At 64.1% G+C, this 56,894-nt stretch carries 56 protein-coding genes (1 of these 56 running past the window's edge); 18 read left to right on the top strand and 38 right to left on the bottom strand.

The features are described from left to right. Positions 1-202: the 5' portion of a hypothetical protein gene (locus tag AUJ55_11325; protein ID OIO55019.1), read on the bottom strand. 332 nt of this gene lie to the left of the window's left edge; only the first 202 of its 534 coding nucleotides appear in the window; its start codon is at positions 200-202; its stop codon lies off the left edge, out of view. Between the two features lie 151 nt (positions 203-353). Here AUJ55_11325 and AUJ55_11320 point away from each other — a divergent pair, with 151 nt between their 5' ends. Together AUJ55_11320 and AUJ55_11315 are read left to right on the top strand one after the other, a co-directional pair. Next, positions 354-926 (top strand): hypothetical protein, encoded by a 573-nt coding sequence (locus AUJ55_11320; protein ID OIO55018.1) that lies wholly within the window; start codon positions 354-356, stop codon positions 924-926. A gap of 1 nt (position 927) precedes the next feature. Continuing rightward, the gene (locus tag AUJ55_11315; GenBank protein OIO55017.1) at positions 928-1,230 is read left to right on the top strand and encodes a hypothetical protein; all 303 of its coding nucleotides are present in this window, start codon (positions 928-930) and stop codon (positions 1,228-1,230) included. On the opposite strand, the gene AUJ55_11310 is transcribed toward AUJ55_11315, so the two are convergent. From AUJ55_11310 to AUJ55_11300, 3 genes are all read right to left on the bottom strand, one after another. After that, a complete protein-coding gene (locus AUJ55_11310) occupies positions 1,166-2,368 on the bottom strand; it encodes a hypothetical protein (GenBank protein OIO55016.1) in 1,203 nt (400 codons plus the stop codon). The genes AUJ55_11315 and AUJ55_11310 overlap by 65 nt on opposite strands. Then, positions 2,365-2,985 (bottom strand): hypothetical protein, encoded by a 621-nt coding sequence (locus AUJ55_11305; GenBank protein ID OIO55015.1) that lies wholly within the window; start codon positions 2,983-2,985, stop codon positions 2,365-2,367. Before AUJ55_11305 ends, AUJ55_11310 begins: the two co-directional genes overlap by 4 nt. 75 nt (positions 2,986-3,060) lie before the next feature. Beyond that, positions 3,061-3,996, bottom strand: a complete 936-nt coding sequence (locus tag AUJ55_11300) for a hypothetical protein (protein ID OIO55014.1) — start codon at positions 3,994-3,996, stop codon at positions 3,061-3,063. Positions 3,997-4,195: 199 nt separating this feature from the next. On the opposite strand from AUJ55_11300, the gene AUJ55_11295 reads away from it, so the two are divergent. Next, on the top strand, positions 4,196-4,732 hold the full coding sequence (locus tag AUJ55_11295) for an alkylhydroperoxidase (protein OIO55028.1): 537 nt from the start codon (positions 4,196-4,198) through the stop codon (positions 4,730-4,732). 315 nt (positions 4,733-5,047) lie between these two features. Here AUJ55_11295 and AUJ55_11290 read toward each other — a convergent pair whose 3' ends face one another. After that, positions 5,048-6,016, bottom strand: a complete 969-nt coding sequence (locus tag AUJ55_11290; protein OIO55013.1) for a hypothetical protein — start codon at positions 6,014-6,016, stop codon at positions 5,048-5,050. 90 nt (positions 6,017-6,106) lie between these two features. After that, positions 6,107-7,294 (bottom strand): aminotransferase, encoded by a 1,188-nt coding sequence (locus AUJ55_11285; protein ID OIO55012.1) that lies wholly within the window; start codon positions 7,292-7,294, stop codon positions 6,107-6,109. A gap of 97 nt (positions 7,295-7,391) precedes the next feature. Here AUJ55_11285 and AUJ55_11280 point away from each other — a divergent pair, with 97 nt between their 5' ends. Then, a complete protein-coding gene (locus tag AUJ55_11280; GenBank protein OIO55027.1) occupies positions 7,392-8,423 on the top strand; it encodes a ferrochelatase in 1,032 nt (343 codons plus the stop codon). A gap of 20 nt (positions 8,424-8,443) precedes the next feature. Beyond that, positions 8,444-8,887, top strand: coding sequence for a hypothetical protein (locus tag AUJ55_11275; GenBank protein ID OIO55011.1), 444 nt, complete (start codon positions 8,444-8,446; stop codon positions 8,885-8,887). Between the two features lie 112 nt (positions 8,888-8,999). Here the strand turns inward: AUJ55_11275 and AUJ55_11270 are convergent, their stop codons facing one another. Beyond that, positions 9,000-10,199, bottom strand: a complete 1,200-nt coding sequence (locus AUJ55_11270) for a phosphoribosylglycinamide formyltransferase 2 (protein OIO55010.1) — start codon at positions 10,197-10,199, stop codon at positions 9,000-9,002. A 202-nt stretch (positions 10,200-10,401) separates the two neighbouring features. Here AUJ55_11270 and AUJ55_11265 point away from each other — a divergent pair, with 202 nt between their 5' ends. Next, positions 10,402-10,713: a hypothetical protein gene (locus tag AUJ55_11265; protein ID OIO55026.1), complete on the top strand. Its 312-nt coding sequence runs from the start codon at positions 10,402-10,404 to the stop codon at positions 10,711-10,713. Positions 10,714-10,740: 27 nt separating this feature from the next. Here the strand turns inward: AUJ55_11265 and AUJ55_11260 are convergent, their stop codons facing one another. The 5 genes from AUJ55_11260 to AUJ55_11240 all read right to left on the bottom strand — a co-directional run bounded on the left by AUJ55_11260 (position 10,741) and on the right by AUJ55_11240 (position 16,924). Then, a complete protein-coding gene (locus tag AUJ55_11260; protein ID OIO55009.1) occupies positions 10,741-12,159 on the bottom strand; it encodes a pyruvate kinase in 1,419 nt (472 codons plus the stop codon). A 135-nt stretch (positions 12,160-12,294) separates the two neighbouring features. Continuing rightward, a complete protein-coding gene (locus AUJ55_11255) occupies positions 12,295-13,851 on the bottom strand; it encodes a glutamine-hydrolyzing GMP synthase (GenBank protein OIO55008.1) in 1,557 nt (518 codons plus the stop codon). Positions 13,852-13,915: 64 nt separating this feature from the next. Continuing rightward, positions 13,916-14,500 (bottom strand): hypothetical protein, encoded by a 585-nt coding sequence (locus tag AUJ55_11250; protein OIO55007.1) that lies wholly within the window; start codon positions 14,498-14,500, stop codon positions 13,916-13,918. A gap of 87 nt (positions 14,501-14,587) precedes the next feature. Continuing rightward, positions 14,588-16,048, bottom strand: a complete 1,461-nt coding sequence (locus AUJ55_11245) for an IMP dehydrogenase (GenBank protein OIO55006.1) — start codon at positions 16,046-16,048, stop codon at positions 14,588-14,590. Between the two features lie 120 nt (positions 16,049-16,168). Further along, entirely contained in the window at positions 16,169-16,924 is a 756-nt protein-coding gene (locus tag AUJ55_11240) for a hypothetical protein (protein ID OIO55005.1), read from the bottom strand. A 190-nt stretch (positions 16,925-17,114) separates the two neighbouring features. Between AUJ55_11240 and AUJ55_11235 the strand changes: the two genes are divergently transcribed. The 6 genes from AUJ55_11235 (at position 17,115) to AUJ55_11210 (ending at position 22,188) form a co-directional block, all read left to right on the top strand. Continuing rightward, on the top strand, positions 17,115-17,729 hold the full coding sequence (locus AUJ55_11235; protein ID OIO55004.1) for a threonylcarbamoyl-AMP synthase: 615 nt from the start codon (positions 17,115-17,117) through the stop codon (positions 17,727-17,729). An 18-nt stretch (positions 17,730-17,747) separates the two neighbouring features. Further along, on the top strand, positions 17,748-18,512 hold the full coding sequence (locus AUJ55_11230; protein OIO55003.1) for a hypothetical protein: 765 nt from the start codon (positions 17,748-17,750) through the stop codon (positions 18,510-18,512). Positions 18,513-18,662: 150 nt separating this feature from the next. Then, positions 18,663-18,905 (top strand): transcriptional regulator, encoded by a 243-nt coding sequence (locus AUJ55_11225; GenBank protein ID OIO55002.1) that lies wholly within the window; start codon positions 18,663-18,665, stop codon positions 18,903-18,905. Positions 18,906-19,074: 169 nt separating this feature from the next. Then, positions 19,075-19,977 (top strand): 6-phosphogluconate dehydrogenase (decarboxylating), encoded by a 903-nt coding sequence (locus AUJ55_11220; protein ID OIO55001.1) that lies wholly within the window; start codon positions 19,075-19,077, stop codon positions 19,975-19,977. Between the two features lies 1 nt (position 19,978). Beyond that, positions 19,979-21,478: a glucose-6-phosphate dehydrogenase gene (locus AUJ55_11215; protein OIO55000.1), complete on the top strand. Its 1,500-nt coding sequence runs from the start codon at positions 19,979-19,981 to the stop codon at positions 21,476-21,478. Continuing rightward, positions 21,463-22,188 (top strand): 6-phosphogluconolactonase, encoded by a 726-nt coding sequence (locus tag AUJ55_11210; protein OIO54999.1) that lies wholly within the window; start codon positions 21,463-21,465, stop codon positions 22,186-22,188. Before AUJ55_11215 ends, AUJ55_11210 begins: the two co-directional genes overlap by 16 nt. A gap of 22 nt (positions 22,189-22,210) precedes the next feature. On the opposite strand, the gene AUJ55_11205 is transcribed toward AUJ55_11210, so the two are convergent. The 22 genes from AUJ55_11205 to AUJ55_11100 all read right to left on the bottom strand — a co-directional run bounded on the left by AUJ55_11205 (position 22,211) and on the right by AUJ55_11100 (position 46,802). Beyond that, complete coding sequence (locus AUJ55_11205) at positions 22,211-23,017, bottom strand: hypothetical protein (GenBank protein OIO54998.1); 807 nt, start codon at positions 23,015-23,017, stop codon at positions 22,211-22,213. A gap of 455 nt (positions 23,018-23,472) precedes the next feature. Further along, positions 23,473-25,218, bottom strand: a complete 1,746-nt coding sequence (locus AUJ55_11200; GenBank protein ID OIO54997.1) for a hypothetical protein — start codon at positions 25,216-25,218, stop codon at positions 23,473-23,475. A 3-nt stretch (positions 25,219-25,221) separates the two neighbouring features. Continuing rightward, the gene (locus AUJ55_11195) at positions 25,222-27,027 is read right to left on the bottom strand and encodes a hypothetical protein (protein OIO54996.1); all 1,806 of its coding nucleotides are present in this window, start codon (positions 27,025-27,027) and stop codon (positions 25,222-25,224) included. Positions 27,028-27,033: 6 nt separating this feature from the next. Continuing rightward, positions 27,034-28,434: a UDP-N-acetylglucosamine diphosphorylase/glucosamine-1-phosphate N-acetyltransferase gene (locus AUJ55_11190; protein OIO54995.1), complete on the bottom strand. Its 1,401-nt coding sequence runs from the start codon at positions 28,432-28,434 to the stop codon at positions 27,034-27,036. A gap of 68 nt (positions 28,435-28,502) precedes the next feature. Next, entirely contained in the window at positions 28,503-28,916 is a 414-nt protein-coding gene (locus AUJ55_11185; protein OIO54994.1) for a F0F1 ATP synthase subunit epsilon, read from the bottom strand. A 44-nt stretch (positions 28,917-28,960) separates the two neighbouring features. After that, complete coding sequence (locus tag AUJ55_11180) at positions 28,961-30,343, bottom strand: F0F1 ATP synthase subunit beta (protein ID OIO54993.1); 1,383 nt, start codon at positions 30,341-30,343, stop codon at positions 28,961-28,963. Positions 30,344-30,413: 70 nt separating this feature from the next. After that, entirely contained in the window at positions 30,414-31,274 is an 861-nt protein-coding gene (locus tag AUJ55_11175) for a F0F1 ATP synthase subunit gamma (GenBank protein ID OIO54992.1), read from the bottom strand. 34 nt (positions 31,275-31,308) lie between these two features. After that, a complete protein-coding gene (locus tag AUJ55_11170) occupies positions 31,309-32,817 on the bottom strand; it encodes a F0F1 ATP synthase subunit alpha (protein OIO54991.1) in 1,509 nt (502 codons plus the stop codon). A 115-nt stretch (positions 32,818-32,932) separates the two neighbouring features. Next, complete coding sequence (locus AUJ55_11165) at positions 32,933-33,469, bottom strand: ATP synthase F1 subunit delta (protein ID OIO54990.1); 537 nt, start codon at positions 33,467-33,469, stop codon at positions 32,933-32,935. A 3-nt stretch (positions 33,470-33,472) separates the two neighbouring features. Continuing rightward, positions 33,473-33,949 (bottom strand): ATP synthase F0 subunit B, encoded by a 477-nt coding sequence (locus tag AUJ55_11160; GenBank protein OIO54989.1) that lies wholly within the window; start codon positions 33,947-33,949, stop codon positions 33,473-33,475. 115 nt (positions 33,950-34,064) lie between these two features. Further along, entirely contained in the window at positions 34,065-34,313 is a 249-nt protein-coding gene (locus AUJ55_11155; GenBank protein ID OIO54988.1) for a F0F1 ATP synthase subunit C, read from the bottom strand. A gap of 67 nt (positions 34,314-34,380) precedes the next feature. Further along, positions 34,381-35,115: an ATP synthase F0 subunit A gene (locus AUJ55_11150; GenBank protein ID OIO54987.1), complete on the bottom strand. Its 735-nt coding sequence runs from the start codon at positions 35,113-35,115 to the stop codon at positions 34,381-34,383. A 33-nt stretch (positions 35,116-35,148) separates the two neighbouring features. After that, entirely contained in the window at positions 35,149-35,565 is a 417-nt protein-coding gene (locus AUJ55_11145; protein OIO54986.1) for a hypothetical protein, read from the bottom strand. Between the two features lie 82 nt (positions 35,566-35,647). After that, the gene (locus AUJ55_11140) at positions 35,648-36,796 is read right to left on the bottom strand and encodes a hypothetical protein (protein ID OIO54985.1); all 1,149 of its coding nucleotides are present in this window, start codon (positions 36,794-36,796) and stop codon (positions 35,648-35,650) included. After that, entirely contained in the window at positions 36,775-37,788 is a 1,014-nt protein-coding gene (locus AUJ55_11135; protein OIO54984.1) for a hypothetical protein, read from the bottom strand. The genes AUJ55_11140 and AUJ55_11135 overlap by 22 nt, the downstream gene beginning before the upstream one ends. Then, complete coding sequence (locus AUJ55_11130) at positions 37,785-38,756, bottom strand: delta-aminolevulinic acid dehydratase (GenBank protein ID OIO54983.1); 972 nt, start codon at positions 38,754-38,756, stop codon at positions 37,785-37,787. The genes AUJ55_11135 and AUJ55_11130 overlap by 4 nt, the downstream gene beginning before the upstream one ends. A gap of 31 nt (positions 38,757-38,787) precedes the next feature. Next, positions 38,788-39,552 carry a hypothetical protein gene (locus AUJ55_11125; protein ID OIO54982.1) on the bottom strand — a complete coding sequence of 255 codons (765 nt, stop codon included), beginning with the start codon at positions 39,550-39,552 and terminating at the stop codon, positions 38,788-38,790. Between the two features lie 5 nt (positions 39,553-39,557). Next, positions 39,558-40,472: a hydroxymethylbilane synthase gene (locus AUJ55_11120; GenBank protein ID OIO55025.1), complete on the bottom strand. Its 915-nt coding sequence runs from the start codon at positions 40,470-40,472 to the stop codon at positions 39,558-39,560. 202 nt (positions 40,473-40,674) lie between these two features. After that, a complete protein-coding gene (locus AUJ55_11115; GenBank protein OIO54981.1) occupies positions 40,675-41,943 on the bottom strand; it encodes a hypothetical protein in 1,269 nt (422 codons plus the stop codon). Then, positions 41,940-43,697 (bottom strand): hypothetical protein, encoded by a 1,758-nt coding sequence (locus AUJ55_11110; GenBank protein ID OIO54980.1) that lies wholly within the window; start codon positions 43,695-43,697, stop codon positions 41,940-41,942. Before AUJ55_11110 ends, AUJ55_11115 begins: the two co-directional genes overlap by 4 nt. Next, positions 43,681-44,922, bottom strand: a complete 1,242-nt coding sequence (locus AUJ55_11105) for a hypothetical protein (GenBank protein OIO54979.1) — start codon at positions 44,920-44,922, stop codon at positions 43,681-43,683. Before AUJ55_11105 ends, AUJ55_11110 begins: the two co-directional genes overlap by 17 nt. Further along, positions 44,919-46,802, bottom strand: a complete 1,884-nt coding sequence (locus AUJ55_11100; protein OIO54978.1) for a hypothetical protein — start codon at positions 46,800-46,802, stop codon at positions 44,919-44,921. Before AUJ55_11100 ends, AUJ55_11105 begins: the two co-directional genes overlap by 4 nt. A gap of 794 nt (positions 46,803-47,596) precedes the next feature. Here AUJ55_11100 and AUJ55_11095 point away from each other — a divergent pair. The 4 genes from AUJ55_11095 to AUJ55_11080 all read left to right on the top strand — a co-directional run bounded on the left by AUJ55_11095 (position 47,597) and on the right by AUJ55_11080 (position 50,891). Beyond that, positions 47,597-48,520: a hypothetical protein gene (locus AUJ55_11095; protein OIO54977.1), complete on the top strand. Its 924-nt coding sequence runs from the start codon at positions 47,597-47,599 to the stop codon at positions 48,518-48,520. 199 nt (positions 48,521-48,719) lie between these two features. Further along, a complete protein-coding gene (locus AUJ55_11090) occupies positions 48,720-49,637 on the top strand; it encodes a hypothetical protein (GenBank protein ID OIO54976.1) in 918 nt (305 codons plus the stop codon). Further along, a complete protein-coding gene (locus AUJ55_11085) occupies positions 49,634-50,491 on the top strand; it encodes a hypothetical protein (GenBank protein ID OIO54975.1) in 858 nt (285 codons plus the stop codon). The genes AUJ55_11090 and AUJ55_11085 overlap by 4 nt, the downstream gene beginning before the upstream one ends. A gap of 118 nt (positions 50,492-50,609) precedes the next feature. Further along, positions 50,610-50,891, top strand: coding sequence for a hypothetical protein (locus AUJ55_11080; protein OIO54974.1), 282 nt, complete (start codon positions 50,610-50,612; stop codon positions 50,889-50,891). Between the two features lie 20 nt (positions 50,892-50,911). Here the strand turns inward: AUJ55_11080 and AUJ55_11075 are convergent, their stop codons facing one another. Beyond that, positions 50,912-51,418 carry a hypothetical protein gene (locus AUJ55_11075; GenBank protein OIO54973.1) on the bottom strand — a complete coding sequence of 169 codons (507 nt, stop codon included), beginning with the start codon at positions 51,416-51,418 and terminating at the stop codon, positions 50,912-50,914. Positions 51,419-51,438: 20 nt separating this feature from the next. On the opposite strand from AUJ55_11075, the gene AUJ55_11070 reads away from it, so the two are divergent. Then, a complete protein-coding gene (locus AUJ55_11070) occupies positions 51,439-51,912 on the top strand; it encodes a hypothetical protein (GenBank protein OIO54972.1) in 474 nt (157 codons plus the stop codon). 140 nt (positions 51,913-52,052) lie between these two features. After that, on the top strand, positions 52,053-52,601 hold the full coding sequence (locus tag AUJ55_11065; protein ID OIO54971.1) for a hypothetical protein: 549 nt from the start codon (positions 52,053-52,055) through the stop codon (positions 52,599-52,601). Between the two features lie 41 nt (positions 52,602-52,642). Here the strand turns inward: AUJ55_11065 and AUJ55_11060 are convergent, their stop codons facing one another. The 3 genes from AUJ55_11060 to AUJ55_11050 all read right to left on the bottom strand — a co-directional run bounded on the left by AUJ55_11060 (position 52,643) and on the right by AUJ55_11050 (position 56,607). After that, positions 52,643-54,649, bottom strand: coding sequence for a hypothetical protein (locus AUJ55_11060; GenBank protein ID OIO54970.1), 2,007 nt, complete (start codon positions 54,647-54,649; stop codon positions 52,643-52,645). Between the two features lie 28 nt (positions 54,650-54,677). Then, positions 54,678-56,291 carry a hypothetical protein gene (locus AUJ55_11055; GenBank protein OIO54969.1) on the bottom strand — a complete coding sequence of 538 codons (1,614 nt, stop codon included), beginning with the start codon at positions 56,289-56,291 and terminating at the stop codon, positions 54,678-54,680. 133 nt (positions 56,292-56,424) lie between these two features. After that, positions 56,425-56,607 carry a hypothetical protein gene (locus AUJ55_11050; protein OIO54968.1) on the bottom strand — a complete coding sequence of 61 codons (183 nt, stop codon included), beginning with the start codon at positions 56,605-56,607 and terminating at the stop codon, positions 56,425-56,427. Between the last annotated feature and the right edge of the window lie 287 nt (positions 56,608-56,894).

Here is a 56,894-nt window from a genome sequence, read left to right as displayed (position 1 = left end):
CCAGCAGGTGAAGCCCTTGCGCTTGGAGGCGGTCGAGTTGGTCGACCAGGCGATGCACCCGCACGCTGCACAGGGGGCAAGAGGCATAACGGTAGAAGGAGAGCATCACCCGTTTGCCCCGATAGTCGGCAAGACGGACCGTTCGTCCTTCAAGGTCGGTCACGGCAAAATCTGGAGCGGGGGAACCGGCGGTCAGGCGCATGGCGGTCATCCTTTCAAGGGGAAAAGGGATTGGATGACCGCATATCGCTCCAGGGGGGAAATTCTTACACGTGCGCCCTCTTGGGAATCAGGGCGATCAACCCGCGCCGCCGCTACCATCGGAGGAACGAATCTCTCACCAAGGGGGGGGCATGGTCACCCACACCATCGATCCGCAACGCTGGCTCGACGAACACGGCAACAGCCTCTACCGCTACGCCCGTCTGCGGGTGGGGGATGCCGCCGAGGATGTGGTTCAAGAAACCCTGCTGGCGGCATGGCAGGGGCGCTCGCGCTACGACGGCAACGCCAGCGAACGCAGCTGGCTGATGGGCATCCTCAAACACAAGGTGGTGGACCACCTGCGCCGCCAGTACCGCAAAGGGGGGGTTGAAATCGACGTCGGCGAGGAGGGGGTCGAGGCGCTGTTCGACCCAACCGGGCGCTGGATCACCCCCCCCGGAAACTGGGGCGGCGATCCACACAAGCTGGCCGAATCGCAGCAATTTTGGCACTGGCTGGAGGAATGCCTGCGGCGCCTTTCTCCCCGGCAACGGCTGGTGTTCGCCCTGCGCGATCTTGAAGGGGAGGAGGCCGAGGTGGTGTGTAAGGAAATCGACGCGACGGCGAACCACCTGTACGTGTTGTTGCACCGGGCCAGGGTGTCGCTTCGGGGTTGCCTGGAACACCACGGCCTGGGGCGCCGCCCCCCACGGGAGGACTGACATGCTCAACTGCCGTCAAGCCAGCGTTTTGGTGTCCCAACGGTTGGACCGCCCGTTGACCCTGCGGGAGCGGCTGGATTTGCATCTGCATCTGCTGATCTGCGTGGCCTGCCGTCATTTCGACCGGCAGATGGGGTTGATGCACCGGGTGTTCGGCATCGGTCAGCCCCCTGCCCCCCCCAGCCAGCCGCTCGATCCCCAGGTTAAGGCGCGGATTGCTCAGCACCTGGATCAGGCCCTCAACGCCCCGGAATCGCCCGAACCTGCTGCCAAAGCGGGTAATCCCCCTCCTCGGCCCGAGTGATTGCCGCTTCGATCAAACGGCGAGCCGGGTCGGGCAACGCCCCCGCCAGCAACCCCCGGTACACCCCCTTGTAGAAGGCGTCGGGCTCCACGGTGACGGTCCAACGCACCGCCGTCGCCCCTGGCGGCAAGGGGGCCGCCACAAAGGGGCGCGCCTCCCCTGGAGCGATCCGGGTGTCTTCGATCTCCTCCCACCGCCCCGAATCGGCGGAAACCCGGCGTTGAATCGTCCAACGCCACTGCCGCACCACCGTCCCCTCCCCCCCCAGCGCCTCGGCCACCACCTCAACCGCCGGGGTAACGTAAGTAGGAAAGTAATGGCCGATGCCGGTCGAGGTTAGGGTCAGGGTTGCGGCGCGGGGGGCAACGACCAGATTGAAGGCGAGCCCCGAGGTGACGGTGGCCGGGTCGTGAATCCCCTTGAACCCATGGCGGCGCTCCGGCATGTGGCACCCCTGACACGTCACCCCCTGCCGGGCGAAGCGGCTGGCCCGCCATTCGGCCAGGGTGTTTTCCAGCGGTTTACCGTTGATCGCCATGGATTGGGGGAATTGGTGGCAGGCGGCGCAGAACTCGGACGTTTCGAAGGCAGGCAGCGCCGTGAAGCCGCCGTGGGCGCCGCCGTCGATCCAGCCGGTGGCCGTTTCCCCCCGCCGGGGGGGACCAAAACGGGCGTTGCCCCGCACATGGCAGGCGGCGCAAGAGACCCCCGCGTGGGGAAGTTCGGCCCGTTGCCGGTCCTGGCTGCGCCGTTCCAGCAGCCCCAACCAATCGGGTTGGTCCGGCAGACCCTGCTCGGCCAGGGGGGCATGGCAGTTTAAACAGGCGGCGGCCTCCTCCCGGCCCAACCCAGGGAATTGCCCCATCAAACCGGGGGAAGCGGCATGGGCATGGAGCGAGCCTTGCCAGTCCCGGTATTGCGCAACGTGGCAACTGCCGCAATCGCTGGGCCGCAACGACCCCTGGGGATGGGGCCAGTGCTGGGGGGCTTGCCCCTGGGGGGGGATGGGGCGATCCCAATAACCGGCGGGCAGTTCCGGTTCAGCCACCTGTGGCCCCGCCACCTGTGGCCCCGCCGCCATCCCGAGGGAGGGCGACAGGGCCAGGAGCAGTCCGGTGATGAGGGGCCGCAGCCTCATCGGGCAACGCGCCCCTGAAGGTACTGGAGACGGTAGGCCCGATAAAAGGCGGCCATGGCGGTCATCTCGCGGCTGTTGGGATCGAGCGCCTTACCCCCCATCGGGTTGAGCAGGCAGTAGTTGATCATCTGGTCCAGGGTGACCACATCGCCGGTCATGGGGACGAAGTGGGGGAAGTTCTGGTTGGCCTCGAAGTGAAGCTTGTCGAACCCGGAATGGCACGACAGGCAAGAGACCCCGTTTTCCCCCAAGTGCTCGTCGTCGCTCCAGAGCTTCTGCCCCAGGGCGACCGCTTGCTGGAAGGTATCGAAGGCGTGGGGGCGGATCGGGGTGTTGTGGCTCGTCCCTTGGCCGGATGGCATCGCGCACGGGTTGCAGGGATTGGCCGGTTTTTTGGGCGACGGCATCGCGCACGGGTTGGCGGGGGGGTTGGCGGGGGGGGTGGCATGGGGCATCGCACAGGGATTGCAGGGATTGGCCTGCGGCGCCGGGCTGCACGGGTTGGCGTTCGTCGCGGCGGGGCGACAGGGGTTGCAGGGGTTGGCGTGGCTTGCCGCCAGAGCGGGGCTCACGGCCAGGGCGGACAGGCTTAAAACCAGGGTCAGGATGCGAAACATGGCAGATCCTCCTTCAGGGGATGGGGGCTCCTTCGCGGGAGCATTACCCCCCCATTCGCACCAAGAGGGGGAATCTTACGAAGGATCCAACAACCCCTTGCGATACCGCCCCGGTCCCACCCCGAAGTGGCGCTTGAACGCCTTGGCAAAGGCCACCGGCGAGGTATAGCCGCACTGCTCGGCAATGTCGGCCAGCCCTTGGACGGTGGTGGTCAACAGGGTGGCCGCTTTGCCCATACGCCAAGCGGTCAGGTATTGCATGGGGGATTGCCCCACCTGGGACTGAAACCCGGCGGCAAAAGCGGAGCGGGACATCCCCGCAACGTCGGCCAGATCCTCCAGGCGCCAGGGGGTTTCGGGGCGACGGTGCAGGGCCGCCAGCGCCCGTCCAAGCCGGGGATCGGCGATGGCCCCCAGCAACCCACCCGCGTGGGGTTGGCTGGCGATGTAGGCCCGCATGATCTGAATGAACATCACCTCGACGAGCCGGTTGACCACCCCCTCGGTGCCGTGGCGCGGATGGCCGGTTTCGTGGGCGATGAAATGCAGGGTGTGGTTCAACCAGGGAAAATCGGCGGCGATGGCCTGCCCCTGAACGTGCACAAATTGCGGCAAAGCCTCCAGCAGCGCCCGGTTGGTCCCCCGGTCGAACTCGAAATAACCGCAGATGATGTCGGCGCCGACCCCGCCCCCTCCGTACACCACCGGGCCGTAGTTGCTGGGGATCTGGGGAACAATGTCGTGGGCGGGGGCGGGGGTGGTGTCGGTGGCGTCCAACAAAACATGGGCCTGGCCGTGGGGAAACAACACAACATCCCCAGCTTGCAACACCACCGGGTCGGGCCGATCCAACACCTGAATGCAGCACGCCCCCTGGACGACGATGTGGAATTCCGCCACCGAAACCGGGGCGATCCGCATCCCCCAGGGGGCGGTGAAGGCGCAGCGAAAATACACATCGCCGCGCATGTTCATGGTGCTCAGCAGATCGTTAAGAACATCCATACCCACCCCGCACCGAATAAAATGGACGAATTGGCATAAAAATAGGACTAACCGGCATTTAACGTCCAGTCACCATCCCTAACATCGTCTCCGTAGCCCAGACGGGCATTCCATCCACCACGGAGACCACGCCATGAACACCTGCTCTGCCGCAAGTTGCACCGCCACAAGCGCCTGCGCCGCCAACCACCACCCCGCCCTCGACCTGCCCGCCCAGCGGATCGACACCGCCGAGGCACGGACCCGCACGTTGTTGGAAACGGCCCACAGCAAACTGGGCTTCATTCCCAACACCTACGCCTACATGGCCAATGCGCCGCATTTGCTGGAAACCTACCTGCTGGGCTACGACCGTTTCCGTACCGATTCGGGCTTGACCCCCGTGGAGCAGGAGATCGTTCTTTTGACGGTCAGCCGGGAAAACCAATGCGATTACTGCACGGCGGCCCATTGCTTCATGGCCGACAACATGGCCCAAGTCCCCAGAGCGGTGACCCAAGCCATCCTGGACCAGGGGGAAATTCCCGAACCCCGCCTGCGGGCGCTGCACCAATTCACTCGGGTGCTGGTGGATCGACGGGGCAAGGCCAGCCGCGAAGAGGTTGCGGCGTTTTTGGCGGCGGGTTACGAGCAGCGGCATGTGTTGGACATCCTGCTGGCCATCGCGGTGAAAACCATCAGCAACTACGCCAACCACCTGTTCGATACCCCCATCGACGACCTGTTCGGGGCCAAGCAGTAACACCTCGTTGTCGTGTTGGGCCCGAAGGTTGGCACATGCTCGGTAACACCTTTGGAAACCTAAAAACCGCCAGGAAGGCGGTTTTTAGGGGTTCTCTATGGAAACGCCGAATAAGGGTTTTCCTGCCTTTTTCGGCAGAGCTTCTTCGGCGACGGGGTCGCCTCCTACGACAGCATCTACAACCGCTTCGGCGACGGGGTCGCCTCCTACTGACGTTCCCGATTTTGGCAGCCCAGGGATGGAGGCAAGATCAGGGCGCGCACGTTCGCAGCATCGGTCGGGTCCGGACCGTCCGACGCTGCGGAAAAACAACCTTCAAAACTCCCCCGTCACCTTGAACCCAAACCGCGTATTGCGATTGGTCTGGTTGGGTTGGGCCAGCGAGAGGTCGTAGTTGTCGAAATTCCAATCGTAGTAGAGCCCCATCGTCCCCCAATCGCCGGGGCGCCAATACCCCTCTATCAGAAGATCCTTGCGTGCGAAGGTCCCCGACGAGACGGTGCCGGTCTCGTCGTCGAAGCGGGCCGCCACCGCAAAGGGACCGAAGGACTGCCCCCCCGAGACGACGTAGCCGGTCCCCTTGCGTCCGGCGGCGTTGCTGATCCAGAAGTCGAGCCCATAAACCCGCTTGTCGCCCCCCTCCCCCTGTACGCCGCCCCATCCCACGCGATAAACCGCCGGTTCCTCCTCGTTGACCGTCTTGCTCAGGGTGCCGTCGTAGCTGTAGTTGAAGCTGCGCTTGGGTCGCACATAGAGGCCGAGGAAGTGGCTGTCGCCCAACCGTTGGGTGTACTGAATCCAGTAGAGGGTCTCGGTGAAGCTGGTTGTACCGGCTTGGGTGGTTCCCAGGCTGCTGGTTTGCAAATGACGCTGGGTGCGCAGGGCGTCGCCCCCAATCTGCAAGGTGCCGGCGGCAAAGTGGTACGCCCCCTCAAGATTCAGGGTGCGGTATTTAAAATCGTCGCGATTTAGAGGGGCCGAGGTGTCGCCCGCGCCGGTGCCATCCGAGGCGAACAACCCCACCGCCACCCCGAATTGCTCACGATGCAGGTCGGCACCAATCCGCCCCTCCCAAACGCGGTCCAGGTCATACACGTTGTTTTTGCCCTGTTGCTGTCCATAGCCGGCATAAGCGACCACCGACTCCCGACGATCCAACATCGAATTGCCAATGCCGATGTCGAAACGACCCTCGGGGACAATCGGGGGATGGGCGATGTCGGCCCAAGCGGGGGCAGAGGCTGCCACCAGTGAAGCGATCCACAACCAGCGCCATGAAGACATGATCGATCCTCCTCTCAACATGTACGGGGGCACTCTCGCGGCGCCCCACGGCTCAGGTTGAGAGCCATTCTCGGTGGGGTCGTTCCGAACTTAGCGCCCCCCATTAAGGAAGGCGCCGATGCGCCGTACCCCCTCTTCCAAATGATCGAGGCCGGTGGTGTAGGCAAAGCGGATGTGCCGGTCGGCCCGGTATTCCCCAAAATCGCCGCCGGGGGTGACCGCCACATGGGCCCGTTCCAACAACTGGGTCGCCAGTGCCTTGCTGCTGCGGGTCAGACGACTGCAATCGGCGTAGAGGTAAAATGCCCCCTGGGGGGTCACCGGGATGTCGAAACCCAAGCCGCGTAGCGCCGGAAGCAGGAAGTCGCGCCGCTGCTTGAGAATGTCGCGCCGCTCCTCAAGGATCGCTCGGGTTTCAGGTGAAAACGCCGCCAGCGCCGCATATTGAGCCGGGGTGGCTGCGGCGATGAAGAGGCTCTGCACCAGTTTTTCGAGCGGGCGGACCAAATCGGGGGGGACCACCATCCAGCCCAGGCGCCAGCCGGTCATGCCGTAAAACTTTGAAAAGCTGTTGACCACAATCGCCTGGTCGCTCAATGCCAGAGCCGTGGTGGTGGGGGCGTCGAAAAGCAAGCCGTGGTAGATCTCGTCGACGATTACCCGGCCGCCGCGACGATTGGCGATCTCGACAATCCCCGCCAGGTCGTCCTTGGGCACCACCGTCCCGGTGGGGTTGGAGGGGGAGGCGAGTAGGACCGCTTTGGTTTTGTCATCCCAGAAGTACTCGACCAATTCGGGGGTGAGCTGGTAAGCGGTCTCGATGTTGACCGGCACCCGCACCGTCTCCCCCTCGGCCAGCCGCACGAAATTGCGGTTGCAGGGGTAACCGGGATCGGCCATCAGCACCTGGTCGCCGGGGGCGATCAACGCCGCCATCAGGGCGCTGAGCGCCCCCGAGGCGCCGGGGGTGACGATCACCCGCTCCGGATCGACCGTGACCCCGTACTCGGTTTGGTAGTGGCGGGCGATGGCAGCCCGCAGTTCGGGCAACCCCAGCGCCGGGGTGTAGTGGGTCAGACCGTTCTGCAACGCAGCGATCCCCGCCGCCACAATCGGTGCGGGGGTATTGAAGTCGGGTTCGCCGATCTCCATGTGGACCACGTCGATCCCTTGCTCTTCAAGGGCCTTGGCCCGACTGAGCAGATCCATGACCTGGAAGGAGGAGATCTCCCCCATACGGGGGGCGAGCTTGAGGGCTGCTGGGGTGGAATCGGGCATGACCTTCCTCGTGGTTTGCGACATGATGAACCTTGAAGGTCCGATTAAAGCGGCCCCTATGGCCTCGAAGCAACGTGAAAGAGACGCGGCGACCACCATGTCCGACTTCCGCTCCCCCGCCCCGCCCCCTGCCGACGCCCCCCCCTGCGGGGTGCTGCTGGTCAACCTCGGCACCCCCGAGGCGCCAACCGCCGCCGCCCTTAAACCCTATCTGGCCCAATTTCTGAGCGACCCCAGGGTGGTGGAGCTGCCGCGCTGGAGGTGGTGGCCGATCCTGCACGGCATCATCCTCAACACCCGCCCGGCCAAATCGGCGGCCCTCTACCAGGCGGTGTGGGGTGAGGATGGCTCCCCGTTGCTGGCGATCTCTCGCCGTCAGAGCCAGGCGCTGGCCCAGGCGCTCGGTCGCCAAACCGGGGCGACAATCCCGGTGGTGCTAGGGATGCGCTACGGCGCCCCCTCCATCGCCCAGGGGCTGCAAGCCCTGGATGCCATGGGGTGTGAGCGCATCCTCATTGTGCCGATGTTCCCCCAATACAGCGCAGCCACCACCGGGTCGGCCTTCGACGCGGTGATGGCCGAGCTCACCACCTGGCGGCGGATGCCCGAACTGCGCTGGATCCGCGATTACCACGACGATCCTCATCATGTGGCCACCCTTGCTGCCCATATTCAGGCACGCTGGGCCAACGCAGACAAACCCGACCACCTGCTGCTGTCGTTCCACGGTATGCCGCAGCGCTACGCCGACGCGGGCGACCCTTACCCGGAACAATGCCAATCCACAGCCCGATTGTTGGCCCAAACCCTGGGACTAGAGACGGGGCGGTGGTCGCTGGCCTACCAATCGCGCTTCGGCAAAGAGCCCTGGCTGACCCCCTACACCGACGAGGCCTTGAGCACTCTGGCCCAGCAAGGGGTGAAACGGGTCGATGTGGTCTGCCCCGGTTTTGCCGCCGATTGCTTAGAAACCTTGGAGGAGGTCGCGGTCGGCTACCACGAACACTTCAAGGCCGCCGGGGGGGAGATGCTGCGTTACATTGACGCCCTCAACGACACCCCCGAGCATATCGAGGCCTTAACCCGATTGAGCCTGAACCACCTAGGCGGCTGGATCAAAATCCCCTGAACACCTTGAAGGAGCCCATCATGCTTCAGGAACACCTGACCGCCCCGAGTACCTGGATCCGGGGCCTGTACATTCTGCTGTTTGTCGTCTTGTTTTGGCTCGCCCGCATTGTGGTGGGGGCGGTGACCGTGGTGCAGTTTCTTTTCGTGCTCTTCAGCGGAGAGCGGGAGGTGCGGCTGAGCCGCCTCGGGGCACAACTGGCCGCCTACACCAACGAGATCTTCCGCTACCAGACCTTCGCCAGCGACGTGCGCCCCTTCCCGTTTAAGGATTGGCCCCAGGCCGAGCCCGACGATGAGGAGGAGGTTCAAGCCGAAGTGGTTGAGCCTGAATCTGAAAGCGCCGAGGAGGTTGTGGGGGAGATCATCGACCCCGAGGATGCAGCCGCCGGGGTCGATGCCGACACCCCCCCGAAACAGCGCACCCGCCGCAAACCGGCCACACCCCCCACTGAGGAGGGTTGAAAAAAAAGCCCCGGCAGGTGACTGCCGGGGCTTTTTTTGCCGAATTGATCGGCGCTTTTTCAAGGGGGACGCTGCATCGATCAGCGCGTCCCTTGGGGTTGAAACCCCAGGTCTACCCCTTGACCACCTTCACCTTCCCCGCTGCCTCTAAGGCTCGCGCCCGCGCCGTCTCGACATCGTCGGCACCGGCCAGCGCCACCCCCATACGACGGCGTTGCCAGGACTCGGGCTTGCCGAACAGCCGCACCTCGCTCTCGGGAACGGTGAGTGCCCGCTCCACCCCCTCGAAACGGACCCCTTCCCCCTCGATGCCGCCGTAGATCACGGCGCTGGCACCAGGGCGGCGCAGGGTGGTATCGACCGGCAAACCGAGGATGGCGCGGGCATGCAGCTCGAATTCGTTCAAACGCATGGTCGCCATGGTCACCATGCCGGTGTCATGGGGGCGGGGGCTGACCTCGGAAAACCAGACCTTCTCCCCCTGCACGAAGAGCTCGACCCCGAAGAGACCACGTCCCCCCAGGCTGCTGGTGACGGTGGCAGCGATCTCCTGAGCTTGATTCAACGCGGCATCGCTCATCGCCTGGGGCTGCCAACTCTCGACGTAATCGCCGTGGACCTGCTTGTGGCCGATGGGGTCGCAAAAGAAGGTCTCGACCGCGCCCGAGTGCCCTATGGCCCGCACCGTAAGCAGGGTGATCTCGAAATCGAAGTCGATGAACCCCTCGACGATGACCCGGCCCGAATCGACTCGTCCCGAACTGCCGGCGTCATTCCAGGCGGCCGCAACCTCCTCGGCCCCTTTTACCACCGACTGCCCCTTACCCGAGGAGGACATCACCGGCTTGACGACGCAGGGGTAGCCGATGCCGCTGTCGATGGCCGCTTGCAGTTCCTCCAAGGAAGAGGCAAACGCGTAAGGAGAGGTGGGCAGCCCCAGTTCTTCGGCGGCCAAACGGCGGATCCCCTCCCGGTTCATGGTCAAGCGGGTCGCCCGCGCCGTCGGGATCACCTCGGCCACCCCCTCGTGCTCGATCTCCAACAGCATGTCGGTGGCGATCGCTTCGATCTCGGGGACGATCAGGTGGGGCCGCTCCAGCAAGATGAGCCTCTTCAGGGCGACGGGATCGGTCATGGGGAGCACAAAGCTGCGGTGGGCGACCTGCATGGCGGGGGCATTGGGATAACGATCGACCGCGATGGTCTCCACCCCCAGCCGTTGCAGGGCAATGACAACCTCTTTGCCCAGTTCGCCGCTGCCCAAAAGCATGACGCGGGTCGCCGAGGGGGAAAGGGGGGTGCCGATGTGCATGGGAACTCCTGAGTTCGATGGGTATTGAAGCTGATTCGACGGGGCGACGGGGTTACCCTTCCCCCCCTTTTCGTTCACCTGCCGGGGAAACGCCGTGTCCAGCGAAGTCTTGCAAGCCGCCGCCCTGATCTACCTGCTGATGATCGCCGCCTTCTTCTTGCACAAGATCCGCCCTCTGCACGTGGCGATCATGGGGGGGGCGATGCTCTTCGATCTGCTGGTCCCCTTCTACCTCTACATGCACCGCGACTGGTACGGCCAGCTCGTCACCCACGAGGGGGGGGCCGATTTCATTTTGTGGTGCCATTGGGCGCTGCTGATGACCCTTTACATCCTCTACGCGCTGCAAGCCAAGAGCGGTGTGGCGCTTGCCAAGGTGGCTGCTGCCGATGACAAAAACAGCCTTGCGCTGCGTGCGGAACACCACCTCCAGGCGCGGGGGGTGCTGCTGGTGCGGCTGTTCGTCATCCTCACCGGCTGGGCGGTGTTCGATCCGCAGTTCGTACTCCGGTGATCGTTGGGCGGCGGTGCAACAACAGGCTCAACCCTCGATGCGATGGACCTGAATCGTGTTGGTCGACCCCGCCACCCCCACCGGCAGCCCGAAGACCTGCACCACCACATCCCCCGCTTTGACGAAGCCAGTCTCGACCGCCAGGTCGTGGCTGTCCTCCACCATCTGATCGAGGCTCTCCATCGCCCGCATCCGAATCGGGAAGACCCCGTGGGAGAGCAGCAACTGACGTAGCACCAGCGGCTCAACCGAGAGGGCGACAATGGGCCGTTCGGGACGGAACATGGCGATGCGCCGCGCCGTCGCTCCCGAGGCGGTGGGACAGAGGATCGCTTGGGCCTTGAGGCTTTGAGCCAAGACGCAGGCGGCCCGTCCAATCCCCGAGGCCAGATCGGGCTCCCATTCCTGGAAGGCGGGCTGGTAGCGCTGCACCCCTTCGGCCTCCTGGATCACCCGCACCATGGTGAGCACCGACTCCACTGGGTATTCGCCATTGGCGGTCTCCCCCGACAACATCACCGCGTCGGTGCCGTCGAGCACCGCGTTGGCCACGTCGGTCACCTCGGCTCGGGTCGGGTAGGCGTGGTGGGTCATCGATTCGAGCATGTGGGTGGCGGTGAGCACCGGCTTACCCAAGTGCACCGCCAGATCGATGATCCGCTTTTGCACCATCGGCACCTTCTCGACCGGGATCTCCACCCCCAAGTCGCCCCGGGCCACCATCACTGCGTCGGCCTCGCGGATGACCTCCTCTAAATTGTCGACCGCCTGCCGGGTTTCGATCTTGGCCATCACCATCGCCTTGCTGCCCCGCTCCCGGATGTAATCGCGCACCCGGCGCACATCGGAGCCGCTGCGCACAAACGAGGCGGCGACGATGTCGACCCCGTTTTCGATACCGAAATCGAGATCGGCGTAGTCCTTGTCGGTGAGAAAAGGGAGCGAGAGGTTGGCGCCGGGAAAGTTGACCCCCTTACGGCTCTTAAGCACCCCCCCCCGCTCAACCCGGCAGTGGACTTCGACCCCCATCACCGCCTCGACCATCAGGGCGATGGAGCCGTCGTCGATGAAAACCCGCTGCCCCTCGTGCACATCTTCAGCCAGGTGTTCGAAGGTGATGAAGAGTGGACCTGTGCCCTGAATGGGACCGGGGCCGGGAGCGAGCACGACGTGTTCCCCCTGATGCAGGGGGCGGAACGTATCGGCCACATCGCGGGTGCGGATCTCGGGCCCTTTGAGGTCTTGCAGGATGGCGATAGGGCGTTGCAGGTAGGCCTCGACCAGCCGGATGGTGGCGATCAGCAGGGCGTGGGTGGCGTGATCGCTGTGCGAGAAATTCAGCCGGAACAGATCAACCCCGGCCCGCAGCAGCGCCTCGATCATCTCGGGGGAGTCAGTGGCGGGACCCAGCGTGGCGACGATCTTGGTGTGACGGTGGGGGGGCATGGAGGCTCCGCAGGAGGGGTGCACAACAGGGAAGGCGATTCAAGCATCGCATCTTGGCGCTGGTATGACCCCTCTTGCGTGCCAACGGGCAGAGGGTTGGGGCGAGAGGGAACATCCGGTGTTTCGCCGGAATGTTTACTCCCACTCGATGGTGGCGGGGGGTTTGCTCGACACGTCGTAGACCACCCGGTTGATCCCCTTGACCTCGTTGATGATGCGGTTGCTCACCTTGCCGAGGATCTCGTGCGGAATCGGGTAGAAACTGGCGGTCATAAAGTCGGAGGTCTCGACCGCCCGCAGCGCCACCACGTTTTCGTAGGTGCGCCCGTCCCCCATCACCCCGACGCTCTTGACCGGCAGGAAGACAACGAAGGCCTGGGCGATGTGGTCGTAAAGATCAAAATTCCACAACTCTTCGATGAAGATTGCATCGGCCAGCCGCAAGGTGTCGGCAGCCTCGCGGCTGACCGCCCCGAGAATGCGCACCGCCAGCCCCGGACCGGGGAAGGGGTGGCGGAAGACCATGGAGCGGGGCAACCCCAGCTCGACCCCGACCGCACGCACCTCGTCTTTGAACAGATCGCGCAGCGGCTCCAGCAGCTTGAGCCCCATGCGCTCAGGCAGGCCGCCGACGTTGTGGTGACTCTTGATCGCCACCGCCTTGCCGCTCTTGGCCTTGGCCGACTCGATCACGTCGGGGTAGATCGTCCCCTGGGCAAGCCACTTGGCGTCACGCAGTTGATTGGCCTGCTCCTCGAAGATCTCGACGAAAAGCCGACCGATGATCTTGCGTTTGGCCTCGGGATCCTCGACCCCCTCCAGCTCGCCGAAGAAGCGCTCGGAGGCGTCGACCCGGATCACCTTGACCCCCAAGTGCTCGGCGAAGGTCGCCATCACCTGGTCCCCCTCGTGCAGCCGCAGCAGCCCGGTGTCGACGAAGACGCAGGTGAGCTGATCGCCGATGGCGCGGTGAATCAAGGCAGCCGCCACCGAGGAATCGACCCCCCCCGAGAGCCCCAGAATCACCTGGTCGCTTCCCACCATTTGCCGAATCAGCGCCGTCTGCTCGTCGATGATGTGGGCTGGGGTCCAATCCCCCTCGCAGCCGCAAATCTGACGGACAAAGGTCTCGATCAGAATCTCGCCGCGCCGGGAATGGCGCACCTCGGGGTGGAACTGCACCCCGTAGAGACGGCGCGACTCGTCGGCGATGGCGGCGACCGGCGCGTTGGGGGTACTGGCGGTGATCCGAAACCCCTCGGGGATCTTGGCGACATGGTCGCCGTGGCTCATCCAAATATGGGCCTGGTTGTCGACCAAGAACCCTTTGAAGAGGTCGGAAATCTCGCCCACACCGGTCAGCTCGGCGTGGCCGAACTCCCGTTTGCCCGCCGCCACCACCTCGCCGCCGAAATAGCGGCTCATCAACTGCATCCCGTAGCAGATCCCCAACACCGGCACCCCAAGCTCGAAGAGTCCTTCGGCCACGGCGGGCGCCCCCTCTTCATAGACCGACTTGGGACCGCCGGAGAGGATGATCCCTTTGGCCCCTAAGGCGCGGATCTCCTCGATGCTCAGATCGAAGGGGTGGATTTCGCAGTAGACCTTGGCCTCGCGCACCCGCCGCCCGATGAGCTGGGTGGTCTGGCCGCCGAAGTCGAGGATGAGGATGCGGTCGTGATTGGGGGTCATGGGTTTTTACCAATGAAAAAGGGCCGGAAAGAGGGATCGCCCCCCCTCCCGGCCCGCAAAACGATCAATCGTTGTAGCCGCCGTTGAGGTTGTCGCGGGCACAGCGATTCAAGAAGGCCTCATCGAGGTCGATGATGCGGTCGGCCAGATCCCAGATGCCGCCGGGGGTCGCCTCGGGATGGCAGGCCAGGCGCACCTCGACCCCCATCGCCTGCACCCGCTCCAGGGCGGGAATCAGGCTCGAATCGCCCCCCACCAGCACCACGGCATCCAAGCGGCCGCCGAAGGTCAAGGTCAGCAGATCGGTGGTGATCCACTCCCCCACCCCACGCTGGATGTAGGTATAACGCCCTTCGCCGGCGGGACGACGCTCCAGGCGGCCCATACGCACGGTGATCCCCACCTGGCTCTTGAGGTAGGCGAAGAAGCGCTCCTTGTTGGCGCGCACCCGATGGGAGTCCTCGTCGTCGTCGGCCACGAAGGGGGGGCAGTGGTAGTAGTAAGCGCGCAGAAGCTCGTCGTGCTCGGCGATCAACTCATTGCTGAACGCGGTGAAGTCAATTTGACGTACCCGGCCATCGGAGCCGCGAAAGTGGTGGGCCAGCATCTTCTCGATGTAGGCACCGTCCATCATCTGCACAACACGCATCTCATAAACCTCAATTTTCTATAAAGGAAAAACCCACGTTATAAAAAGCTGCCCCCGTGTGGGCTGAAGGGGCGGCATCGAAACCGATCAATCCAAACGGTAGTTGGGCGCTTCGGTGGTGATTTGCACATCGTGGACGTGGGATTCGCGCAGGCCCGCCCCGGTGATCTGCACAAAGCGGGCGCGCTGCTGCATGTCGGCAATCGTCGCCGCCCCCAGGTAGCCCATTCCGGCCCGGATGCCGCCGACCAACTGGTGGATCACCGCCGCCATCGGCCCCTTGTAGGGGACCCGCCCCTCGACCCCTTCGGGAACGAGCTTGAGGGCGTTGTCGACCTCGGCCTGGAAGTAGCGGTCCTTCGACCCTTTTTGCATGGCGCCAATCGAGCCCATGCCACGATAGGACTTGTAGGCCCGCCCTTGAAAGTACACCACCTCGCCGGGCGATTCGTCGGTCCCGGCCAACATGCCGCCGAGCATGACGCATGAGGCGCCCGAGGCCAGCGCTTTAACGATGTCGCCCGAGAACTTGATGCCACCGTCGGCGATGATCGGCACACCGCTGCCTTCGGCCGCCTCGACCGCATCCATGATGGCGGTGATCTGGGGAACCCCGACCCCTGCCACCATTCGGGTGGTGCAGATCGAACCGGGGCCAATCCCCACCTTCACCGCGTCGGCGCCGCGCTGGATCAGATCGCGCACCGCCTCGGTGGTGGCGACGTTGCCGGCAATCACCTGGAATTCGGGGTAGCGCCGCTTGATGTCGGCGACCATCCCCATCACCCCCTCGGAGTGGCCGTGGGCGGTATCGACCACCACCACGTCGACCCCCGCCTCGCGCAACGCCTCGAAGCGGTCCATGCCATCGGGGCCGGGGCCAATGGCGGCGCCAACCCGCAGTCGGCCCCGTTCGTCTTTACAGGCGTTGGGGTGGGCGACCGCTTGCTCCATATCTTTCACGGTGATGAGTCCGGCCAGCTTGCCTGCCTCGTCGACCATGATCAGTTTTTCGATGCGGTGTTGATGCAACAGCCGCTTGGCCTCCTCCAATGGAGCGCCCTGATCGATGGTGATGAGGTTGGTGGTCATCAATGAAGAGACCGGCTTGTCGAGCGAGGTGGCAAACCGCAGGTCGCGATTGGTGATGATCCCAACCGGCTTACCTTCCCGCACCACCGGAATCCCCGAAAAACCGTAGCGCTCTTTGATTGCAAGTACCTGCGAGATCGGGGCATCGGGGCCGATGGTGATCGGCTCCCCCACCACCCCCGACAGGTACCGTTTAACCTGACGGACCTCTTCGGCTTGCCGCTCGATGGGCAGGTTTTTGTGGACAATGCCCACCCCCCCCTCCTGAGCCAAACAGACCGCCGAACGGGCCTCGGTCACGGTATCCATGGCGGCGGAAACCAGGGGGATGTTGAGTTCGATCCCCCGGGTCAGGCGGCTGGCGGGGTTGACCTCTCGGGGAAGAATCGAAGATCGGCGCGGTTCGAGCAGGACATCGTCAAAGGTTAACGCTTGGCGAATCGGGGGGCGGGACATAGAGGGAAAACCTCTCGATTAAAGGAGCCAAAAAATAGGATCGGGGATGATAGTCATTTGGAACGCCCCCGTCAGGGGGGCAGGTGTAAAGGGGTGCATAAAATTCCGCATTGGAACGGTTCAGCCCAGGCTCTTGCGCACCCGGTCGGCCCAAAAGGCCAATACCCCCCCCTCGATCCCCGCCTCAAACAGATATTCCGGGTGCCATTGCACCCCAAGCAGATCGCCGTCGAGCGCCGCAATCGCCTCGACGATGCCATCCTCGGCCGAACCCCAAACCTGCAAACCGGGCCCCACCTCGTCCACCGCCTGATGGTGGGTCGAGTTGACCTGCCATACCTCTCCAGACCAGGGGGAGTCCTCGCGCCAGCGCATCGCATGGTGGGGCTCGCAGCGGGGATTCTGTTGCTGATGCCCCATGTTCCCCACCGTGGGCAGGTCTTGAATCAGGGTGCCGCCACACGCGACGTTGAGCAGCTGCATGCCGCCGCAGATTCCCAGGATTGGCAAATCGCGCCCCAACGCCTCGTGCAACAGCCCCCACTCCCAGACGGTACGCGGCTCGGCCACCCGCCCCAGTCCCGGCTCCTCCTCCTTGCCGTAGTACCGGGGGGGAATGTCGAAATCGCCGCCGCTAATCACCAGGGCGTCGAGCTCGTCGATCATCGCTCCGACCGCCTGCTGCGGCAGCAGGGGAATGGCCACCGGCAACAACCCGACGGTGTAGAGGGCGGTGAAATAGTTGACCCTCAGGGCCTGCCAGGCGACGGGAGAAAACCCGCCATACCCCTCGGGGAAATAATCCAAGGTCACCCCAATCCTAGGAGTCTGTCGGACTTGAGATCGTCCTACTGCGCCGGCGGGTAATCGGTCCAAATTCCCCCGGTTTCTCGTCACATAGCCACCACTATGATCCTCAAAACCGTGAAAATTTGGCCTCGATTCCCCACTCGGCTCGCTACGGACGCTCAAGCCCGACAGACTCCTAGGACGGCTGCGGCGGGGATCTGGTAGGCTCATGGAAAGATTCCTAATGGTTGGTTCGTTCTTAAGAAGTGGTGGCATCATGGCCCAATATTTTGAAATCCACCCCGGCACCCCTCAGCCGCGACTGATCGCCCAGGCGGCGCGCATTCTCGAAGGGGGCGGGGTGATCGTCTACCCCACAGATACCACCTACGGCCTGGGCTGCGACCTGCTCTCAAAACAGGGGGTGGAGCGGATTCGAGCGCTCAAAAAGATCGACGACAAACACCAACTTTCGTTGATTTGCCCCGATCTGTCGGATCTGTCGACCTACGCCAAGGTCGACAACCCCGCCTTTCGCATCCTCAAACACCATCTCCCCGGCCCCTACACCTTTATTTTAGAGGCGACCCGGGAGGTCCCCAAACTCTTGCAATCCCGACGAAAAACCATCGGCCTGCGTGTCCCCGATCACTCCGTTTGCCAGGCCCTGCTTCGAGCATTGGGGCGCCCCATCCTCTCCACCACCGTGGCTCTTCCCGGTGAAGAGGCGTTGACCGATCCCCTGGAGATCCGCAACCGCCTAGAAAAACAGGTCGATCTGGTCATCGACGGGGGCATCCTATCGGGCACCCCCTCCAGCGTCGTCGACCTGACCTGCTCACCCCCCGAGGTGGTGCGCAGCGGCGCCGGAGACATCTCCGAGTTTATTTAAACCAAGGGCGGCACCCCGTTGATCGACATCCACAGTCACGTTCTCCCCGGCATCGACGACGGCGCCAAAGATGTTCCAACCTTTCTCGAAATGGCCCGCATCGCCGTCGCGAAGGGGACCCGAACCCTGGTCTGCACCCCCCACCATCACAACGGTACCTTCGAAAACATCCGGGCCGAGATCGAGCGGGCCCTCGATACGGCGCGGGAGCTTCTGCGTACCGAGGGGATCGCGCTGGAATTGGAGATGGGGGGGGAGGTACGCATCCACCCCGACGTGACCGAGCGCTACCGTCATGGGCTGGTCCCCACCTACGGCGGGCGCAAGGGGATCCTCATCGAATTTGGCGGCGGCTCGCTCCCCCCCGGCACCGACGAGACCCTGATGCGTTTGCAGGATGCCGGGCTGCGCCCGGTGATCGCCCACCCCGAGCGGCAGCCCTATCTGGTGCAACACGAAGATCGGATTGCCGCCTGGGTCGAGGAGGGCATTCTGCTTCAGGTCACCGCCATGAGCGTCACCGGGCAGTTCAGCGCGAAGATCCAAGCCACGGTGAAACGGTGGCTGCAAAAGGGGTGGATCCACGCGGTCGCCTCCGATGCCCACGACCCAGTCTACCGCCCCCCCTCTTTACACGGCGCCTTTGAAACCCTGAGCAGCTGGATGGGGGAGGATCAAGCCAGGATTCTTACCTTCGACAACCCCCGCGCCATCCTGCACCACACCCCCGTCCAACAGGTCAAAATGAAATCGGGGCTGCTCGGGCGGCTGTTTTCGTTGTAGCGACGTGACCGTCGAGGGGGAGACATCTGGGCATCCCAGATATTCGACGGAGCCCGCCCCACTCCCTGCCCTTGTCACTTCCGGCCTTGACCCTACAATTCATCACCGTTTGCTGATATTCCCCCCCCTGGGTCTGTTGGAGGTTGTCCCATGCCGATTTACGAATACCGCTGCACCGACTGCGGCCACCAATTCGAGGTGCGCCAAAAAATGAGCGATCCCGCCCCCGAGGGGTGCCCCGCTTGTGGCAAACCGGTCGAAAAGCTGATGAGCGCCGCCGGCTTTCAGCTTAAGGGGGGCGGCTGGTACAAGCCCTCTTCCCCGGGTAGCGACAGCGCCCCCCCTTGTGCCAGCGGCGGCGGCTGCGCCGGAGGAGCCTGCGGGGTCGGTTGATCCATCGCGTGTTCGATCAAAAAAAGGGGAGCCGGTTGGCTCCCCTTTTTACTGGGTCTACCCCATCCTCCATCGACATGGCTTGACGGCCACCACTCGCCGATCATGGAGCTGCGATCTACCCTTGCGATCCTTTCTTCAATTTTGAATCCATCCACAAGGGGTTTTTATGGACATCGCCATCGTCGGTCTGGGTCGTATGGGGGGCAACATGGCTGAGCGGCTGCTGCGCGGCGGCCATCGCGTCGCCGTTCACAACCGCACCCCCGAAAAGATTGCCGAATACGCCGCCAAGGGGGGCATTCCCGCGGCACACTTGAACGATATCCCCGCACTACTCCCCTCCCCCCGCATCGTCTGGTTGATGATTCCGGCGGGGGCAGCGGTCGACGCCGCCATCGACGAACTGCTCCCCCTGCTCGCCCCCGGCGATTTACTCATCGACGGTGGCAACAGTCGTTACAAGGACTCCATCGAGCGGGGCAAACGGGTCGAGGCGACCGGGGTGCGATTCATGGACATCGGCACCTCGGGCGGCATCTGGGGTTTGGAGAACGGCTACTGCCTGATGGGGGGCGGGGCGCCCGAAAGCTACGCGCTGGTTCGCCCGATTCTTGAAACCCTGGCGGCCCCTGGCGGGCAGATGCACACCGGCCCCATCGGCTCGGGCCACTTCGTCAAGATGGTCCACAACGGCATCGAATACGGGATGATGCAAGCCTACGCCGAGGGGTATGAACTGCTGGAGGCTGCCTACCCCGACCTCGACCTGGCCCAAGTTTCGGACCTGTGGATGAACGGCTCGGTGGTGCGTTCTTGGCTGCTGGAGCTGATCGGCAACGCCCTGCATGAAGACCCGAAACTCGACGCCTTGAGCGACTGGGTTGCCGACTCCGGCGAAGGACGCTGGACGGTCGAGGCGGCCATCGACCACGACGTCCCGGCCACGGTGCTGGCCCACGCCCTGTTCGCCCGCTTCCGCTCCCGCCAAGAGGCCTCTTTCGGAGGCAAACTGCTGGCCGCCATGCGCAATCAATTCGGCGGCCACGCGGTAAAAAAGGCGGGGGACTGACATGGGGCGCCGCCACACCCCCGCCTCCATCGTCATCTTCGGCGCCAGCGGCGACCTGACCCACCGCAAGCTGATTCCCTCGCTCTACCAATTGGCGGTCGACGGTCTGCTGGCCCCCAACACCGCCATCGTCGGTTACGCCCGACGCAACTGGAGCCGGGAGGAGTTCCTGGCGGGACTGCGCCAGTCGGTACGCAAGACCAAGGGGGCGTGGTTCGATCACGAGGTTTGGAACGATCTGGCCGAGCGGATCAGCTATATCAGTGGCGACCTGACCGAAACCGACGGCTTCTGCCGCCTGCACGACCATTTGGCCCAGATCGAAAAGAACCTCAAGCTATCGGGCAATCGCCTCTACTACCTCTCGACCCCACCGCGCCACTACGCCGACATCGTCGCCAATCTGGCCGGATCGGGGCTGGCCGCCGAGGGGGTCGATTCGGGCTGGCGACGGATCGTGGTCGAAAAACCGTTCGGCACCGATCTGGCCAGCGCCATGGAGCTTAACGCCCAAATCCACGAGGTCTTTCGCGAGGATCAGATCTTTCGCATCGACCACTACCTGGGCAAAGAGACGGTGCAGAACATCCTGGCCTTTCGCCTGGGCAACGGGATCTTCGAACCCCTGTGGAACCACCATTACGTCGACCATGTGCAGATCACGGTCGCCGAAACCCTGGGGGTCGAGGGGCGAGGCGGTTACTTCGATCAGGCCGGGATCATCCGCGACATGGTGCAGAACCACGCTCTGCAACTGCTGACCCTCGTGGCGATGGAGCCCCCCGCAGCCTTCGAGGCCAACGCGGTGCGCGACGAAAAGGTTAAGGTGTTGCGAGCGATCCGCCCCCTGACCGGCGAGGCAGCACTGGCCGACACCGCCCGTGGGCAATACGACCGGGGGGCCGTGGAGGGAACCAAGTCGAGCGCCTACCGCGAAGAGCCCGGGGTCGATCCCGCCTCGACCACCGAGACCTACATGGCGATGAAGCTGCACATCGACAACTGGCGCTGGGCGCGAGTGCCGTTTTACATCCGCTGCGGCAAACGCTTGCCCCACCGCACCACCCAGATCGTCATCGCCTTCAAACAGCCCCCCCACACCGTGCTGCAATCGGCCGCCTGCGATTGCCCCAACCTTGAGCCCAACCGGATCGTACTGCGGATCCAACCCAACGAGGGGATCTCGCTCCACTTCGGCATCAAGGCGCCAGGTAGCGCCATGCAGATCGAACCGGTCGAGATGGACTTCGACGCCGCCCGCGCCCTGGGGAGCAGCCCCGAGGCTTATGAACGACTGATCCTTGATGCCATCGGCGGCGACGCCACCCTCTTCGCCCGCTCCGACGAAATCGAATGGGCCTGGCGCTTTATCGACGGGATTGTCGCCGCCTGGCAGGGTCAAGGTTTGATCGAACTGCCGGTCTACACCGCCGGAACCTGGGGGACCGCCGAGGGCAAGGATCTGATGCAGCGGGATGGCCGGACATGGCTGGACACCTGAGTTTGGATCCCCGTCTGAATTTGACGGTGCTGCCCGATCCTGCCGCTTGCGCCCGCTGGCTGGCGGCGACGCTGCACGAGCGGCTTTCTGCGGCGGTTGCGGCGCGAGGGGCCGCCCATTTGCTGCTGTCGGGGGGATCGACCCCCGACCCTCTTTTTCGGCTCTGGGGCGCCCCCCCTGGCGAAACCTTGGCCTTGCCCGAGGGGGTCCATCTGTGGTGGGTCGACGAACGTTTCGTCCCCCCCGGCCATTCCGAGCACAACGCCACACGGGCCTTGGCGCTGATGAACAACGCTGTGTCGCCCGAGCGGGTGCATGTCATGCCGAGCGAGGGAGATCCCGAAACGGCGGCGGCACACTACGGCCGCGAAATCGTGCGCCATCTGGGGAAAGAGGGGTGGTGGGACGGGATCCTGCTGGGGCTGGGGGGCGACGGTCATACCGCCAGCCTTTTTCCCGGTTCGCCCCTAGAACACGAGGCGACGCACCGCGTCATGGTGGCGACAAGTCCAACGGGACAAACCCGCCTGACCCTCACCCCCCCCAGCCTCAAATGCAGTCGCGGGAGTTTTTTGTGGGTGGCTGGGGAATCAAAACGGTCGGTGCTGCGTGGATTTCTAGAAAACCCCGCCTGTTGTCCTGCGGGGTGGGTGTTGCCGGAAGGGGGTTTGCTGGAGGTGGTGGCCGACCAGGGGGCGTGGCCGCTGTAGTCAGGCAGGGCAAAATAGTAGGTTAGGTGGTGGTCACCGCAGCCAACCGACTGGGGCGCCAATCGCCGGGCCGTTCGAGTTGGGCCTCTTGCGGTAAATGCTCGTTGGCAAAGGCCAAGATATCGATCATCGAGATCACGCCACATAACCGCTCCTGGCCGCCCAATACCGGCATCCGCCGCACCCGACCCGCCATCATCTTCTTCAATACCGTGTTCAATGCCATCCCCTCGGGCACCGTCATCAGGCTTTCGGTCGTCCGCGCCGCTGCGACGGGGGGTTGATCCCAAATCAGCTCGCCCCACTCCAACCAGGCTTGGAGCAGATCGCTGGCGGTTAACCAATAGAGCAGCCGCCCCTTGCTGTCGACGAACGGAATGGCCAACACCCGGCCGTCCAGCATGGCATCGACCACCTCCCCCAAATTGCCGTAATCCTCGGTCAGGGTCACCGGCACCCGCATCAAGAAGTCGACCGGCTCCTGCCGCTCGTTTATCCAATCGACCAAGCGCTGGGCGAGGGTCGGTTGGTCGATGGCATCGACCACCATCCCTACGTCGTCGACCTTGAGCAGCACCCGGGCGTTGGTCTGAGCAAACACCTTGAGCGCCTGGCGAAAGCGGACCCCTTCGTGCACCGTCACCGGGGGATGCTGCGGTCCATCGATCAAAGCGTCTCCACCCCCGTGGCGCACCACCTTGAGCAACTCCGATTCGGTCCACACCCCTCCGACCCCATTCTCGGAACGGGTCGGCATGGCCCCAAGCCCGGTCCCGACCATGAGTCGGACCACCTCGACCAGGGGGGTGTCGGTGCGCAAAACGAACATTCAGGGCTCCACAAAAATACCGCAATGTCGGCAAAACCAGGGAAGCGTTGGTTGATTCGGCGCTTCCTTGCGACCTGCGGATGGCGGCCAAAACCAGGAACGTAGGTACCTGTTTGGCAATGCGCAAAACTGCGCGTTTTGCGAGGCGTCGCTTAACCCGGATTTTTCATCGGTATTGTTCCGCCCTCGCTTGTTTCTTGTTCGCGATCATCGGGAAAATTGATGAAAAATCCGGGTTAAAAAGACGGGAGGCTTTTAATCGGCGTTTCTCAAGGCTATCGGGACGGGCGGTTTGTGCGCCGCAACACCCTTAAGCGGCGTGAGGAATATCACGCACGAGATCGACATGTGATGCCGGTCAACCTCGCGTCATCAAAATACTTGATCGGCCTATCGATTGGCGGGCAATTGTGGCGCAGGGAAATCGATAATGGCGTGGATGGGCTGATCCACAGTCAACGCAGTTCGATCTGGGTTTTGTTGTAAGCGCGGATGAGATCTTCCCGGGTAATCACCCCGATGACCTGATCGGGATCGTAAGACTCGACCACCGGCAAGATGTCGTGCCCCTGCTGATCGATGATGCGAAACGCGTCGAAGAGTGTCGATTCCTTGGGCACGGTGTGGACCGGGGAAGAGGCAATTTCACGGGCAACCACCAAATCGTCGAGTTCGCTGCCAAACGCGACCCGCTTGATGTCCGAAAAAGAGACCACCCCGGCAAGCTTGCCCGCCCCGTCCACCACAAAGACGGTTTCGTATCGGGATTGGGCCAGAATCTGCTTGAGCCGCCCAATCGGCATCCCCTCCCCCACCACGTCGAAGTCAATCCGCATCACCTCGCTCACCTCCAGGTTTTTGAGCAGGGAGAGCTCCTGCCCCTGGCGGATGTCGAGACCACGACGGCGCAACCTTAAGGTATAGATCGAATCACCGCACCACGCCTTGGTGAGCAACGTGGCGAGCATGACGCTGACCATCATCGGCAGGACGATGTGGTAGTCGGTGGTCAGCTCGAAAATCATCAAAATCGCCGAAATCGGGGCCGCCTGGGTCGCCGCCACCACCCCCGCCATTCCGACCAGGGCGTAGGCGCCCGAGGTCGAAGAGATGTCGGGGAAAATCGAATGGGCCACCAAGCCGAAGGCGCCCCCGTACATCGCTCCAATCACCAGCGAAGGACCAAAGACCCCTCCCACCATCCCCGAGGCGACACAAAACGAGGAGGCTAAAATCTTGGCCACTAGGATGCCGCACAGCAGCAGAAAGGGGAGCGCTTCGGAGAGTGCCTGATCGGTGGCGTGGTAGCCGGTCCCCAAAATCTGCGGAAAGGCGAGCCCCAGGATTCCCACCAGCAAACCGGCCAAGGCGGGGCGGAACTGCCGCTGCACTGGAACGCGACTGTAAAGATCCTCGAATCCGTAGAGGAGTTTGATGAAGGCGGTAGAAACGACGGCGGCCCCCACCCCGAGCAAAATGTAGGCTGGGATCTCCAAGTTCGAGACCAGGCCAAACTCGGGGACGATAAAAGCGGGGAAGTTGCCGAAGTGGGCCCGGATGATGACGGTAGCGATCACCGCCGCCACCACGATGGGGGAGAAGGCGGCCAAGCCGTATTCCCCCAAGATCACCTCCAGCGAAAACATCACCCCGGCAATCGGGGTGTTGAACGAGGCGGCCACCGCCGCAGCCGCGCCGCAGGCGACCAGGGTTTTCATCCAGCGCCGAGAGAGTTGCAGCCGCTGCCCGGCCAGCGAGGCGATGGCCGAGCCTAGATGAACCATTGGCCCCTCCCGACCCACCGAGCCCCCCGAGCCTATGGAGATTGAGGCGGCCAAGGCCCGCACCCAGGCCGACCGCCAACCGATCACCCCCCCCTTGACCGCCACCGCCTCGATCACCTCGGGAATGCCGTTGCCTGCCGCATCGCGGGAAAACCGGTGCAGCAGCATCCCCACCGCCAGCCCCCCCCCGACCGGACCGAGGATCACCAAAAACCAGGGCAGATCTTCGGTGACGAGTAGTTCGTCCCCCGAGCCGAGAAAGAGGGTTTGAAACAGGGTTATGAGGTGGCGAAAGCCGACCGCCGCGTAGCCAACCGCCGCGCCGATGAATACCGCCAACAGATTGAGAGCGACCTGCTCGTTGCGCAGTAGCTTGGACAGCCGCTGGCGCATGGGCGCGGCCTTCCCCGTGGTCATCGACTACTCCACCGTCACCGACTTGGCCAGATTTCGGGGTTGGTCGACATCGGTCCCCTTTTCGATGGCCACGTAATAGGCCAACAACTGCAGGGGAATGACGTGCAGAATTGGGCTGCCGACCACTCCCCCCCTGGGAACCGAGATCGTCCACTCCACCAGGTTTTGCGGCACCCGTTCGGGAACATCGCTGACCGCGATCACCCGTCCACCGCGAGCCTTAACCTCTTCAACGTTGGAGAGCGCTTTTTCGAGCAAGGGACCGTCGGGCAAGAGCACCACCACCGGCATCTTCTCGTCGATCAGGGCGATGGGGCCGTGTTTCATCTCGCCCGCAGCATAACCCTCGGCGTGAATGTAACTGATCTCTTTGAGCTTGAGCGCTCCCTCCAAGGCGATGGGAAAATAGCGCCCTCTGCCCAAAAACAGGGCCGAGGTGCAATCCCGGTAATCGCGGGCGTGGGCGGCGATGATCTCAGCCTGCTCCAGCGCCTGGCCCAACTTGCGGGGTAGGGTTTGCAGGTCCTCGATAAGCGCTGGATCCAGGTCAGTTGTGCGCTGCTTAATCGCCAGCAGCAGGGTCGCCAGCGCCAAAATCTGGGTGGTGAAGGCTTTGGTCGAGGCGACCCCGATCTCGGGGCCGGCATCGGTGTAGATCACCCCCTCGGCCAGGCGGGTGAGCGACGACTCAGGCACATTGCACACCGCCACCACATGGATGTTGCTTCCCATGGTGGGGGCACGGCGCACCGCCGCCAGGGTGTCTGCGGTCTCCCCCGATTGCGAGATCGGAACCACCAAGGTGCCATCGGCAATCACGCCGGGGCGGTAGAGAAACTCAGAGGCGACCTCGCAGGTGGCGGGGATCCCAAGCCACTCCCCGACCAGGTAGGTGGCGACCATCCCGGCATGATAAGAGGTGCCGCAGGCCAAAAAGAGGATCGCCTTCACCTGGCTAGGGAGTGCCATGCCATGATCGCTGATGCGGTTGCCGGGACGAAGCCGCTCTTCCAACAGTCGGGCCGCCACCTCACCCTGCTCGAAGATCTCTTTAAGCATGTAGTGGCGGTAGGGCCCCTTGTCGGCGGCGGCATCGTCAAGACGACTGTGCACCGCTTGCCGCTCCACCGCTTGACCGCCATTGAACAGAGCGACAGCCCCCCCCGACACCCAACCCCAGTCGCCGTTTTCAAGGTAAATCACGTCACGGGAGTAGGGAACGATGGGCAGGGCGTCCGAGGCGATCCAGGCCTCTTCTCTCCCCAAACCAATCATCAGGGGCGACCCCTTACGGGCGATGAAGAGGCGGTTTTCGCCCGGCAGAATGGCAACGATGGCGTAGGCCCCCTCCAGGGTCTCGACAGCGGCTTGAAACGCCTCCTCCCCCCCCTTACCTTGCCGCAACAGCGCGGCAATCAGTTGGGGGATCACCTCGGTGTCGGTCTCGGAGGTGAACATCGCCCCCTGTTCGCTCAGCTGCTGGCGCAGCGTCTCGTGGTTTTCAATGATGCCGTTGTGCACCACCGCCACCCCGTCGACCACATGGGGGTGAGCGTTGCGCTCGGAGGGGGCGCCGTGGGTCGCCCAGCGGGTATGGCCGATTCCCAGCGTGCCGTAGAGGGCGCAATCGTGGGTTGCTGCCTCCAATTCGGCCACTTTGCCCAACCGTCGCACCTGGCGCAGGTCGCCGTGCAGGTCGACGACGGCAACCCCCGCCGAGTCATAGCCTCGGTATTCCAGCCGTTTGAGCCCCTGCACCAGGTAGGGAACCCCGTTGTCGACCCCAACCGTCCCGACGATGCCGCACATAGTGTGTTACCCCTCTTTTTTGCGCTGCTGCATCCGCTTTTTGGCGGCATACCCTTCAATGTTTTTTTGCGGGGTGCGGCTGACCGCCAGGGCGTCACTCGGCACGTCGCCGGTCACCGTGGTTCCCGCCCCAACGATTGCCCCATCCCCCACCGTCACCGGCGCGACCAGCTGACAGTCGGAACCGATAAAAGCACCCGCACCGATCTCGGTGCGAAATTTGTTGTAACCGTCGTAATTGCAGGTGATGACCCCGGCACCGATGTTGCTACCGGCCCCCACCGAGGCATCGCCAATGTAGCTCAAATGGTTCACTTTCGCGCCGGGGCCAATCACCGCCTTCTTGATCTCGACGAAATTGCCGACCTTGGCCCCCTCCTGCAACTGGGCGCCGGGACGAAGTCGGGCATAGGGGCCAAGCTGAACCCCCGCCTCCACATGCGCTTGTTCCATATGGCTGTAGGCGTGGATCACCGCGTCTGGGCCGATGCGGCTGTCGCGAATCAAGCAATAGGGCTCGACCAGCACACCCGAGGCAATCTCGACCTTTCCCTGCAATACCAGAGGTCCATGCAGGCTGACGTCATGCCCCAGGGTCACCTGCCCTTCGATGCGGATTTGCTCGGGGTTGTGGCAAGTCACCCCCTGGCTCATCCAGGCTTCGACCGTCTGCCGCATCCACCGGTTTTCAAGCGCGACCAGTTGCTGACGGGAATTGATGCCCGACAGCAGCCACCCCTCGGGTTCCTCAACGCCAACCACCTGCATGTGGTCGGCTCGGGCCAGGGCAATCACGTCGGTCAGGTAGAGCTCCCCCTGGACGTTGTCGTCGTCCACGCGCTCCAAGGCATGCCACAGCCAGGGGAGGCGGAAGGCGTAGATACCGGGATTGACCTCGGTGATCGCCCGCTGCGCGGCGCTGGCATCTTTTTCTTCGACGATTCCGACAATGCCGCCGCTTTCATCGCGCAGGATGCGGCCATACCCATGGGGATCGGGCAGCTGCATGGTGGCCATCGCCACACCAACCCGGGGATCGCGGGCCGCCTCGGCGAGGGATCGGATCAGAGGGGTGGGGACCAGCGGGGTATCGCCGGAGAGGACCACCAGGACCTCTTCGTCACCCCAGCATTCGCGTGTGATGGCCACGGCGTGTCCCGTGCCCTTCTGCTCCTCTTGATGAACGACATCCACGCCGGGGTCGAGCAGAGCCTCAACCTGGTCGCGCCCGTGACCGAGCACCACCGCGACCCGCGCCGGTTCGGCAGCTTGAGCGCGTGCCACCACATGGAGCAGCATTGGCGTACCGGCAAAATGGTGCGCCACCTTGGGGAGGACCGATTTCATCCGCGTCCCCTTGCCCGCCGCCAGAATCAGCACCCCCCACCCGACCGTCGCCTGATTCATCTTCTGCTCCTCGAACACCAATAAAAAAAGGGGGCCGAAGCCCCCTTTTGGGTCATGCAAATCGGCAATCAGGCCCGATGGGCCCGACGGCGCAATACTTTGAGGCGGGTCAACGCCTCTTGCAGAGCGGCCTCGGCATGGGCGACATCCATATCGGAGGCGACCTTTTCGCGCAGCTCCTCGGCGCGACGCTGTGCCTCAACGGCCAGCGCCTCGTCGATGTCCTCGGCCCGCTCGGCGGTATCGGCCAGCACGGTGACCTGATCGGGCTGCACCTCAAGGATGCCGCCGTTGACAAAGATATAATCGGTTTCTTCGCCCCGCTTGACGCGGATTTCACCGAGTTTGATGCGGGTCAGCAGGGGGGTGTGCCGGGGAAGAATCCCCAACTCACCCATCTCGCCGGGGACAACAACAAAGTCGGCATCCCCTTGGTAGACCCGCCGCTCGGCGGTGACGACATCAACACGAATCGTAGCCATGGCTTATGCCTCTTGGGTCAGACCTTGGAAAAAAGGGGCTTGAATCAAGCCGCCTTCATCTTCTCGGCCTTTTCCAAAGCCTCGTCGATGCTGCCGACCATGTAGAAGGCCTGCTCGGGGATGTGATCGTACTCGCCGTTCACCAGACCCTTAAAACCACGGATGGTCTCGGCGCGAGGCACGTACTTACCGGGGCTGCCGGTAAAGACCTCGGCGACGAAGAAGGGCTGTGACAGGTAACGCTGAATCTTCCGGGCCCGGTTGACGGAGAGCTTGTCTTCGTCGGAGAGCTCGTCCATCCCCAGAATCGCGATGATGTCCTGGAGATCTTTGTAGCGCTGCAGCGTCTTCTGCACAGAACGGGCAACCTCGTAGTGCTCGGTCCCGACCACCTTGGGATCGAGGGAGCGCGAGGTCGAATCCAGAGGATCGACGGCGGGGTAGATCCCCAGCTCAGCGATCTGACGCGACAACACCACGGTGGCGTCCAAGTGGGCAAAGGTGGTGGCGGGAGCCGGATCGGTCAAGTCGTCGGCGGGGACGTAGACGGCCTGAACCGAGGTGATCGAACCGGTCTTGGTCGAGGTGATGCGCTCTTGCAGCTTACCCATCTCCTCGGCCAGGGTGGGCTGATAACCCACCGCCGACGGCATACGACCCAGCAGCGCGGAGACCTCGGCGCCCGACAGGGTGAAACGGAAAATGTTGTCGATGAACATCAACACGTCGCGCCCTTCGTCGCGGAAGTACTCGGCGATGGTCAGCCCGGTCAGACCGACGCGCAGACGGTTGCCCGGAGGCTCGTTCATCTGACCGTAGACCAAGGCCACCTTATCGAGCACGTTCGACTCTTTCATTTCGAGCCAGAAGTCGTTGCCCTCACGGGTCCGCTCGCCCACACCGGCAAACACCGAGTAGCCGGAATGCTCAATGGCGATGTTGCGGATCAGCTCCATCATGTTGACGGTCTTGCCCACGCCGGCGCCGCCAAACAGGCCAACCTTGCCACCTTTGGCGAAGGGGCAGATCAGGTCGATGACCTTAATGCCAGTCTCCAGCACCTCGGTGGCGGGGGCCAGTTCCTCGAAGGTCGGGGGATTGCGGTGGATGGGCATCCGCTTTTCCGCCTCAATCGTGGGAATGTCGTCGATGGGATTGCCCAGGACGTCGAGAATACGACCCAAGGTCGCCTTGCCGACCGGCACCGAAATCGGCGCCCCGGTATCTTCGACCTTTTCGCCGCGCTTGACCCCCTCGGTCGCCCCCATGGCGATGCCGCGCACGCGGTTGTCGCCCACATGGGCCTGGACCTCGATGACGAGACCGGCCTCCGTACGGATGGCGTTGTAGATCTGGGGGAGCCCTCCCTCGGAGAACTCAACATCCACAACAGGCCCGATGACTTTAACGATGGTCCCCGTGCTCATGGGCGATCCTCTTCGCTTACGCGTGACTTAAAAAGAAACAATCAAAATCGGTATCGAGGGTTGACCGGCCTTAAACCGCCTCGGCGCCGGCGGCGATCTCGGCCAGCTCCTTGGTGATGGCGGCCTGACGCGCCTTGTTGTAGCTCAAGGTCAACTCGAAAATCAGTTTCTTGGCATTCTCGGTGGCGTTCTTCATGGCCACCATCCGGGCGCTCTGCTCGGATGCCTTGTTTTCAAGCAAGCCGTGGTAGACCACCGCCTCGATATAGCGGCGCACCAGCGCCTCCACCACCGGCTTGGATTCGGGCTCATACAGGTAGTCCCAAACCCCCTCCTGAGCGGTCGCCTCAAAGACGGCCGGAACCAGGGTCTCGACCCGGGTCACCTGGCTCATGGTGTTGACGAACTCACTGTAGACCAACAGCAGCTTGTCAATCCGCCCCTCGTTGAGCGCCTGCAGCGCCACCGTGACCACACCGATCACGTCGGACAGCTCGGGACTGTCGGGCACCTCGGTGCGCACCGCACCCTCTTCCAGACCCAACCGACGGGCAAAGAGGGCCGAACGACGGCCAATGGCGAAAATCTCGAGATTGGCCTGACCATACTGTTTGGTCAGGGCGATCATCTGCCGTTGAGCGTTGGTGTTCAGAGGGCCGCACAGCCCTTTGTCGGTAGAGATCACCAGAACACCGACCTTTTTAATCTGATCGTCCGTCTTGGCGGCCAAAAAGGGGTGTTTGAACTCGGGATGGGCCTTCAGGACGTGCCCGATGACCTCACGGATTTTTGCAGCGTAGGGGCGGGCTTGCAGCACCCGCTCCTGCGCCTTGACCATTTTGGAGGCGGCCACCATCTGCATTGCACGCGTGATCTTCTGCGTGTTTTTGATGCCTTTGATTTGCGACCGGATCTCTTTGGTACTGGGCATGGGCGATCCTCTTGCTCAACCGACTCGCAGGCGATCAGTAGGTGTGGGAGGACTTAAAGGCCTCGATGGCGGCGCGCAGCTCCGACTCGATCTCGTCGGTCAGTGCCTTCTCGGCGTTCATCTTGGCAACCAAATCGCTCTTCTCGCTGCGCAGATAGGTCTGCAAAGCGCGCTCGAAGTCGACGATCTTGTCGGCGGCCACATCGTCCACCAACCCCTTGCCCAGGGCATAGAGCACCGCCGATTGCTCGGCCACGCTCAAGGGCTGGTTCTCACCCTGTTTGAGCAGTTCGGTGGCCCGCTTGCCGCGCTCCAACTGACCGCGGGTGGCGGCGTCGAGATCGGAGGCGAACTGGGCGAACGCGGCCAGCTCGCGGTACTGGGCCAAGTCGGTCCGCAGGCCGCCGGAAAGCTTCTTGACGATTTTGGTCTGGGCGGCGCCGCCGACGCGGGAGACCGAGAGACCTGCGTTGATGGCCGGACGGATGCCCGAGTTGAACAGATCGGTTTCGAGGTAGATCTGGCCGTCGGTGATCGAAATGACGTTGGTGGGCACGAAGGCCGACACGTCGCCCGCTTGGGTTTCGATGATGGGCAGCGCGGTCAGCGAACCGCCACCGAAGTTTTTGTTCAAGCGGCAGGCGCGCTCCAGCAGACGGCTGTGGAGGTAGAACACGTCGCCGGGGTAGGCCTCGCGCCCCGGAGGACGGCGCAGCAGCAAGGAGATCTGACGGTAGGCCCAGGCCTGCTTGGTCAGATCGTCATAAATGATCAGGGCATCGCGACCGGTATCGCGGAAGTGCTCGGCGATGGTGCAACCGACGTAGGGGGCCAGATACTGCATGGCGGCCGACTCGGCAGCCGAGGCGTTCACGACGATGGTGTGATCCATCGCGCCGTGCTCTTTAAGGACCCGCACCACGTTGGCAACCGAGGAGTTCTTCTGACCCACGGCGACGTAAACGCAGACTACCCCGGAGCCCTTCTGGTTGATGATGGCGTCGATGGCCACGGTGGTTTTACCGGTCTGGCGGTCGCCAATAATCAGCTCGCGCTGACCACGTCCGATCGGAACCAGAGCATCGATCGCCTTAATCCCGGTCTGCATGGGGACGCCCACCGGCTCACGGGCAATGATACCGGGGGCAATTTTCTCAACCCGGTCGGTCTTGTCGGTGGCGATGGGGCCCAGGCCGTCGATGGGGGCGCCCACGGCGTTGACCACGCGGCCGACCATGGCATCGCCAACGGGAACCTCAAGGATCTTGCCCGTGGCGCGAACCTCGTCCCCTTCGCGGATGTGCAGGTAGTCGCCGAAGATCACGGCGCCGACGCTGTCTTCCTCAAGGTTGAGGACCATGCCGGGAACCCCACCCGGGAATTCCAGCATTTCACCGTAGGCGGCGTTTTCGAGCCCGTGGATCACGGAGATGCCGTCGGAGACTTTAAGAACACGTCCGACATTGGCGGTCTCAAGACCGGCCAGGGCTCCGGCCAGTTGCTCTTTGATGATCTTGCTGATTTCGGTGCTTTTGAGTTCCATGGCGCTGTCTCTCGGTAGGGCGGGGTAGCCCGCCAACACTTTGGCGGCATCAAGCCGCCCTACTCAATTTTGGACGTATTCGTGCCAGTCCGAACCGGACTGGAATGGACTTGGATCAGGCAGCTGCCGCCAATCGCTGGCGCAGTAGCTCCAGACGCCGGGCCAAAGTGCCGTCGATGACGGTATCTTTAAGCTGTACCCGGACCCCACCCAGCACGGAGGGATCGATCCGGTAGGCCAGCTTAACCTTGGCGCCGAAACGCTTGGCCAGGGCCGCTTCCAACTCGCCGCGCTGGGCATCGCTCAGCGCCACGGCGGAGACAACCTCACCCCCCATCACCCCAGCGGCTTCAAGCGCGAACTGCTCGAAGGCCTCCAGGATCTCGGGGGCAATGGCGATGCGACCGTTGCTCAATAGGACCTGTCCCAAGCGGCGAACCCCCTCGTGGGTACCGGCCAACAGCTTCTCAACCACCTGCGATTTGGCCGCCTGGCTCACCGCCGGATTGTCGACAAAGGAGGCGAACTCGGCGTCCCGGGCGACGGCGGCCAACAGAGCCATCCCTTCCCGCCAGGGGGCCAGATCGCCACCACCCGCCGCAACCTCGTAGGTCGCCTGGGCATAACGCCGGGCAACGACTCCAATCGACATGGCTTAGTGCTCCATCCGGCTGATGACATCCCCGATCACCGCCTTGTGACGCTCGGCGTCCAACTCGGCTTCGAGAATGCGGGAGGCGCCCAGGACAATCATGTCGGCGAGCTCGGCCTGGAGCTGACCGCGCGCCTTTTGAACCTCGGCGGCGATCTCTTCACGGGCGGCGGCGACGATCCCCTCGGCCTCTTCACGGGCCTTGGCGACCGACTCCTCGCGCAGCTGACCGGCCGATTTCTCGGCCTGATTGAGGATCTCAAGGGCCTTGGTTTTGGCAGCCTTGGCCAACTCGGCGGCCTCGATCTCGGCCTCTTGCAGACGGCGCTTGGCCTCGTCGGCTTGATTCAGACCCTGGGCAATTTTTTCCGCCCGCTGGTCCATCAACCCGGTGATGGGGCCATACACATAGCGTTTGAGGAGGAACAGGAGGATCAGGAAGGTAATGACCTGACCCACCAAGGTAAGTCCTAGCTCCACGGCTCTACCCTCTGGTTACGAACATAAACATGTTGCGGTTTGGGGACCGGACATCAAAAGACCAGCCCGAGCGGCACCCCTCCACGAAGGGAGGAGCGACGCCCTACCGGTTCGATTAGCCCGCGAAGGGATTGGCGAACAGGAACCAGAGGCCGAAGGCCATGATGATGAAGGGGAACGACTCCATCAGGCCGGCGAAGATGAACATGTTGAACATCAGCTGAGGACGCATCTCAGGCTGACGGGCGATCCCCTCCAGAGCCTTCGAGGTGATCAGACCCCAACCGATGGCGGAACCGAGGCCAGCGGCCCCGAGGATCAGGCCGACGCTGATGAGGGTGGCCGCGCTGAGCATCTCCGACATGATGAATGCCTCCAATGTGTTGGCTCGATTGAGCCGATTCGAGATAGGACGAAAAACGAAGCGGGTTTTAGTGTTCGTCGACCTGATGGGCCATCGAGAGATAGACCACGGTGAGGATCATGAAAATGAATGCCTGAATCAGACCGACAAAGAGGTGGAAGCCCGACCACAGCACCCCCGGCACAAAGTGCATCCACCAGGGAATCAGGGAGGCAAAGAGCAGGAAGATCACCTCGCCGGCAAACATGTTGCCGAAGAGCCGGAACGAGAGCGAAAGGGGCTTGGCCAGCTCTTCGATGGCGGTCATGACGATGTTGACCGGCATCAAGAACTTACCGAACGGGTGGAAGAGGTAGGTTTTGAAGTACCCCAACCCCTTGACCTTGATGCTGTAGTAGAGGGTCATCGAGAACACGACCAGCGCCATCGCCACCGGCAGGTTGATGTCGGCGGTCGGGGTCTTGATCCCCAAATAAACAGGCAGGATGTCGATGGTGTTGCACAGCAGCACGAAGGCGAAGATGGTCAGCGCCAGCGGTGCGATGTGGGGATTCTTACCAGGGAAGTTGTCGCGCACGGTGTTGTTGATGAACTCCACCAGCATCTCGACCAGGTTCTGCAAGCGGCTGGGGGCGCCGTCGGTCACCAGCCCCTTGCGCACCAGCAAACCAACCCCAACCAAAATGGCGCACACCACCCAGGAGGAAATCAGCGAGTCCATATTGAGATGCCCCCCCATGAAGGGGACAGTCCAATGTTGCAGGTGGTGCGAAATCGCGCTGCCGCCGTGCTCAGCCGCCATCGGGAACTCCCACTGCTATCAAAACGAAAAAGTTTAAGGACGTTGCGATTTTTTGGGTTCGGGGCGAACGCCTACACCCTGAACCGGATGAGCCTTGATTTCATGCCAGGCGACCCAGACCCCGTTGATCCAGCCCACCATCGGGGGGGCAATCAACCCTGCCAGCAGCGGCGCCACCGGCAGACGCAACCAGGCAATGGCGGCGGCGCATCCTGCAGCAACCCAGATAAAGCGAATCATCGCCCCCATCATGAGCACCCGCCCCGCACCCTCGGCCGGGGCCGAAAACGCGCCGTTCATCCGCCCCCACATCATGATGAAGGCCGAAAGAACCAAGCCTCCACCAACCAAAAAGGCCAGCGCCTCTTGGCGCCCCAGGCTCCAATTCAGCACCCCGGCCATCAACAACACGACCACGGTTTGATTGCGAATCACGCTGGAGACGTGCATGGCTACCTGGGGGTATACGTTAAAGGCGCGGGATTCTAGGGAGGGGGGAGTTGCCTGTCAAACCACAATTCGAAACTGGAAATCAGTGCGACAAGCGCCCATCGCCACCCAGCCAGACAGGGCTCACCATGGGACGTAGCGACTCCCAAACCCCGCGACCGCAACCCGGGCACACCGGCGCCACATCGGGCCATGCCGTCTGGCAATGAGGACATACAATTTCTGCCCGAGTATGACGCGTCAGGGCGATTTGTGCCTGAGCCTCGCGAGCCAGCGCAGGGATTTCTGCAACCGCAGCGCACTGGGCGACCAGGGGGGCGAAGAGTTCGGGACGCACGGCCCGACGCCAAATCGACTCCAGCCGTGCGAGGCGATCCGTCGCCTCACTACGCTCCAAGTGCTTGCAACCATAGGGAACCAAGGGGGCCATGTCGGCCATCTCCAACCGCTTGACCGCACTCTCTTTGCCGAGCAAAGCGCCGAGCATCACCGCAAAACGGCGCACACGAAGGTCGTCCCGCCCCGCATAGGCCTGAGCAAACGCCGAAGCCAGATCCCCTTGCTGAAAAAAACGCCAAGCCCGAACCCAGGCCAGCATCTGCTTGGCCCTCTCTTTGGCGGAACGATCCCCCTTCAGGCCGCTAAGCCAGCGCTCGGCCTGTTCGGGGTCGAGGTGCAACTCGGCTGCAAAGCCGTACCACCAACCCCCCCCGCTTTTGGGGGCCAAATCGACCCATTGCAGCGCCGCCTGCCGCACCTGAGCCCAATCGCCCGATTGTTCGGCGTTGAGGGCCTGTTGCCGCAGTCCGATCACCTGGCCGTCTCTACCGTCGGGACGAGGACCCGAACCGAGCAGGGGTCGCAACCAGCGCATCAACACCAGATCGGGGTACTGAACCGATAGGTTTTCGAAGCGTCGCATTCCGACCCCATGTTCGCCGCGCAACGCCTCGATCAGTCCCGCCTCGGCCGCCCCCCAGATCCGCTCACGAGCACGGCGTTGCCGCCAGCGGCGTAGCCGCCCCGGCAGGGTCAGCAAATGAATCAACCCGCTCCCCAGCGCCGCGACCGCCAGCAGCAGCAACACCAGCAACCACAGCGGCGCGCTCAGCGCCCAATCACCTCCTTGCAGGGTGACCGGAGCAAGCAGTGTCGACGGCCCCACCGCCACGGCAGCCCAACCGGCCAGCCCCAGGGTGAGCGAAACAATCAGGATGCGGAGGAAGCCCATCGCCCCTCACCTTGACGCCGTAGCGCCTCAAATTGCTCGAAGGTGGCGCCCGTTTGGGGTGCCGACCCTTGAAGTTGCTCGATGGCTCGGGCCAGCCCCTGCCAGTCGCCCAGCAGCAATGCCAGCGTCGCCTGCCGACCGTTTGTACTTGCCCCCTGGCGCAGGGTGACCAAGCCACCCCAGTAATGCTCTTCCTCCACCGATTCACCGCCTTGCAGCAGTTGCAACAGTTCGCCACGAACCCGCTGGGCACCTTGGGCCAAACGACGGTCGTCGGGGTTTTCGACCAAGGCTGCCACGGCGCCAAACCAACCCCGATCCCACAACGCTTGCACCAGCTCAGGGGCGGTGGCCTGGGGGATTAACCCGGCAGCCACCTGTTGTTCCAGGGTTTGCAGCCGACGCCCCAGAGCGGCCAGCGCTTCGCCGTTGTCGCTCATTCCAGCGTCGGTTTGAACTGGGAGCGACTGAGCCGCCAGTCCGGCTTCTAAACGGCTGGCCAGGGCATCGAAACGTTGGCTCAGCTCGCGGCGCTCCTCCTCCAGGGTTTGCACCCGGTCTGAAAGCGCACTGTTTTGCCGCTCAAGTCCCAAAACCTTGCTTTGCATCGTGCGATGCTGCTCCTGCCACGCCCGCTCGAAAGGGGTCGGTTCCACCTGCCCCGACAGCCACCCCTTCATGGTGGCGACCGTGGGCCAATGGCCCTGATCGGCATGGTAGTCCTGGGCGCGCCAACCCAGCCAACCGACCGGTACCGCGACGATCAGCAGCGCCAAAATCAACCATTTGCGCCCCAAGCCCCCACCTTGGCGAGGCGGTGCGGCTTCGTCGGTCGCCTTGTGAGGCTCTTGGTCCTGCAAGACCTCGACCCTCTCTGCCTCTTGTCGTGCGTCGGGTCGAGAATCGCTTGGGGTCACCTGTTCCTCGACCGGATCGTTGCCTACGACCTTCGGTTCAGGCGGTGGGGTATCGGTGCGGGTTGGTTCGCTCACAAACCCTCCTTGAGCAGACGGGCGGCATCCTCGGCGAAATAGGTGAGGATCAGATCGGCCCCGGCTCGGCGCATGCCGATCAGGGTCTCCATCATCACCCGGTCGCCGTCGATCACCCCCGCCTGTCCCGCCAGTTTGATCATGCTGTACTCGCCGCTGACGTTGTAGGCGGCCAGGGGCAGCCGGGTGACCTCGCGAATGTCGCGCAGGATGTCGAGGTAGGCGAGCGCCGGCTTGACCATGAGGATGTCGGCCCCCTCGGCCTCGTCGATCAGGCTTTCGCGGATCGCCTCCAGCCGATTGGCCGGATCCATTTGATACGCCCGGCGGTCGCCGAAGGCGGGGGTCGACTCGGCCGCCTCGCGAAAGGGGCCGTAGTAGCCCGAGGCGAACTTGGTGGAGTAGGCCATGATGGGGATGTGTTCGAAGCCGGCGGCGTCGAGCCCCGCCCGAATGGCGGCGACCCGGCCGTCCATCATGTCGGAAGGGGCGACCATGTCGGCTCCAGCCTTGGCATGGCTGACCGCCTCGCGCACCAGCACCTGGACGGTGGGATCGTTGAGGACCTCGCCGTCATGAATGATGCCGCAGTGACCGTGATCGGTGTATTCGCACAGGCAGACGTCGGTGATCACAACCAGATCGGGCAGCGCTTTCTTCAGCGCCCGCACCGCCTCTTGCACGATGCCGTGCTCGGCGTAGGCCTCGGAGCCCACCGCATCTTTGTGGGCGGGGATACCAAAAAGGATGACGGCGGGAACCCCAAGCCCGTAGAGACGCTGGCAATCGGCGATCAGCTCGTCGATGGAGGTCTGATTAACCCCCGGCATCGAACCAATCGGTTTGCGGATCCCGCGGCCCGGCACCACGAAGAGGGGGGCGATCAGGTCGGTCGCGGCCAGACGGGTCTCCTGCACCATGCGGCGCAGGTTGTCGGTGCGGCGCAGACGGCGGGTACGGATGGTCATGAGGGCTCCAGCAGATGAAATCGCAAACAACTCAATGGGGCGACGGCCCAAAACCTTGGCACTGCATCAGGGCATCGAGCAAGGCGTCGGCGCGGTGGTCGGCACCCTGGAACGGCTCGATGCCCCGTTCACGCAATGCCCGAGCGACCGGTTCGGAGAGGGCGCCCCAGCACACCGGGACGGCCACAGCCGATAGGGCCTCCACGGCAGGGGCGACCGCCGAGGCCTGAAACAACAGCGCCGCCACGGGTCGTCCGGGACTCAGCACCCGCTCCAGCGCCCCCATATCGGGTCGCACATCGACCACCCGATAGACTGCCACCGGCAGCACCTGCCACCCTCGCGCCGTCAACTGCTCCCCCAACCACTCCCGGCCATGCTCGCCGCGGGGGAGAATCATCCGGCGTGGCGGATCGAGCCGCCCCTCCCGCAGCGCTTGATCCCACACCCCTTCGGAGTTGGCCTGCTCGGGAATCAACGTTGGCTGGCAACCATGGGCGGCCAACGCCCGCGCGGTCGCCCCACCAACACACCACACCTCGACCCCCTTCGAAAAGGGGGCGATCCCCAACCTCTTGGCCTTGCCCACCCAGCCCTCAGCCGCGTTGGCACTGCCAAAAAACAGGGTGTCCCCCGGTTGAAGATCACGCAGCGCAGCTTCGGCGGGGGCCGGGTTACTCGGCGGCTCAATCGCCTTGAGGGGCCAGACCAGCGCCTCCCAGCCCCGCGCCTTTACTGCCCCCAGCATCGCCTCCGATTGGGCGCGAGGACGGGTCAAGAGCACGAGGGGGGTCATCGGGCTTAACGCCCCTCCAGCTCGGCCAGCAGCTTGTCGGCCCCGGCGGCAATCAAATCCTCGGCCAGGGTGGTCCCCAGCCATTGGGCATCCTCGGGCAGACCCGCCTTACCCTTGCGCAGAATCTGTTTGCCATCTAGACCGGCGACCAGCCCTTCGAGCACCAGCCCCCCCCCTTCGAGGGTGGCGTGGGCGGCGATGGGGACCTGACACCCCCCCTCCAGACGGCGCAGCAGCGCCCGCTCGGCGGTGGCGGCCACGGTCGCCGCCTCGTCGTGGAGGAAGTCGATCCCGGCCAGCAACTTTTCGTCATTCAACCGCGTTTCGATCCCCACCACCCCCTGCGCCACGGCGGGGAGCATCACCTCGGGATCGAGCACCCCCTTGACGTGCTGGGTCACCCCCAGGCGGCGCACCCCGGCGTGGGCCAGGATGATGGCGTCGTATTGCCCCTCTTCGAGCTTGCGGATGCGGGTATCGACGTTGCCGCGCAGGTCGAAGATGTGCAGATCGGGCCGCACCGCCAGCAATTGCGCCTTGCGCCGCAGGGAGGAGGTCCCCACCTTGGCCCCCTGGGGCAGCGCCGCGAAGCTGTCGTACTTCACCGAGAGAAAAGCATCGCGGGGATCTTCGCGCGGCAGCATTACCGTGATCCCCAACCCCTCGGGGAGCACCGTGGGGACATCCTTCATCGAGTGCACCGCCAGATCGGCCCGCCCGTCGAGCAGCGCCTCTTCAAGCTCCTTCACAAAGAGCCCCTTACCCCCCACCTGAGCCAGCGGCACATCGAGGATGATGTCGCCCTGGGTTTTCATAATCAGCAGCTCCACCGTGATCTCGGGGTGGGCCGCCTCAAGCAACCGTTTGACCCAGTTGCTCTGCCACAGCGCCAGCTTGGAGCCACGGGTGGCGATGACCACCTTGTCGAGGGGGCCACGGGGTTTGAGGAGTTTGGGTAATTCGGAACGGACGGCGTCGAGGGAGATTTTGGCGGTCATGGGGTCTTCGTCGGGTCGATAAAACTTGTGTCGGCGGGGTTCGCGGAGCCCACACAACGGGGACTGACATGAATTTGATCGTCGCATTATGGGCAAAACCGCTCCATCTGGCATCCCCGACGATTTACGGTTTGGGCCCCCTCGCCAACCAGTCATCAAAAGCACTTTGATGATCGGCCACGGTTTTAAGGCTGTGGCGATGCCTTAGAACCGAAGCGCCGGAGCGAGAAAAGAGTTTGCGCAACCGTTTGATCCAGTACGAAGGGTAATTCAGCGCCAGCCAGGGACCGGGCCGAACACGACACTCGGCAGCCAACGCATCTCGTTCGGGGAACAACAAAGCCGCCAGTTGCCGCAACCGGTCGCCCAACGACCCTTGCGCCAACCCCATCACCGCCCGCTTCATGACGAACAAATGCTCGGCGTCGGCATAAATCAGATGATCGGCGCTCTCCAGCCAGGCTTCGTTGCCATCAAGACGCCCCAACACCAACGCGGGAAGCGGCGTACCGAAACGACGGGCCGCCAGCCCCAAAACCGACAGCGTCTGTTTTTCTAAACCGCAGGTGCAGGCGCGGGCCATGACCCGCTCCCAATCGAGATCATGGGTGTGGGCCAGCCAAGCAAAATCGACCATCCCGAGGGGGCCGATGCTCAGGCGGTGATCGACCGTGGCGTGCAGCGCCAAATGTAGAAGCAGATCAACCGGCTCCAAAAAACGGAGATCGCTCCCCCCGACCGTCCGAACGACGCTCCGCCCCCACAGGGTGGCCTCGTCATCGACGATCCAGGGGCGGTCGGCGAAGTCTCCGCGCGGCGAGGTCAGGCGTAGGTGCAACTCGACCGACACCCCATGGGGATGGTCAAGCCGGGGCAGATGTTTGATCTGGGTGACATAGGCCTGGGCATCGCCGTGCTCCTCGGGGACATAACCCTGGCCTTGCAAGATTTCGAATGCCTTCATTCCGTCGTCGGGATGAACCAGCAGGTCGATGTCGCGCAGTGGGCGCAGCCCCAGCGAGGGGTAGGCGAAGGTCGCCAGATAGGCCCCCTTGAGGGCGATGGTTTCGATCCCCGCCTCTTCAAGCAACCGGCACACCCGCACCAATTCGGCGTGGGTTTTTAGATTGCGCATACCCCAACGGCGCTGCTGCTGTTGCAAGGTTGCCGCCACCTCGTGTGGCACCCGCTCCAGCAGTCCGCCCCGGCTCAACCCCCAAAACAGCATCGGCCCCACCCGATGTTGCCGGACCAAATGCAGCACCGCCTGCCACTCCTCGGGATTCAAGGCGGCGACCCGCTGCGCCAAGTCGTCCGGCGGAGAGGGGGCCAACGCCCCGTAGACCAGCGACCGCACCCGGTCGGTCATGATGAAGGTTTCGGATGTGCTCATGCCGGACTCCATCCCCCGACCACCCCCGCCGCCACCTCGGCCCGACCGTCGATCAAGCCGTCGAGCCACTCGTGACGGTGGGTGACGATCAGAATCGTCATCTGCCCGTGCAGCCCCCGCACCGCCTCTAAAATCGCCCGTTCGTTGTCGCGGTCGAGCGCACTGGTCGCCTCGTCCAAGATCAGCAGCTCCGGGCGGCGCAGCAGGGCGCGGGCCAGGGCGAGCCGCTGTTTTTCACCCCCCGACAACCGCACCCCTCGCTCCCCGACCTGGGTGTCGAGTCCCTGGGGCAGGGCGAGCAAAAACTCGGCGGCGGCGTGGCGCAGGGCGTCGGCGATCTCTTCTTCGCTGGCCCGGTTGCCCCAGAGCAGGTTCTCCCGCGCCGTCCCGTCGAGGATGGTGGTCTCTTGCGGGACGTAGGCGATCTTGCTCCGCCAGCCCTGGGTGAGCGCCTGTTCCAGCGGCAGATCGTCGAGTCGCAGCGCCCCATGATCGGGGGGGATCAACCCGCAGATCAGATCGAGCAGGGTCGTCTTGCCGCTGCCCGAGGGGCCAACGATGGCGGTGGTGGCGCGGGCCGGAATGTGCAGCTCGGCGGCATTGACCACAAAATCGGAGGTGGGGTGGCGGTAGGCAACCGCCTCAAGGGCGATGGCGCGCAGCAGCGCGGGCGCCTCCCCCCCCGGCACATGACGGGTCGGATCGGCGTGTTCCTCCCCCTCGGCCACCAACAGCCGCCAGGTGGTGAAGGCGGGCAACATGTGCCAAAGCTGCTGGATTCCGGTTTGCACCTGCGACAGCGAGGGGAGCAGCTTGGCGAACAGGGCGATGAGTACCAAGAGGCTGGCGGTGGGCAGGTGCAGTACATCCAGCGCCACCCAGGTCAACCCCGCCAGCACCAGCGCCCCGCCGATTTTGTAGGTCGCCATCACCCGGGTGCGGACGTGGTTGAAGCGCAGTTGATGCCCCCGCAGCCGAGAGGTGATCCCCTCGAACAGGGCGACGTTTTCCCCCTCCTCGCCGTGGATCTTGGTCAGTTTCATCGCCGCCAAGAATTCTTGGGCCAGGGTGAACATCCCCCGAGTCGCCTGACTGAGCAGGGCGCCGCTGTGTTTGGCCACCGTGTCGCCACGGCGCAGCACCAACCAGAGCAGGGCGCCGGTAACCAGCGCCAGTGCGGTAACGAAGGGCGAAATCAGCAACGCCACGCCAAGGTAGACGGTGGTCAGCAGCGCGGTGGTGAGCAATTGCAGCAGATGGAAGGTTCCCGATCCGACCCGCTGAATGTCGTTGGTCAGCACCCCGAGCAGGTCGGCGCTGTGGCGTCGGGTCAGCCAGCGCCAGCGGGCGGCCGCCATGGCGTGGTAAAGGGTCAGGCGCAGATGGTCGCCAAAGCGCAGTTGCAGCGCCTGGGATTGCCGATCACGCAGCAAGGTCAACCAGGTTTGCAGCCCCACCAGCACCACGAAGAGGATCAAAGCGGTGGCCAGATTCAGGTGCAGCCCCACCGTTCCCAGCATCGCTTCGAAGGTGGCACTCCAGCCGTCCCCGCCCGCCCCCATCACCCCGGCCAGCGACAGCAACGGCAACAGCAGGACGAACCCCGCCCCGGCGGTCAGCGCCGCCAAAATGTTGGTGGTCAGCAAAAAGGCGACGGCGCGTCGGTCGAAATGCCAAAGCACCTTTAAAAAACGGCGTAGTTCCGCCGGTGTGGCCGATTGCCCCTGCACGTTCAGATCACCCATCGCGTCCATCCCTCAACAGCCCCCCGTGTATGGTTTGCGGGAGCTGCATCCCCCAACCGAAATTGCCCTCCAACAAACGCCCCCCTTGCGGGGTCAGCGCCCAATCCCAAGCGATGGTCGCCAGGTCGGGCAGCAGCCGTTGGTGCAGCAGAAGACTCCCCTGCCGCATCGCCGTCCATCCCGGCAGGATTTGCCCCGATAGAAGCGCCTCCACCTTGGCGATGCGCGCACGCGCCTCGGCAGGCAGGGGGACAGCCTCGGGAAAACGCTTGATCCGCCCATCCTCCGCCAGCGCAAGAATGACATAAAGGGGATGCCCCTCCTCGGAGCGCTCAACCGCCAGCTCCACCATGGCCCACGCCGACACTACCTCTTCGCCGACCCGCCGGGTGATCAAACGCAGGGTGGCAACGTCGTCGATGGCGCACGCCGTTTGCAGATCGGGGTGGGTGGTCAGCAGCGGCTGCACCAGCAGATCGTCCTTGGCCGCCATAGCGCGTAGGTGATCCGGCAATGCTTGTTCCTCAAGGGTTTTGCCGTGCAGGCAGCGGATCGAAAGCCGCCCACCCTGGCGCGCCAAGGCGAAGGCATCCTCGGCCCGATTGCCGCTGCGCAGCTTGACGAAGATGCCGCCGGGATGGTCGAGGTAGGGGGGCAAATCGGGCGTTCCTCCTTTCGGCAACACCCCCAAATTCCCCGCCGTGGCGACCCCCAGCGCCCGGGCCGCCTCGCTCAAGGCCGCCTTGTCCTGCACCAGGTCCAGCGAAGCGCGGGAGAGCCCCAAAGGGGCGCTCTCCCAGCGATGGAAGGGGACCGTCTCGGTGTCGTAGAGGTAATCCCACATTCGCCGGGCACCGTCTGCGCGATAGAGGCAAAAGGGGTACAGCGCCGCCGCCGGGATCCCCCCCAGCAGGCTGATTCGGGCCAGTCTCAACCCCTGCCGCCAAACCGGGATCCCCTCCGCCTCGGCCACCACAGGGCCCAACCGCCGCACCGTCCGCCACAAGGGGCCCCAGCCGCTCCAAAGGGCCCAACGCAGCCAAAGCAACAATTCCAACGGCCACCACACCAGCACGGGAATGGAGCGGGGCCGCCCCATCCGCCACAACGTGCGGTGGATACCCACCTGCCGGGACTGCCCCGGCAGCAAAAAGCGCGGATGGAGCACCCCATGGGGAAACGGGCGCCGAATCACCTCGCGCAGCAGCAAGCGCCACCAGCGGGAGAGGCTCACCCCTGCCCCCCCGTCGCCGCCCCTTCGTGCAGCCAGCGGTCGAGCCAAACCAGGGGGAGCAACGTTCTGAGCTGCGCATGAACCTGCTCCAACACTCGGCTGTCCCCCAGCGCCTCGGCCGCCTCGATCCGCGCCCGCAGCAGGGTCCGGTCGATCAAGGGCTCCAAGGCGGGGTGCAACCGCGCCTCGGCCACGCGGACTTGGGCCACGACCTTGGCGAGGTTCCCCTGAACCTCGCCCACCAGATTGCCCATCGATTTTTCGGGCTTCCATGCCACCTTGGGGCCCAGCACCGGGGCGACGGCGCGGCGATGCAGCAATCGCCCCATGCGGCGATCGGCCTTTTCGATGGCGGGGGTGTCGAGGTATTGCTGAATCAAGCGCACATCGAGCAGGGGCCAGCGGTAATCGACCCCGTAGGCGGCCGCCATCGACGTGCAGTTTTCTAGGCGGGTGGGGACAAACGCCTCGCCGAGACGTCCCAGGGCAAACTCGTTGATGCGCCGGTAGGGGGCGGCATATCGGGCCCGCTGGAGATGGTCGGCCACCAGATCGAGCCGCTCCACCATTTCGCCCCGCAAAAACCACCCCGCCTGAGCCCGCTCTTGCACCGCCAGAATGGGGCCAAAATGGTCGGAATTGGGCAGCCGGGTCGCCACCGCCTTGCCCCAGCGCAAACTCCGGGTGATCGGATTGCCCGGCAGGATGCCGAACAGGGGGCCGTAATGGCCTCGGTCGAGCATTTCGTGGCGCAGGTGATGGCCCGATTGGGTCACCACCTCGTCCCCCCCGAAGCCCGAATGCAGGGTCGGGATCCCCCGCAGTTGGCATTCCCGGTAAAACAAGATGTGGCCCGAGCCGTTGCCGTGCTCCTCGGGGTAGCCCAGCACCCGCAGCGCCTCGTCGATCCGTTCGTTTTTGTCTTCGAACATCCGGTTGGTGATCACATGGTTGTGCCGGATGCCGGCATAGAGGCTGGTCCCCAGGATGCAGTCGGGCTCCTCCTCGCTGAAGGCGTAGCCGAAGGCGTGCAGCCGGTCGCCGGGATTGCCGAGCAGATGAGCCAGGTAGGCGGCGATGCTGGAGGAATCGAGGCCGCCGCTGTGTTCGGTCCCAATGGGGTGGTCGGGATCGAGACGGCAGGTGATCGCCTCTTCTAGCCGCTCCCGGTAGGCCTCGACCCAACGTTCGTCATGGCGCAGGGCGAAGGGGGGATCGTTACGGAATTCGAAGTAGCGCCTGGGCTCGCTCGTCGCCCCGTTGGCGACGCCAAGCAGATGGCTGCCGGGGAGCTTGAGCACCCCGGAAAAACCGGTGGTGGTGTGACTTTTTGAAGTGCAAGCCAGAAAACGGGCCATCCAGTCGGGGTCGGGTTCGGGGCGGTCGCGCCCCAAGGTGGGGAAGACCGCCGCCGAAGAGGCGACGATCAGCGCTTTACCGGTGTTCAGGTAATAGAGCGGCTTGATCCCCAGGGGATCGCGAACAAGCAGGGCGCTCCCTTCGCGGGGATCGACCGCCATGAAGGCGAAATCGCCAACCAGATGCTCGGGCAGCGACCGCCCCCAGCGCTCGTACCCCGCCAGTACCAGCGCGGCGTCGCCCCCCTCCTCCATCCCCAACTGCGCCCGCAACTCACCCCGGTTGTCGAGCCGCCCCCAGAAGAGGATGACCCTGCCGCTGCGGGGGCACACCAGGGGGAGCGGCTCGTCGGGGTCGCCGTGGCCGCGATGGCGCAGCTGAACCGCCAGCAGCCGCTCGCCGCGATGAATGCCGGTTCGCTCAGGGGGGGTCAAAGGTGCCAGGGCGGCCAGCAAGCGCTCGGGGTCGCCCCACTGCTCGGGGGCGGCACTGTCGTCGAGGGTCAGAATGGCGGCAAACATGGGTGGGCGACTCCGGGAAGGGCGCGACAAGGGGGAGGGATGATACACGGCGCGGCGGGGATCCCAATCGCGGCAAGGCGGCCGCTGGGTTTTGAAACAGCAAGGGTTCGGCGACAGGGTCGCCTCCTACGACATCGGATTCGGCGGCGGCATCGGGTTCGGTGAGATCGCCGCTTTTGTAGGAGCGGACCGAAGTCCGCGAACAGACGGCGCGGCGTTTGTGAGGTTGCTGCGCTGCCTGCGAATGGGTGGCCCGCCCTGCTTGGTTCGGCGATGGGGTCGCCTCCTACGTGGGGCGGACCGAATCCATCGGTGGGCCAACCGGTCTTGGGGGGAAGAACCGCCGCGACACGACGTCTCCCTCCACCGACCCCATTGGGCCGAATTCCTGCCTTGACTTCACGGGACGGGGGGGGTAAAAGCCTGCGAAACACCCACCCCGTGGGGCACCCGCCCCATCGTCACCCCCCTTCAGGAGCGTCCCACCTATGCACACCGCCCCAACCCCCGAAACCGCCCAACGTCTTGCCTACACCCCCCCCAGCATCGTCGACCTGGAGGCGCTGGAAGAGACCGAGGCGAAAACAACCGTCGCCCCCATCGAGAGCGGCACCGCCGTAGGCCCCTCTTAACCCCTGCGAACCTCGGCCTTTTGACAACGCCCCGCCCCGGCATCCCGGCGCGGGGCGTTGTTTTGGGTCGCCCCGCCGTCATGTCGACCCTTTACTTGCCAATCGCCGTTCACCCCTTAATCTGCCGGGACTTTTTCACACTTCATCGATCCCCCGAGTCCCATGTCCCACCGCCACCTCCTCTACGGACTGACCCTCGAAAGCGTCATCCCCCTGCCCGAAGCGCCTGAAATCGCCGCCGACGGGGCGGCCGACGTGTGCATCGTCCGGGGCCAGGCGTCCGAAGCGCTGCTGCCCGAATCGAGCCGTTTGACCCCCAACCTCAAGATCGCCGCCGACGCCGTTTGGCTGCGCGTTCCCCAGGTCGGCAGCTTCCTCGCCCAGGGGGGGAATCGGGTCGTGATCGATGCCGAACCGGGGGCCGACGAAGACACGCTGCGCCTCTTCCTGCTCGGCTCGATGTTGGGGGCGATCCTGTTGCAGCGGGGTTTTTTGGTGCTGCACGGCAATGCGGTGGCGCTCGATGGGCAGGCGTTGCTGTGTTTGGGCCGCTCGGGGGCAGGCAAATCGACCCTGGCCGCCGCCTTCATGAAACGGGGCCACCCGGTGCTGGCCGACGACGTGGTGCCGGTCTGCGCCGACGGCAATGCCATCCCCGGCATCCCCCGCATCAAGTTGTGGCAGGAGGCGGCCGACGATCTGGCCATCGACACCTCGGGTTTGCAACGCATCGGCAGGGACTTCGAGAAGTACCACCTCCCCCTGGCCCACGCCCAGCCGCTCGCCCCCATGCCGGTGCGCTGGGTTTACATCCTGATCCCCCATGACGGCCACGATCTGCGTTTCGAAGCGATCGAGGGGCGCAACCGCTTTTTGCCGTTGTCGCGCAACCTTTACCGCCGCCGCTTCGGCTCCGCCATGGGGCGTCACGAGGCACAATTGGCGCAAATCGGCCTGCTCGCCGGTCGCATCCGGCTGTGCCGCATCCTCCGCCCCGCCGGGGGGGATTACCCGGCCGAGAAGCTGGCCGGGTTGATTTTGGACGACATCGCCCGGAACGCCCCGGCGCAGGGGACGGGCGGATGATGGCGGCACGGGTTGTTACCTTTCCCCCGCCCGCCCCCACCCAGGCGTCATTCCGGGACGCCGCAGCCGAACCCGGAATCCACCCGAAACCAACCACGCCCCATCCCTGGAACGCCATGCCAAGCGGTGGATTCCGGGTTCCCCTGCATCCCTTCGGGACTCCGGGGCCCCGGAATGACGCCTCATCGGGGGGGACGGAATGCACCGCCACGAGGCCCACCCCATGAGCCGTTACCGCCTTTGCGGCCTGACCCTGGAAAGCGACCTCCCCCTGCCGGAGCTCCCCCTTTCGGACGGCCTCCCCGACGCCATCGTCGAGATCGGACCCATCCCCAAGGATGGTCCCGCCGAGATTCCCCGCATCGGCCCCCTGACCCGGGCCGACCGCCACAACCTGTGGCTGGCAATCCCCAAGGTGGCCCGGTTCTGGGTGCGGGGCGGCAATCGCATCGTCATCGATCCCGAACCCGGCAGCGACGAGGCCAGCATCCGCAACTTCTTGCTCGCCTCCCCATTGGCGGCGCTGCTTTTCCAGCGCGACCGCTTGGTCATGCACGGCGCCGCCGTCGAAATCAACGGGCAGGCGATCTTGATTTTGGGCAGTTCGGGCAGCGGCAAATCGACCCTGGCCGCCGAGCTGATGAAACGGGGGCATCGCATCGTGGCCGACGACGTGATCGCCCTGGACGAGCAACACCGAGCGCTGCCGGGAATCCCCCGCCTCAAGCTGTGGCGCAACGCGCTGAAGATGCTCGACATCCCCCGCGACGACCTGACCCCCGTCCGACCGGGGTTGGAGCGCTACCACCTCCCGTTGGCCGATGCCGTCACAACCCAACCGTCGCCGGTGCGCTGGGTCGTGCTCCTTTCAGCCACCACACTGGAAGAAATCGTCGCCGAACCGCTGTGGGGGATGAACCGCTTCATGCCGCTGCGCAAAAACACCTACCGCATCTCCTTCATGGACCACATGGGCCTCAAAACCCAGCACATGGCCCAAATCGCCGCCCTATCGGGACACATCCGGCTTTGGGCTCTGTCCTACCCTGGCGGCGGCGATTACGTCGGCGCCCTGACCGACCGCTTGCTCGACCTTGTCCACACAGGTGAAGCATGAGTGGATCGAGCTACTGGCTGGCCTCCTATCCTAAATCGGGCAACACCTGGTTTCGCGCCTTTTTGACCGCCCTGCGGGGGAAGGAGGAGGCGCAGATCGACATCAACAACATGCAGACCGATGGCATCGCCAGTGGACGGCGGTGGATCGACGAGGTGTTGGGATTCGATTCGGCCGACCTGACCCCCGACGAGATCATGCATTTGCGCCCCCTGGTTTACCGCTGGAGCGGGGCGGAGCCTGAGCCCCGCTACGTCAAGGTGCACGACGCCTACGTTCGCCTTGCGAATGGCGATGCGCTCTTCCCCGCCGAGGCGACCACCGCAGCGCTCTACATCGTGCGCAACCCCCTCGATGTCGCCCCCTCGTTTGCCCGCCACATGGGGATGAATCTGGACGACACCATCGCCGCGATGGGCAACCCCGATTTCGGGCTGGTCATGGGAACCCATGGCATCGGCAACCAGGTACATCAGCCGATGGGAACCTGGTCGGACCACGTTTTGAGTTGGATCGAGGCCGAAGGGATCCGACTGGAGGTCATCCGCTTCGAGGACATGAAAAACGCCCCCCTGTCCACCTTCACCCGCGCCGCCACCCTGCTGGGACTGCCGAGCAATCCCGAGCGGGTGAGCCGGGCCATCGACGCCGCCGCCATCGAAAATCTGCGGGCGCAGGAGGCGGAAAAGGGGTTCCGGGAGCGCTCCCGCAAAGCGGGGGCCTTCTTCGGCGAAGGGAAAACCGGGGGGTGGCGCGACAAGCTCAACCCCGAGCAGGTAGCCAAAATCGTCACCGACCACGGGGAAGTGATGCGGCGGCTGGGTTATTTGGACGATGCGGGGAATCCGGTGTGAACCGCCCCGTCATCCCCGGGCAAAACCCGAGGGGTGCAATTCCCAACACCGCCCCGTGGAAATACCCTTCACCTGACACCGTTTCACCGACCACCCACATCTCAACGAGGAACCCGACGTGGCCAACATCGCCCTGACCACCCGCATCGAGCGCAACCCCGACCTGATCGCCACCGACATGGACGGCGAGGTCGTCATGATGAGCATCGCCAAGGGGAAGTATTACGGCATCGACGCCACCGGATCGGACATCTGGGGCTGGTTGGAGAAGCCGCTAACCGTGGCCGAGATCGCCGAGAAGCTCTGCGCTGTTTATGAGGTCGATGAGGCAACCGCCCAGGCCGACACGCTCGCCTTCGTGGCGCAAATGCTGGAGCACGAGGTGGTGCAGGTGTGTTGAGGGGGAACGTCGCAACGACCTCACAAACGCCGCGCCGTCTGTTCGCGGACGGGGTCCGCTCCTACGAAGGCGACGATGTCGTGGGGGGCGACCCCGTCGCCGAACCAGGCGGGGCGGGCAAACCGTTCGCGGACGGGGTCCGCTCCTACGAAGGCGGCGATGTCGTGGGGGGCGACCCCGTCGCCGAACCAGGCGGGGCGGGCAAACCGTTCGCGGACAGGGTCCGCTCCTACAAAAGCGGCGATGTCGTAGGAGGCGACCCCGTCGCCGAACCAGGCGGGGCGGGCAAATCGTTCGCGGACAGGGTCCGCTCCTACAAAAACGGCAATGTTGTAGGAGGCGACCCCGTCGCCGAACCAGGCGGGGCGGGCAAACCGTTCGCGGACGGGGTCCGCTCCTACAAAAGCGGCGCTGTCGTGGGGGGCGACCCCGTCGCCGAACCGGGCAGGGCGGGCAAACCGTTCGCGGACGGGGTCCGCTCCTACAAAAGCGGCGATCTCACCAAACCCGACCCCGTCGCCGAACATCCTCCCTCAATGAAAACCCCATGACCCCCGCCCTCATCCTACGCAAGGCCCGCACCCTTGCCCGCCGCTCCAAACTCGAAAAGGTCTGGTTCCTGCCGGTCTTCGTGCTGCTGGGGCTGGCGCGGCTGGCGCTGCTCATCGCCCCCTTCCGCCGCATCGCCCCCCATCTGGGGGTTATGAATCCCGACGGCCCCGCCATCCCCTTGGCGACACGTGCGCAAATGAGCCGCGCCTACCGCCTGGGACGACTGATCGAGGCGACCGCCGCGATCACCCCCTGGCAGTCGAAGTGTCTGGCCCAGGCGATGGTGGCGGCGCTGGCGCTGCGGGTGCACCGCATCCCCTACCTACTCTGCCTCGGGGTCGCCAAAGACGAAGCCAAGGGGCTCAAGGCCCATGCCTGGGTCGCCACCGACCGGGTGGCGGTGACCGGGGGGAGGTCGTTTTTGGGATTCGCGGTGGTGGGGGCATTCGAGTACGGGGGGAATGAATGACCGATTTTCCCGGTCCGGTTGCGCTCGTGGCGATCAAGCAAGAACACCACGGGCACGGCATCCCCGCCTTGATCGATCCCGATTCCGGGATCGTCGCGGCAAGGATCGCATCGCGGCTCGATCCCAAAAGGGGATAAACGATGGACCAACATACCGGGGCGTCGCGGGAGCAGATCGAGCAACTGTGCATCGACTGCGGTTTATGTTGCGACGGCACCCTGTTCGACGTGGGGAGGATCTACGGCGACGAGGATCTTGCGCTGGCGCGCTCGCTGGGGTTTTCCATCGGGCGCAGGGGCGAAAAAACAATCTTCGCCTTGCCTTGTCGTCATTTCGACCGGGCATGCACCATCCACGCGGCGCCCCGTCCCCACATCTGCGGCGCCTTTTTTTGTACCCCGCTGCGACTTCTTCAGCGGGGGGCCATCGCACTGGAGCAGGCGCGGGCACAGTTGGAACAGACGGTGGCGCTGCAACGCCGTTTTGCCCGTTTGTGCAGCCTCGATCCCGACCTGGCGGGGCTTCCGATCGCCGCCGTGCGCAAACATTTGCACGCGCAAGGGCTCGACGCCGAGCAACAACGGGCCCTACGGCAACGCCATGGCGAGCTCTACCTGATCGGCCTCAAGCTCTTCCCCCTGATCGACGCATTGATGAACCGGGGTCCGGGGAGACGGGAGGGGGACTGAAGACGGCCGCCGGGCTCGGGCGAGGATGGAACCCTGGCGGATCAAGACGACCGCTCCCGACCGACCAACCCCTCCCTGAAGAGCAGATTCAAATCGCTGCGCACCTTGGCATCGGGTACATCGGCCCCACCCTCCAGAACCGCCAGACATCCCTGCCCCTGCTCGACCCGCAGCAACACGCCGCTGTGGGAATCGAAGGCCGACAGACTGCCGTCCGGGTGCAGCACCCGACGCACCCCATCGCCCCAACGGTCGCCCGATTGCCATTGACCGCGCCGCCGCAGCAATAGCGGCAAACGGCTGCATACCCACGCGGAGCCGTACCGCTCGTGATAGAGCAGGGTGTGGGCGCCGATCCCCAATTCCAAAAAGAAGGTTCCGGTCAGAAAGTTCAGGTGGATGAAACCGGCAAAACGCTTGTACAGATCGGGCAGCTCGGCGGGATCGGGGCCACGGTCAACCGTGTAGTGGTAGGAGGGGATCAACCGCTCGGGGTCGATCAGGCGCAGATCCGACACCCCGAAGGCGGTCGGCTCCAACGCCACCGGCGATCCGTGGGCGACGTAGTAGGCGCCGAAGGCGCAGGTGGTGACCATCGTCTTGAGCGCGACGAGAAAACGGACCGTCTCCTGCGCCTGCTCGTGGGTCTCGCCGGGAAAACCGATGAAGTTTTGCAGGTCGATCCCGACCCCGTGGGCCGCCATCCGCCGGATCGTCTCGACCCCCCGTTGCGGATCGGTCCCTTTGCGCATCGTCTCCAGCATCTGCGCCGATCCCGACTCGTTGCCAAACGAGACCTGCCGCAAACCGCTGCGCACCAGCGCCGCGACCGTGTCGTCGTCGAAACTCTTTTCGTAACGCAGCCACGCCGACCAAACAAAGTCCAAACCGGCGCCGTGTAAAAACTCGGCAATCTCCCGGCCGCGCTTGGGGGGAAGACAATCGTCGGTGAAGAACAGGCAGCGGGCGCCGAACCGCTCCTTGAGGGTGCGCAGATCCTGCTCGATCTTCGCCATCGAACGGATGGCGTAGCGCCCCTTGTGGCCGTAGCCGCAGGAGCAAAAGGCGCATTGGCCGTAGTAGCAAGTCCGGGTGTTGCCCAAAAAGAAGATCGGTTCGGGGGTGAGGTAGCGGCTCAAGTCGAGCCCCCCGTAGTCGGGGGTCGGCAACTGGTCGAGATCGGTAACGGGGGCGATCGTCGCCAGGTCGTCGGGCAGCGCAAACCGGGCGCGAACGGCGGGGGAGAGCATCAGGTTTTTGTGAATCCCCCCCGCCTGCGCTGGATCGCACACCAGATTGAGCAGATTGCCCAGCGGCCCCTCCCCCTCGCCGAAAACAAAACCGTCGGCCAGGGCAAACGCCCGCTGCGCAAAGCGACGCAGGGTATCCTCGGCCAGACTGATCGCCGCCCCCCCCATGACGACCGGTACCCCGGGGAAGAGCTCGTGCGCCATGCGGGCCAGGGCAAAGGCGAAATGGAGTTGCCCGGTGTAGGTGACCGAAAGGCCGATCCAGTCGAAGGGGCCCGAGCCGACGAGTTCGGCAAGTCGACGCTGAATCGCTTCATGGAAAGGGTGGGACTCGGGATCGGCGGCGAAGGCCTCGCAGCTGTCGAAGGTGGCGGGGTGGCGCATCGACAGGGCATCGCCGTTGAAACGCAGGTTGGGGTGGGCCGCCTCGATCAGATCGAACCCCCGGGCGAGCAGACGGTGGGCATGCAGGTAGCGTTCGGGATCGTAAAACGCCTCCCGGTCGCGCATGACCCCCTTGGCCGCCTCGATCCCCTCGGCCACGACATCGACCATCAGAAGCGCTTCGCGCAGCCGCTTGCCCCCCCTTTCGGGATCCTCCGCAGCCGCCTTGCGTCGAATTCGCCCCCCCAACGCCGCGATCCCCGCCGCAGAGAACAGCTCCTCCATCACCTCGATCCCCAAATCGCGCTGCACCACCCGCACGCCACGGGCGCGCAAAAAGGCGGTCAACACCGGAAGGCTCGCATGGGGATGCGTCAGGGAATTGAGCGGCGGCGAAATCAACAATACCGACATGGACGGCGCTGCCATCGGACCCATCGGCTCAACCAAGCCCGAAATGTTCGAACATGGCCCGCGCCTCGGGGGAGAGCCGCTGCGCGACGAGGGTTTGCAGCCGCTCGATCTCGACCTGGTCGAGGTAGTCGCGATACCCCCCCACCTTCCCCTTGCGCACCTTGAACATCTCGGGATCGCCGTTAGGGTCGGGCATCCCGGCATGGCCCGCCCCTTGTTCCTCCCGCTGCATCGCCGCAAAGCTCGCCTCGGCCACCGCCTCGGCCACCTGGTCGGGATCGACCTCCACCCCCAGATGGCACAACAGCCGGGTTAGCTCCCCCGCCGTGTCGGCATGCAGCCCTTCGTAGGTGAGCACGTGCATCCCCAGCCACGCATCTTGCGCGGCCCAGCCGTTCAGGTAGTCGCAATAGCGGCTCAGGCTCCCCTCCTCCCACGCTATGAACTCCGACAGGCTCCCCGCGAACGCCCCCAGCTTGCGGTGCTGGAAATAATCGGAGACCACCACGTCGGGGATCGAACGCAGCAGCAGAATATCGCCCCCACGGCGGAGCGAGGCGGCGGCGTGGCTGGCCACCACCAGGGGCATCCGGGCCACGTGGCCAAACGGGTAATGCTCCACCCCCTTCAGGCCGGGGCGATCGTTGGGGATGAGGGTGAACAGGGTTTGCAGGTTGACCGTCACCTGCAAGTCGAAGTGGCGGTTGAGATAGTGGGCCAGCAGGGTGCGCAGCCAGGTGCGGCCACATTTGGGAAAGGAGTGGATCGTCGCGGCGGGAGCGGCTGCGGGGCGAGCGACCCCGGCCCCCTTTTTTGGGGCGGCCAACATCCGCAACACCGCTTCGGAATTGGGGTTGAGGCGGGGCACCAGCTTGAAGTGGGAAAAACCCATGCGGGCGAACTTGTCGACATCGAAGAAGGTGTGGCCGGTCTCCTGGCGCGGCAGCCACGGCGTTGAGCACCCCGCCCCGGGGGTTTTCTCCTTGCCCCAGTGGCGTTGGGAGATGGCGACATAACAGGTGCGGGCCGGACAGGCATAGGCACAGTTGGCGTTGGCGAACAGAACAATCCGCTCCTTGTCGGGCAAGGCGGCCAGAAAGAGGTCGTCGTCGTTCATGTCCATCGGAATGACGGCGCGGTCGTAGAGTTCGAGCGCCTGCTCGACCTTGTCCACCGTCGTCAGGTGTTTGATGAGACTGGCTTTAAGCAGGTAATCGGGGAAGTCGCGGCGAATGCGGCGGGCCAGGGTGTCGTTGGTGCAGACGATGGCGTTGCCGGGGCGATGGAAGCGCTCCAGAAACGGCCCATTGGCCCGGTAGACCGCCTCGTCGAAATAGTGGCCGGTCAGGGTCAGGCTCACCCCGATCCCCCGCCCATTCAGGGTTGCGATGTGGCGGTCGGTCAGGCTGTGTTCCAGGTTGTAGCCACGCCCTCCGTAAAAACGGGAGGGGTAGACGGCGTTGCCGAAGACCGCCTCGACCTGGGCGATATCGAGGTAGGGGTAATAAACCTTGAGATAATCGCTCGGATCGGCGCCGGGGAGGATCCTGCGCGAAGAGACCTCGAACCGATACGCGGGATTGCGAAACGCCGCATGGTGACGGGCGAAGTCGATGACGTTGGTCCCTGCCGGGGTGGTCATGGCTCATGCTCCGGGTTTCTGGGTTCGGCAACGGGGGGGCACGCGATCATGGGGGAAAGCCCCAAAAACGACGCCCCCAGGGGAGAATCCCCGGGGGCGTTGGGCAAGGCTCGAACGATGGCCAGATCCGTGCTTATGACACCCCCACAATCCCGAAGTAGCCTGTCGCCTCCTTGGTCGAATAAATCTTGCCTTGCGTCGCCTGGGCGGAGAGGTCGACGCACGCGGGGGGGGTGTAGGGTTTGCGGGCTTGGATCGACGGGGCGGCGTTGCTGTCGGCTGCGTGCGTGCGATTGAAGATGTGGACATCGGACATCGGGGTGATCCTCCTGGGTTTTGGGTTCATGAGTACCTGAATCCGTGCCCAAAAATCCCCGCATCCCACCCGGTACTAGTGACGACGAATTTTTTTAGAAGAGTCGCCTAGTCCATATGAAAAACCTTTCATGGCGACCTTTTTAAGGTCATTTTTCGCCCAGTTTATGACCTATTTTTGCGTTCGGGCAAAAGAAGACCATTCGCCCTTTATTGGGGCGTTACACGTGTTTTTTTTTGCCGATTTTCGGCGCTATCCCGTGCAGCATAGATCCACATAATGATCCC

Source organism: Proteobacteria bacterium CG1_02_64_396 (assembly GCA_001872725.1).
Classification (GTDB): Bacteria; Pseudomonadota; MNWR01; order CG1-02-64-396; family CG1-02-64-396; genus CG1-02-64-396.
This window is presented reverse-complemented; position numbering and strand designations above follow the sequence as displayed.

Bases quoted from the DNA above. Each gene is read 5' to 3' on its own strand.
- AUJ55_11320 (OIO55018.1), top strand. From the start codon at position 354: ATGGTCACCCACACCATCGATCCGCAACGCTGGCTCGACGAACACGGC.
- AUJ55_11315 (OIO55017.1), top strand. From the start codon at position 928: ATGCTCAACTGCCGTCAAGCCAGCGTTTTGGTGTCCCAACGGTTGGAC.
- AUJ55_11310 (OIO55016.1), bottom strand. From the start codon at position 2,368: ATGAGGCTGCGGCCCCTCATCACCGGACTGCTCCTGGCCCTGTCGCCC.
- AUJ55_11305 (OIO55015.1), bottom strand. From the start codon at position 2,985: ATGTTTCGCATCCTGACCCTGGTTTTAAGCCTGTCCGCCCTGGCCGTG.
- AUJ55_11290 (OIO55013.1), bottom strand. From the start codon at position 6,016: ATGTCTTCATGGCGCTGGTTGTGGATCGCTTCACTGGTGGCAGCCTCT.
- AUJ55_11285 (OIO55012.1), bottom strand. From the start codon at position 7,294: ATGCCCGATTCCACCCCAGCAGCCCTCAAGCTCGCCCCCCGTATGGGG.
- AUJ55_11280 (OIO55027.1), top strand. From the start codon at position 7,392: ATGTCCGACTTCCGCTCCCCCGCCCCGCCCCCTGCCGACGCCCCCCCC.
- AUJ55_11275 (OIO55011.1), top strand. From the start codon at position 8,444: ATGCTTCAGGAACACCTGACCGCCCCGAGTACCTGGATCCGGGGCCTG.
- AUJ55_11270 (OIO55010.1), bottom strand. From the start codon at position 10,199: ATGCACATCGGCACCCCCCTTTCCCCCTCGGCGACCCGCGTCATGCTT.
- AUJ55_11265 (OIO55026.1), top strand. From the start codon at position 10,402: ATGCTCTTCGATCTGCTGGTCCCCTTCTACCTCTACATGCACCGCGAC.
- AUJ55_11260 (OIO55009.1), bottom strand. From the start codon at position 12,159: ATGCCCCCCCACCGTCACACCAAGATCGTCGCCACGCTGGGTCCCGCC.
- AUJ55_11255 (OIO55008.1), bottom strand. From the start codon at position 13,851: ATGACCCCCAATCACGACCGCATCCTCATCCTCGACTTCGGCGGCCAG.
- AUJ55_11250 (OIO55007.1), bottom strand. From the start codon at position 14,500: ATGCGTGTTGTGCAGATGATGGACGGTGCCTACATCGAGAAGATGCTG.
- AUJ55_11245 (OIO55006.1), bottom strand. From the start codon at position 16,048: ATGTCCCGCCCCCCGATTCGCCAAGCGTTAACCTTTGACGATGTCCTG.
- AUJ55_11235 (OIO55004.1), top strand. From the start codon at position 17,115: ATGGCCCAATATTTTGAAATCCACCCCGGCACCCCTCAGCCGCGACTG.
- AUJ55_11225 (OIO55002.1), top strand. From the start codon at position 18,663: ATGCCGATTTACGAATACCGCTGCACCGACTGCGGCCACCAATTCGAG.
- AUJ55_11220 (OIO55001.1), top strand. From the start codon at position 19,075: ATGGACATCGCCATCGTCGGTCTGGGTCGTATGGGGGGCAACATGGCT.
- AUJ55_11215 (OIO55000.1), top strand. From the start codon at position 19,979: ATGGGGCGCCGCCACACCCCCGCCTCCATCGTCATCTTCGGCGCCAGC.
- AUJ55_11210 (OIO54999.1), top strand. From the start codon at position 21,463: ATGGCTGGACACCTGAGTTTGGATCCCCGTCTGAATTTGACGGTGCTG.
- AUJ55_11205 (OIO54998.1), bottom strand. From the start codon at position 23,017: ATGTTCGTTTTGCGCACCGACACCCCCCTGGTCGAGGTGGTCCGACTC.
- AUJ55_11200 (OIO54997.1), bottom strand. From the start codon at position 25,218: ATGACCACGGGGAAGGCCGCGCCCATGCGCCAGCGGCTGTCCAAGCTA.
- AUJ55_11195 (OIO54996.1), bottom strand. From the start codon at position 27,027: ATGTGCGGCATCGTCGGGACGGTTGGGGTCGACAACGGGGTTCCCTAC.
- AUJ55_11190 (OIO54995.1), bottom strand. From the start codon at position 28,434: ATGAATCAGGCGACGGTCGGGTGGGGGGTGCTGATTCTGGCGGCGGGC.
- AUJ55_11185 (OIO54994.1), bottom strand. From the start codon at position 28,916: ATGGCTACGATTCGTGTTGATGTCGTCACCGCCGAGCGGCGGGTCTAC.
- AUJ55_11180 (OIO54993.1), bottom strand. From the start codon at position 30,343: ATGAGCACGGGGACCATCGTTAAAGTCATCGGGCCTGTTGTGGATGTT.
- AUJ55_11175 (OIO54992.1), bottom strand. From the start codon at position 31,274: ATGCCCAGTACCAAAGAGATCCGGTCGCAAATCAAAGGCATCAAAAAC.
- AUJ55_11170 (OIO54991.1), bottom strand. From the start codon at position 32,817: ATGGAACTCAAAAGCACCGAAATCAGCAAGATCATCAAAGAGCAACTG.
- AUJ55_11165 (OIO54990.1), bottom strand. From the start codon at position 33,469: ATGTCGATTGGAGTCGTTGCCCGGCGTTATGCCCAGGCGACCTACGAG.
- AUJ55_11155 (OIO54988.1), bottom strand. From the start codon at position 34,313: ATGTCGGAGATGCTCAGCGCGGCCACCCTCATCAGCGTCGGCCTGATC.
- AUJ55_11150 (OIO54987.1), bottom strand. From the start codon at position 35,115: ATGGCGGCTGAGCACGGCGGCAGCGCGATTTCGCACCACCTGCAACAT.
- AUJ55_11145 (OIO54986.1), bottom strand. From the start codon at position 35,565: ATGCACGTCTCCAGCGTGATTCGCAATCAAACCGTGGTCGTGTTGTTG.
- AUJ55_11140 (OIO54985.1), bottom strand. From the start codon at position 36,796: ATGGGCTTCCTCCGCATCCTGATTGTTTCGCTCACCCTGGGGCTGGCC.
- AUJ55_11130 (OIO54983.1), bottom strand. From the start codon at position 38,756: ATGACCATCCGTACCCGCCGTCTGCGCCGCACCGACAACCTGCGCCGC.
- AUJ55_11125 (OIO54982.1), bottom strand. From the start codon at position 39,552: ATGACCCCCCTCGTGCTCTTGACCCGTCCTCGCGCCCAATCGGAGGCG.
- AUJ55_11115 (OIO54981.1), bottom strand. From the start codon at position 41,943: ATGAGCACATCCGAAACCTTCATCATGACCGACCGGGTGCGGTCGCTG.
- AUJ55_11110 (OIO54980.1), bottom strand. From the start codon at position 43,697: ATGGACGCGATGGGTGATCTGAACGTGCAGGGGCAATCGGCCACACCG.
- AUJ55_11100 (OIO54978.1), bottom strand. From the start codon at position 46,802: ATGTTTGCCGCCATTCTGACCCTCGACGACAGTGCCGCCCCCGAGCAG.
- AUJ55_11095 (OIO54977.1), top strand. From the start codon at position 47,597: ATGTCCCACCGCCACCTCCTCTACGGACTGACCCTCGAAAGCGTCATC.
- AUJ55_11090 (OIO54976.1), top strand. From the start codon at position 48,720: ATGCACCGCCACGAGGCCCACCCCATGAGCCGTTACCGCCTTTGCGGC.
- AUJ55_11085 (OIO54975.1), top strand. From the start codon at position 49,634: ATGAGTGGATCGAGCTACTGGCTGGCCTCCTATCCTAAATCGGGCAAC.
- AUJ55_11075 (OIO54973.1), bottom strand. From the start codon at position 51,418: ATGTTCGGCGACGGGGTCGGGTTTGGTGAGATCGCCGCTTTTGTAGGA.
- AUJ55_11070 (OIO54972.1), top strand. From the start codon at position 51,439: ATGACCCCCGCCCTCATCCTACGCAAGGCCCGCACCCTTGCCCGCCGC.
- AUJ55_11065 (OIO54971.1), top strand. From the start codon at position 52,053: ATGGACCAACATACCGGGGCGTCGCGGGAGCAGATCGAGCAACTGTGC.
- AUJ55_11060 (OIO54970.1), bottom strand. From the start codon at position 54,649: ATGTCGGTATTGTTGATTTCGCCGCCGCTCAATTCCCTGACGCATCCC.
- AUJ55_11055 (OIO54969.1), bottom strand. From the start codon at position 56,291: ATGACCACCCCGGCAGGGACCAACGTCATCGACTTCGCCCGTCACCAT.
- AUJ55_11050 (OIO54968.1), bottom strand. From the start codon at position 56,607: ATGTCCGATGTCCACATCTTCAATCGCACGCACGCAGCCGACAGCAAC.